Genomic DNA, 56,087 nt, shown 5'->3' with positions numbered 1-56,087 from the left:
CTGGTGGATACGCTTCTTAACGGGCAGCACAGGCCCTATGTGACGCTGCACGACGGCTTCGACAACCTGCATGGCTCGCAACCCGGTCAAGCCACCAAGTGCTGGCCCGTCGAATACTGGGCACGCCTCGTCGAGCGTTTGAAGGCGAATGCTCCGGGGGTGGGCGTGGTGCAGATCGGCGGCTGCAAGAGCCGGCATATTCCGGGTGTCGATGTCGACCTCGTGCAGCGAACCGACCTTCATGAAGCCGCGTGGGTACTGAAGCATGCGCTGCTCCATATCGATACCGACTCGGGCCTCGTCCACATGGCGAGCGCGCTGCGTACGCAGTCCGTCGTGCTGTTCGGGCCGACGCTGGCGGCCTATTACGGCTATCCCGGCAACATCAATTTGGATGCGGGTTCATGCGGCGGCTGCTGGTGGTCGACGCCGGATTGGCTAAGCCGCTGTCCGCGCGGACTCGCCCAGCCCGCCTGCATGGCGGCGCTCGCGCCGGAGCTGGTCGAGCGCCACGCGCTGCCGATCCTGGCGGCGCGGGCGGCGCAACGCTCGCGCTATACGCTGGCTGATGCGCGCTTATACGACAGCGCGCTTCGCAATGAACGCGCCGCGGTGCTCGAAAACATGTTTGCGCAACTCGGGATACCGCCAGTGCCGATCTCGGCGCACGCACGGCGTGCGGACGTCGGCATGTACATTCACGCTTCCAAGCAATGGGAATACCTTTACGCCCATCAGCAGATCGAGCGGCGCTTCGGCGCGAACCGCAGCGATCTCGTGATTGCCGATATAGGGGGCGGGCGAGGCGCGCTGGCACCGTATCTCGCGAGGCTCGGACATCGGGTCAGTGTGTACGATATCGACTACCTGTGGGATGACGGAGGGGACGTCGATGTCGAACGGCGATATCTAATATGGGCGGGCAACGAAGGCATCAGCGCGCAGTTTGCGTCGGTCTATAACCTGCCGGCGGAGGATGCGTGTTTCGACGTGGTGTTGAGCGTGTCGGTCGTCGAGCATATCGTCTACAAGCAATACGCGTTGAAGGAAGCGCTGCGTGTGCTGAAGCCCGGTGGGTTGCTGGTCCTGACATTCGATTTTGCGGCGGCACCGGAACGGTTCGAGGACGGTTTGCGCCGTGAAATCTTCGACCCGGAGCGGCTCGACGCCACCGTCGCAGCATTGGGGCTAGGATCCGTCGGATTCGGCGAAGCAGCCCTCGCAACCAGTATCGCAAACATACGCGATGACCGCGTGCTCGGCATTCCTGACGGTATGACCGTCGGCGGCATAGCGATCGCGAAGGAGAAGGTGAGACTGTGATTGCATCGACCGTCTATCAAGCTAAAACGAAGGAAAGCCCGCGTTCCAGGCCGTCGGACCATCATATCGGCCAATCGACTGTGACGTCCGCGACAGCGATCTCGCGTGCGGTGGAGGTCGCGCGCAGTCCCGGCATGCCCTTGCCGCTCCAGGTGGAGCGGGACGCAGCGGTCCGGTTCGGCCGTAGTTTTAGTCAAGTCCGCATTCATGCCGACGATCGCGCGGCGGGAGCGGCCGCGTCGCTGAAGGCGGCGGCATTTACCCTCGGCAACGACATCGTGTTCGGCTCTAACCGCTATGCGCCGGCCTCGCTCGCCGGCGAGTTGTTGCTCCAGCATGAGTTGAAACATGTGGCACAGCAGCGTTTTGCGCGCCCGGCGGAGATGCCGGAACTGGATTCGCCCGGCTCCTCGCATGAGCGTGAGGCGCGCAAGATTCTCGATCCCTGCGTGGAGTCCTTGCCCCTCCAGCGGATCCAGTGCGCGCCGGACGACGCGCAATACTCGATTGGCGGCCCGTTCGCTGACTCGGTGGGCAAGCGGATTTTCGGCGATACGGCCTGGCCTTTCATCAAGGCTGTGCTGGAGGGCTTTGTCGGAGGGCTGCAAGCGGATGTGAAGTCGGGTCGCGCGGACGCGGCAAAAAGCCACCTGGCCATGCTGCTCGTGCCTACGAATGCCATCGCGTTTCATGGAGGGTATCTCGTCGGATTCGTGTTGGGGCTAGTCAGTCCGATTACCGATCTGGTCAAGGGGATCATTGGCGCCGTCAAGCTCGGCTGGTCCGCGCTTGAATGGGCGGCCAAATGGTCGCCCCCCGGCGTGGCCGCGAGTCCCGATCGTCAACGGAAGATAGCGGTTCTAATGGACAAGTTTCGCGATCTGGAGGTTCAGTTCAATCAGTCGTTGATCGACTTCATTGCGGATCCAAAGGGGACGATCCAGAAGGTCGCCGGTTTTCTCGACAGTCTCATGCAACTCGCCCTCGACAAGGCACGCGATCTTGGCGCCAAGGCGGCACACGCCATCTTCGACTTTCTCGAGAAGGATTTTTTCAGCATGGGGCGGGGCATCGGAGAGGTGATCGGCGCATTGGTTGCCCAGGTCCTTTTGCTGGTTTTCAGCGACGCGATCGGCAACCTGGTTTCCAAGGGTGCTAGCTTCCTCGGAAAGGCGGCTGAGTTCGTAGCCGGGAAAGCCGTGGAAGTCTTCGAATGGATCAAGGGGATGGCGTCAGAGGTGGTCTCGCTCCTGCGCAATGCCGTCAAGGGCGCGCTTAAAATTTTTGAGGGTCTTGCGAACAAGGCGATCGAGGCCTTCGATGCACTTGCAGCCCTGTTTGCGGAGTCAGAAGCACTGGAGGCAGGTGGCGAAAAGATCGCAGCGGGCGTCGGTCGTGGCGTTCAGGGGCCGGCGCCTAATATCATGGAGTCGAGAAAGGTTTCCTCGATCCGAACGTCTCCGGCTACAGTCTCGGACCTTAAACCCCCAAAAATTCATCCCTCGAATCTCGAAAAAGGAGCCTCACAAGGAACAAAGGTATCACCGCTTGCAAAAGATGCAGCGGCACTGCAGTACCGGAATAACTTGGTCAAGCGTTTTCCAAAGCTGCAGGAAGCAGAACTAGGGCCCATCAAGCGCAACCTGGCTGAACCAGGGTTGTTCGAGGAATCAATCTACACGGGTTCCGGTGAGCGTTCGTGGATTGCAAAAATGCGTGACGGAACACCTATTCAGCTCGACGATATAGACCAGGCGGGCGTCGTGGTCGACACCAAGATGCGTGGTCTACGTTCAGGGCTCGAAATCCCACCAGAGCAGGAACCCGATGTGGTCACTAAGTTGGGTGGTGCGGCGAAAGGTCGTACTTTTGCAGTGTTCCCAGAGAAGGAGCAGGCAAAGTTGCTTAAGCAATTGCGGTTCGCTCAAGAAAACGGCCTCACGGGCGTTCGCTGGGAAACGAACGACCTCGAACTTTTTCGTGATATCGCGCGCTACCGTTCGACGATGCTCTCGGCTAAGGAGCAGAAAATGTTCAACGTCGTCCTAGTCGAACGATGACAGGTGGTTGTGGGTTTCTGGATGGATTTCATCGATTTTCCGTTGATGGAGCCGATGATGCAGGAAGTGGCGGACGTGGCAAGATGTGCGGTGCGAAATGATGGCGTGATTTGCGACGTGATCCGTATGGCATCGACGAGTGCGATCACGGCGCGAAGCGCCGGCAATGTACGCAAGACCTGGACGTGAGATCAGTTTCGATACGATAGTAGGGGTGACCTTGATTTACGTGCAGTATGTGCCAAGAACGCGAGCGTCGACTGACCGATGCTTGCGATGCTTTACCGAAGATGAGGGACGGCCCCTCGAAGTCGGCTTGCAGGAGCAGGCTTCAAACCGCCACAAGCTGCGTGGGTAAAGAGCCCCCGTGGTGAGCGTTGTTGGAAAAGTCGGGGTTAAGCCCGGCAGGTGGGAGTCAAAGAGACGAACGTGAGTGAACCGCTGATGTGCAGGCCGCCAGCGTCGGTACCGCGACGGCGGCGTACCTCCCGTCTGTCACGGCCTCGTGGCAAGGTGTACGCGATGACCAGGTGACAGATGTGAGCGGACATCCGGCGCTCAGCTCGGCCAACCGCAGTACGATCCAGACCGGCACCGTTTCGCTGAACTGGGTGCTATTCGATTTCGGCGGCAGAAAGGCGGCATTGCGCAATGCGCAGCAACTGCTCGAAGCAGCCCGTGCGAACCAGGACGCGACGCTACAGGATACGTTCTCGAGGGTCGCGGCAGACTACTACGCGGCTCAGGCCGCAGCCGGCAAGCTTGCGGCCGCTGAGGAAACGGAGCAGACCGCGCACGACAGCTTTGTTGCGGCGTCAGCGCGTGTTCGGCACGGCGTGGCAGCAATCACCGACCAGCTACAGGCGCAGACGTCCTATGCGCAGGCGACGTACAACCGGGCGAAGGCGGAAGGCGAGCTGCAGACCGCACTCGGAACGCTGGCCTCAGATATGAACCTGAATCCTGCGCGGGCAATCGTGGTCCCGTCCGTTGACGAAGGCGTGACACCGGACAGCGAGTTTAAGGAATCCGTTGCGGAGCTGATCGATGAGGCCGAGCGTAGTCATCCGAGTGTGTTAACCGCCCGGGCACAGCTCGCCAGTCCCTGCAGACAGACACCCAGAATCTCCAGAACACAGCCTCGCTGCTTCAGATCGCTCGTCAATCATTCGGCGCCGCGAGGCATCGGTATAACGCAGGTGTCGGCAACATTCTCGAACTGCTGAACGCGCAGTCGTCGTTATCTGATGCCAGCCGGCAACGCATTCAGGCACTCACCGACTGGCGGGCCGCAAGACTGCAACTGGCCGCGAAGATCGGCCGGCTGGGTATCCCGGAGCTGCGCCGGGTAGAAGGCGATTGAGACAGGCGATCGACACGACAGCGCGCATCCACGACGGGGAAAAGCCATGCAGATTCTCTTCATCCATCAGAACCTTCGGGGCAGTTCAGGCACCTGATGATGTGATGATGCACTACACTCGCGTCCCTGGCGTGGAGGTGATCGCCTGGGGATGCCGTGCGGATTCGCGAAAACCTCACCCGCCCGATTGAAGGCGCAAGGGTGTACGGTTACGCCTTCTCTCCAGAGGGCCAACACCCACCGTATGAAGCGTTGCGAGCCACCGATCTGGCGATGCGTAGGGAAATGGCGGTGGCGAAAATTTGAAATCGTTGCGCAATGTCCGTGATCTGTTTCCGGACGCCTGTGAGGTTCTGAGGTTCGTTCTGGATGGCTTTTGTAACTCGTACCAGGTCCCGACGTATGGACGACGTTGCGTGTGATCTCCCAGTCGAAAGTGTAGCGGCAAGCATCGCTCGCTGACGGCAAGCGCGGCGCGTTTCGTCCCGCGCGGGATTTTTCTTCGCCGGTGGATTCGTTATTTGTTGTCGACCCTGAGTGCCTTAGCTTCACGTTGAGCGCGAACGGCATCGAGCGCCATGCCCATTTCGTCCCGACTCAGGGGGAGCACATCTTTCCCTTTTTCCCTCGCCGCCGCACCATTTGGGCCGGCTTCATGTCATTGAAGTTGTGAACAAGATGGCCGGCGACGATTTGCTGAGCCTCCATAGCGACGTCGAGGTCGTGTTCGCGTAGCTCTTCGGGGGTAAAAGTGATAAGGGTGGGTGGGTTCTTACTCATGATCCGGAGCTCCCATGTCAGAGTGGACGAAGAATCAAGAGTGAGCCGGGCTTCGCGTTCTTGCAACAGGCGATTGTGCGATAGCGAACGCGCCTCATCGGTTTGACATAAAAGGAATAACAATATTTGTGTAGGATTCCTATGTAATATCTTTGGCTTGTCATCGTCAGTCCATTCGACATACCCTGCCGTCGAAGAATACACACGTGTTCGCGAATTGCCGAAGGATGCGTCAAAGTGCGCCGCGCGCCTCCTTGGTATCTTCCGGGTGGGAGCGGTCAATGGCACTTGACTGCCGCGCGCGAAGTCCATGTCTGCGTATCCGGCACGCACGGCGGACACTGACGGCGCATCGGGGAAAGAGGGTGGAAGCCGGTGACTGGCATCGGCATGTTATAAGTGCCCGAACAATGGGGGAGGCGCTTTCGCAAACGATAACAAGGGTTAGTGATATGCGCGCGAAAAAATTCATCGCCTTCCGACCGGTAGCCGATTTGCACGTCACCCCATCGGGTAAAATGTTGGCCTCCCGGCGCCCGCCGAAATGGTTGCGTGCAAGCGCTGCATCGAGTGGCATGTCGGCGACAGCGACATACACAGGCGATCAGCATCGCGTCTACCGTGTACCACCGTGGGAATATCATGAATCTCGATCCCGAATTCGACGATCCGCTGATGGATGAAGAGTTTGGTGTGCTCGAACGCTTTCTTTCGAGCAATGCCGTTTGCGACGATGCGATGGACGCCGTCATGTTGCACGGCTTTCTGACCGCCGTCATCTCTGGACCGAGCATGGTCATGCCGGGCACGATACTTCCATGGATTTGGGATGCAAGGCACGCAACACGTCAGCCGAGATTTTTATCAGCCGGTCGGGCACGCAAGATGACCGGACTGATCATCCAATACTGGAACGACATCAACAACACCCTGAATAACTGTCCCGATCTGTTCGAACCCCCGCTGCACACGGCCGGGTGGAAGGGTGAAGAGATTGTCGTCCTCGACGAGTGGTGCGAGGGCTATTGCAAGGGCATCGACATCGATCGGGCGGCCTGGGAGCCGCTGATCGAACGGCACCCCGAGTGGTTCACTGCCATCCTGCTGTTTGGAACAGCCTCCGGATACCATGAACTGGGGCAGCGGGATTACACGGTCGAGCAACGTCGGTCATTCGCAAACCTGCTCACGGCCGCAGCGCTCAATATCCATCGATACTGGGGTGAGGAGCGCCGAAAACTGATGGAACAGGGTGAGCGGCCGAGCATGATCCGGGCGGTTCCAAGGCCGAAAGGCAGGACGGGCAAGCATGCCGGACGCAGCGATCTGGACGCGCAAGATGGGAACGGGTCCGAAGACCTGTTCCTTGTTGATTCGCTCGGCCGGACGACGGACGTTGCGTTTCACCCGCTTGCATTGTCCCCGCTGTCTACGGGCGTCACTCGCGAAGGTACGTCTGTCGATGTGCACATCTATCGGGCCGGAAACGACAGCCGCGACGGCTGGATCCTGGAAATCATCGACTCGCACGGAACATCAACAGTCTGGGACGACCCGTTTCCGACCGACGGAGCCGCGCTGGCAGAAGCGTTGTACACCATCAACTCGCACGGCATTGCATCGGTAACAGCAGGCGTACCGGAGCACGTGACGAAGCACTGACCGCTCTTGAACCGTCTGCGCCCCGAGTATAGGTCCGGTCGCCGCAGCCTGCGGGTCAAACCTTGTGTGCGGCGCGGACAGAAGCGTCACCCGGCAATGCCGTACAACATGCTGCCGGAAGCCAGCACCATGATCAGGAGTAGCAGTTTTTCCCGGGACGCAAGATATTACGTGATCTGCACGCGAGGCTATTTGCCGCCTGCATTCGAACCCGGGACTTTCCCCATCGACCATCCATGTCTTTGACCGATAGCGATTGTCTCGCGCCCAAAATCACACCGGCAGGCCATCTCCTTGCCGCGCCGGACGTCGATGCGCCTCCCTTGCCAGATGACGTAGCGCCAATTGTAGGCACCGCCTTCGGGCGTGGCACGGGTCATGGGCTGCTTTATCTGGGGAGCGCAACCATAGGGCGTGCGCTGCCGCCTGCGTGGGCATGGTGGCGCGACTTTGGCGCCCGCTATGTCACGTCTTTATGCACCACGTCAGAACGCGAGGAGGCCACGGTCTCTCAACCGGACACAGAGGACTTCGAAAGACTGATCGAAGATGCACCGCCCATGACGGGTGCCGAATATCTCACGTCGGATGTCCTCGCGGCACTGTGGGGCGAAATCGACGTCGCTTTAAGGGATGAACTGGCACGCACAGGGGAGTCGCTTCAGGCATTTCTCAAGTCGCGTCACCCTGCGTGGAATCTTGTGGGCCGAGTTCACTTCAACCTTGCCGAAAACCGCAAGGATCCTGAAGCCCCTTTCGCCTTCCTGGCAACTTACGCAGCGCGGATATCGGCCCATGGCAAGACACAGCATCAACCGCTTTCGCGGGCGCTCGAGGAATTTTCCGGTGCGCGCAACAAGGCGAAGCTGCTCTCCCTCCTGATGCCGGTTCAGCGCGCCGCTGAACGCTGCGACTGGCTTCGTGCGATGCTCGATTCGCGCGAAATATACCACCCGTTGCGCTGGATGCCGGCTGACGCTTACCGTCTTCTCTGCGATTTGCCCGCTCTGGAATCTGCCGGAATCATGGTCCGGCTACCGGCTACCTGGGTGACGGGCCGCCCGGCGCGCCCCGCGGTCAAGGCCAGCGTTGGAACACAGTCCCCGTCGCTCCTCGGCAAGGATGCGCTGCTCGACTTCAGAATGGAGGTGTCGCTCGATGGCGAGCCGTTAAGTCCCGCCGAGATCCGGCGTCTGCTCAAGGGGGCCGACGGTCTCCAGTGGATTCGTGGGCGCTGGATCGAAGTCGACACGAAAAAACTCGGCCACGTACTCCAGCGCTTTCAGAGTCTGGAAAAGGCAGCGCAATCGGGACTGCCGTTGAACGATGCCTTGCGTCTGCTGGCGGGTGTATCAGGCGATGAAGCTGAAGGCTCCGACGAACGCGACTGGGCACAGGTTGTTGCAGGAGACTGGCTGGCAGAGACGCTTGGGCATTTGCGCCAACCGGAAGGGTTGGCGCAGGTCGATCCGGGCCCCGACCTGAGAGCCCAGCTACGGCCCTATCAGCAAGCCGGCGTACGATGGCTATACCTGCTCTGCCGGCTCGGGCTGGGCGCGTGTCTGGCCGACGACATGGGCCTCGGAAAGACGATGCAGGTACTCTCCCTGCTATTGATCCTGAAGCGCGAACAGGCCGACTCGCGCCCGAGCCTGCTGGTCGCGCCTGCGTCCTTGCTGGCAAACTGGGCAGCGGAAGCTGAGCGCTTCGCACCCGGCCTGCGCGTGCTGGTGGCTCACCCGTCCGTGATGCCTGCAGAAGAACTACGTGCACTGAACGACGCGCAGCTCGCGCAGACAGACCTCGTCATTACCAGTTTCGGTTCGCTGCTGCGTCAACCCGGCCTGGAAACGATCCAGTGGCGCATCGCGATTGTCGACGAGGCCCAGGCGATCAAAAATCCCGGCGCCAGGCAGACGAAACAGGTAAAGAAGCTTCGGGCCCAGTCACATATCGCCCTGACGGGCACCCCGGTGGAAAACCGCCTGTCGGATCTGTGGTCCATTTTTGATTTCACGCATCCAGGCCTGCTGGGCTCGGCGAAGGAATTTGCCGGTCTCACCCGACGTTTGGCGAAAAGCGAGCATTTCGGTCCGCTTCGCACGCTTGTGCGACCCTACATCTTGCGCCGTCTGAAAACCGACAGGCGTGTGATCGCCGATCTCCCCGAAAAAACCGAACTCAAGGCGTGGTGCCACCTGAGCCCCGTCCAGGCCGCGTTGTACGAACGCGCGGTCAAGGACCTGGCGGCGGCGCTCGATGGCGCCGACGGTATTGAACGCAAAGGCATCGTTTTAAGCTACCTGATGCGTTTCAAACAGATATGCAACCATCCGTCCCAGTGGCTTGGCGACGCGGCGTGGAGTCCCGAAGCCAGCGGCAAGTTTGGCCGCCTGCGGGAACTGGTCGACGTGATCGCGGCGAAGCAGGAAAAGGTACTGGTGTTCACCCAGTTCCGCGAAACCACCGAGCCACTTGCCGCGTTCCTGGGATCCCTTTTCGGCCGGGAGGGATTGATTCTCCATGGCGGCACGCCCGTAGGCAAACGGCGCGAACTGGTCAGGCAATTCCAGGAAGACGAATCAACACCGTTCTTCGTGCTGTCGCTCAAAGCGGGAGGATCGGGGCTGAATCTCACAGCGGCGCCTCACGTGATTCACTTCGACCGTTGGTGGAATCCGGCCGTAGAGAATCAGGCGACCGATCGGGCGTTTCGCATTGGCCAGCGCAAGAATGTTCTGGTGCACAAGTTTGTTTGCCAGGGTACGGTCGAGGATCGGATTGACCAGTTGATCGAATCGAAGCAGCAGTTGGTGAACGATATGCTTGAACGCAGTGCGGAACTGCAGCTGACCGAGATGAGTGACCAGGAGCTGCTTGATCTTGTCAAGCTCGATATTCATTCCGCGCAGGAAAACTGATCATGGAGAGGAACGCTGATGGCTAGCTACGGTGGATGGAAACCTTACGTCCCGGTGGCCGAGCGGCGAAAAAAAGCGGAGCAGCTGGTCGCCAGAGCGACCAGGGCTGGCAAGGCCCTGTCACCGATCGCACCGTATCGCGGGGCCATTGCGAAGACTTTCTGGGGCAAAGCGTGGTGCGATAATCTGGAGCATTACAGCGACTACGATAGCCGCCTGCCAAGGGGGCGCACCTACGTGCGCAATGGTTCGGTGATCGATCTGCAGATTACAAAGGGCAAGATCCATGCGCAGGTGATGGGTTCAAGCCTGTATGAGATCGCAATTGATGTCGCCGCCTGTCCAGCAAAGCAGTGGCGCGCGTTGAGCGCCGATTGTGCGTCGTCGATTGACTCCATGGTCGAATTGCTGCTGGGTAAGCTATCGGCTGCGGTGATGGGCCGCATCTGCAAGCCCGGCACCGGGCTTTTCCCCGCACCGAAAGATATCAAATTCGGTTGCAACTGTCTGGATTGGGCGGTGATGTGCAAGCACGTCGCAGCAGTACTCTATGGCATCGGCGCACGGCTCGACCAGCAGCCCGAATTGCTCTTTACGTTACGTGGCGTTGACCCCACCGATCTCGTCAATAACACAAGCGCGAATTTGTCCGGTGCGGGAAAAGCTTCCCCGGCGTCCGGCAAGCTGCTCGACAATGCAGTTCTGGGCGATGTGTTCGGTATCGACATTGACACGGAACCCTTTGCAGATGCCGACACGGTCCGAGGCAACCGCACGCGCAAACCATCTACATCGCAAGCGAGAAACTCTGCTTTGACCACGACGAAGCCGTCCGTGACCGTGAAATCGGCACCGAAAGGCAAGGTCGCGACGCCGACCGCGAAGTCCAGCCCCGCCGCCGTGAAAAAGCCCAAGGGCAACACCGATCCCGGCACGTCGAAGACGAACCGTTCGGTCGCGTCTCAAAAGCCCGCTGCACGTCCGCGTACTACGTCGAAATCCGCGAAACGCCGCGGGTGATCTTTCGTCCCGCGTTTCACCGGCTGCGGACCATGCTGACCTGTCCACCATCGAATCCGCCTGGCGCACGCTGACCTCCACTCCTTGACTCCTTGGAGGTGCAGCGGCAGGTCTCTTTCTCGCGGCATTGCTCGCGTCCATCGTACCGAGTTCGGTGGTCGGCACGATGGCCGCGAAGATGATCATGCAGGGGTTTGTCGGCTTTCACGTCCCGGTGTGGATGCGACGGGTCGTAACGATGGTGCCTGCGTTCGTGGTCGTCGCGCTCGGTCTGGAAGCGACGCATGGGCTCATCTTGAGCCAGCTCGCGAAATGTTGCGTTGCGGGTTCCGATAATTTCGGGTCTGGTTTCACATCGCGTGCCGGGTGATTGACGCGCCGCTCACGGGTCACCAACGCGACAGTGCTTGCCTGCACGGCAGTCGTTTGGTGCGTGGATCTCGTGCTGGCCGCCTTGAGCGTCCCTTGATCAGATCTCTGCGGCTGGTCGATCGACGGCTGAAAAGCAAATGCGACGGCGATCGTCGCTGCCTGTGCCAATGCTCCCCTGTTTGGATCAAAGCTTGATCGATGCTAGTCGTCGCCATCATCGTGATGATGATGCCAGCCGTGATGGCGGCCGTGATCGTGCCACCGGCGTTCATCGCGGTAGCCGTATCCATAGTAGATGGGCGCGGGCGCATAGACGGCGGGTGGCGGCGCCTCGTACACGACGGGCGGCGGTGCCTGATACACGACGGGCGGCGGCGCCTGATACACGACGGGCGGCGGCTCGACATAGACGGGGGCGGGAATACCGAACGTCACACCGACATCGACATGCGCCAGTGCGGCCGTCGATGAACAGGCCGCGATGAGACCGGCTGCGCAAATAAGAGTGAGGCGTTTCAACTTGTTGCTCCCTTCCGGGCGTCCGCGGATGAAATGCCATTCGATGGCGCGTGATGGGAATTCTAGGAATGCAATCGTTCTCATGCTGCATCGGTCACGTTGCGTCTGTAACCGCCAGTAACCGCCCGCCATATCGCGGGCGATTACATGTTGGGTCACGCCCAATGATTCTGTCACGAAGCCGTCAGCGTGTCGCCCGACACATGCACGCGCTGTCCGACCTGCACGGGCGGTTGCGTCGTATAGGTGAAGTTGCGGTAGCTGCCATCTTCCATGCGGACCTGCACCTGGTAGCTCGTCTGCTTGCGTACCGCATGCTCGATGCCGTTACCCGCAAGACCGCCGCCGACGGCACCCGCTACCGTGGCGAGAATGCGGCCGCGGCCACCGCCGACCTGATTGCCGATCAGTCCGCCTGCAACAGCGCCACCGACTGCGCCAAGACCCGTCGTCGGCTCAGAAGTCTGAACAGGATTGATCGCGACGACGTCACCCGCGTACGGATCGGCGGCGATCTGTCGCGTGCCGGACGGTTGCGAAGGCGCCTGCGGGTAGTCGCCGTTCGCGTACTGCGGAGCGGGTGCCATATGCGGCTTGGGCGTGTGATGAACGCGCGGCGGAGCAGCGGGTTCCGGCTGTCGCACAACAGCCTGGACGGCAGGTTGAGTCGCTTGAATAGAGGGAGCGGACTGAACCGCGTTCGGTTGTTGTGCCACGAGCGGCACGCTAGCTGGCTGCGCATTGGCAGCCGCGCGCTGCGCGTCGGGCGCGGGCACTGCGTGCGATATGGGAAGCATGCCCGTCATCGCGGCGACGCCTGTCGCGCAGGCGAGGATCACGGAGACCGCTGCGCCCACGATCAACGGATGAATGCGGCTGCGTTGCGGAATGCTGTTCGTGACGTTCGTGTTCATTGCGGCCTCCACTGGTGTGTGCCAGCAATAACGTTGCGTCGACGATGGCGGTGCACGCACAAGGACGCCTGCTTTGTAAGCATTTGTAGTACGTCAGGGTCCAGTCGAAAGAAACGGCGGAAAAATCCAGCGCCGTCGAAGTCGCGTCCAACCTTGCCGATGTCGCGTTCCGCGTCGCGCGTGCAGCTTCTCCTGCCGGCTCGCCACCATTCCGTCTGTTCAACGGCAACCGCACATAGATTAATCAAGGCGCTTGAGTCTTTCGGGGGGGCCGGCGTCTTGATTACCGGGAAATCAGGCTACTCTGGAGCGTATCCCAGCTCTCGCTGGTGACGGATGGACAACAACAAGACATTCCTATCCGAGTGCGCATACAAGATCAGATGGGATCGCAGCACGTACTCGCGCAGTTCAGGCAGTCCAGCCTCGACAGCCAACCGCAACACGCGCGCCAACCGCACCTGGCCTTCGATCGAAGTGGTGGCGAGTGCGCCGGCGGGACGACCGATTTTGGGATGGAGCGCTACGAGATCGCCAAAACGATAGATCTCGCTCCACAGTTGTTCGATTCTGTCGGGTGCCGACACTGGGTCTTGCTGCAACATGAATTCCTGAATGGTCTCCAGTCGCTCCTCAAGGGTCTCTGCAAAATCAACATGCATCATTTCTTCTTGGACTCAACGCGACGGCGCATCGTGTCGCGCAGTTCCTGCAGCGGCTTGACCCGACCAGCGAGCGCATCTTTGAGGCCCTTCTCGGCATCATCCAGCATGACCAGTCGTCCGTGCTCGGCTTCGAGTGCGTGGTAGTAATCCAGCTTCCGCGCATCAACGAGGGCCACATAAGCAGAGCCGTTCTTCGTCAGAACCTTCTCGGCTCCTGCGACGACGTCCTCGGCGAGTTCCGTCAGCCGTGCGCGGGCCTCGGTAATTGGTACCACATCATGGGTACGGAATGACATTATCGATCCTGTACGGAATTCGTTAAACTTAAGCTACGAGAATTCCTTTGGCAAGTCAAGTACGCGGACCTACGCACAGAAAGAAGCGACGACAGGGCCCGTGGCATGAATCGACCGTGGAGAAGACCACGAGGGACTGTTTGCCGACCTGAATGGCTTAATTTGACATGATACTCAGACAACATTTAGTATGTACTACTTGATATTGCTGATGTAAGGCGTGAATACATGTGAGCCGGCCCAGACGTTTACATCAGGCGAAGCACGATTCTCTGAAGGAGGGAGGGCAGGTCACGTCGCACGTCGACCACGAGATGAACAAAGACGGTATCGTCGCGGACCTGATAGATAATCCTGTTCTTGCCGGAAAGGGCCTGCCGGAAACCGTCCTCGAAGAAGCCCTCAAGCTCGGGAGGCGCGTGACCGCTTGCGGGAAACTGGCGAATGTGATTGATCGTTTCCTGCAGTTGCGCGGATGTCTGACGCCATGTTTCCCAACCGAACGTGCGGACGACGTAGCTTCTCAGTTCATCGATGCCGATCCGTGCGGTGGGGAGGATGCGGTACTTCAGCAAGGGTGCCGCCATTAGCGGAGCTTTTCCTGCTGGTCCAGCTCATTGAGCTCTGCAAAGAACTCGTCGCCATCAGCGTGATCCCCGCGCTCGATCTGCTTCTGGCCGATCGCCAGGATTTTCAGTAGCGCGATCGTCTGCTGTGTCGATTCGTAGGTGCGCACGTCCTGGACGACGAGCTTCGCTTCGCCGTTCTGCGTGATGATGAGCGGCTCTCCCGACTCCGTCAGATCCTTGACGATTTGCGCCGCTTCGCTTTTGAGGTAGCTGATAGGCTTCACATGATCCGCGAGATGCATTTGGCGCTCCGGGGGCGAGGTGGATAGGACTGAATTTAAACCATTAACGGTCTGACGGCAAGCTGCGATGCGTGCTGGCATGGTGCATACTTGACATAATATCAATTATCACCGAAACGAACGATCGTTCATTTTTCCTGGCTAGGCCGAAACCACGTGCCGTGGGATTTCATCGCGCATTGCAGCAAACCGGCAGCAATCAAATCCTTACAGGCATTTCCCTCGCAGTTATCCACAGACTCGTTCACATTTTCTGTGCACAAGTTTCCCTGAAGCGTCATGTGATTGGAACAAATTCCTGGCAAAACAGATAACTGGTGCCGTGCGGCTGGGCTTCCCCAGTATCCACCTCCGCAAAGCGCAATCGGCACTTGCAACCTGTTCGAATCCCCTGTATAAATTATCAGTACTGTATTTATATACAGTACTACCGGGAGGCGACGATGGAGCATCTGGTCAGGGTTTATAACGAAAAGGATCGGCAAACGCTCGAATGGCTGCGCCGACACGTCGGTGACGCAGCGCTTGCGGCCGCCGTCGAACGATGCACCGGATCGGGCAAACCGTACCTTTCCTCGGTCTGCAGGCAGCTGGGCGTCAAAACTCCCGGGTTCCATCCGCCACGTCGGCAGACCCCGAGCGCTGTGGCCGAGCAATCCCTGGCAACGATCCGGCGGATCCTCGCCGCACGCGCGGCGTCGATGGTCGGGAACCCGGTCCTTTCACGCTGGCCATAACGCCGGTTCGATTGCATGTGAGCCGGGGCGATCCGTCGATCGCCTTCAAACACCCAAAGTCAGTTCGTGCTTTCGCGCGGCCGCGAAGGCACCTGCACATCCTCGTCTTTCGAACTGCTGGCCTCGCGTGCTTCCGTCGCGATCTGTTCGTATTCCGCGCAAAAATCCCCCAGCTGGGTCTCATCGAGCTCTTCAAGATCAAGAAGCGCCCTTTGCATGCCGTTGAATGACACGTCAGCTGTCGGGCTTGATCGGCAGGCGGCCTTATCGCGGTTCTGCGAGGTTTTGCAAACACAGGGAACGCTTGAAAAGCGGTGCAGGCACCCACCCGGTCAGAGATTCCCGAAGCAGACGTATTTCGGCTCCAGGTATTCTTCGACCCCCGAATGCGCGCCCTCCCGGCCGATTCCCGACTCCTTGATGCCGCCGAAGGGGGCGGCTTCATTGAAGACGAGACTGTCGTTGACACCCACCACACCACATTCAAGTGCCTCCATGACCTTGAATGCGCGCCGGATGTCCGTTGTGTAAAAGTACGCTGCCAGGCCTGTTCGCGTGTTGTTCGCGAGGGCAATCGCCTCGTCCTCATCCTTGAACTGAAGCACGCTTGCGACCGGTCCCAGCACTTCGTCCCCGCACACGCTCATCTCCGGACGGACGCCAGTCAGTACAGTCGGTAGAAAGAAGTTAGACCCGATAGTCAGACGCGAGCCACCGATGACAACCGTTGCCCCCGCCTGCTCCGCCTCGTCCACCAGGCTTTCGAGTCGCGCAACAGCTGTCTCGCTGATGAGCGGGCCAATCTGTGCGCCCTCGGCCATCCCGTCACTCAGCTTGAGTGTAGAGACCTTCGCCACAAGCCGGCTTACAAAGCGTTCGTACACGTCCGTGTGCACGAAGAAGCGGTTTGCGCACATGGCTGCCTGCCCGGAATGTCGAAAGCGCGCATCAATGGCACCTTTGACCGCCAGATCAATGTCTGCATCATCGAAAACAATGAAGGGGCAGTTGGCGCCCAGTTCGAGCGAGACCTTTTTTACCGTGGCCGAGCATCGCGCCATCTGCCTTTTGCCTTCTTCAATGGAGCCCGTAAAGGAGACCTTCCTGACGCCCGGATGCGAGATCAACGCGCTTCTGACGGTATCGCTGTCTCCTGTCAGCACGGACAGAGCGCCGCGTGGCAACCCGGCGCCCTCACCCAGGGCGCAAAGCGCCAGTGCCGAAAAAGGCGTCTGCGGATCGGGATGATGGACGACAGTACAGCCTGCGGCCAGAGCCGCCCCGATACGCCGTGCCACCATCGACGATGGAAAAGTCCAGGTGGTCATCGCTGCGCAGACCCCGACGGGTTGACGTAGCACGCGGATTCGCTGGTTGCGGCGAGGTGCCGGAATGTTGTCGCCGTAAATCCTTCGCGCCTCCTCGGCAAACCAGTCGAGGTAGTTGGCGGCTTGCGTGATTTCTGCCCGAGCCTCGTGGAGCGGCTTGCCCTGTTCGCTGCACAGGATGATGGCCAGGTCGTCGCGATGGGTCTCCACCAGGTGCGCCCATTCGCGCAGCACCAGGGCGCGCTCGCGGCCACTCCATTCGCGCCAGTCGTTGAAGGCTGTGGTTGCGCAGGCGACCGCCTCGTCGACCTGCCGGGCCGTCACCTGGGGTACCGAGCCAATCACTTCGTGGGTCGACGGATTGGTCACCGGCATCCTCGGCAGGGAAGTAGTGTCGACCCATGCGCCGCCAACATATGCTGATTGTTCGAAAAGAGTTGGGCACTGTAGCTTCACGGGTAGTCTCCCTGCATTCGGCGTTACTTCGTATTGGTGGAGTCAGCTGCCCCGATTATCTCGCTACTGTCTGTTGGCCGGCTCGGATGAATAGACAGTTGCGGCCAGGCAGTTGTATTCAGGTGGTCAAGCGCGCCAGGTCCATCTGCCTCTCAGCGCCCTGGGAGATCGGCCGGACGACAACGCTTGTGCACGATAACAAATTCGGTTGGCGTGTCCATGCTCGCTGCGCAATGCGGCGAGCGGAACTGCGCCTTCGGTTTTTGAACGACGTGCCGTCTGAAGGTTGCTTGATCGTCGGTGTGGAAGCCGCCCCGTCCTCCGCGTTGCGAGCTAGCCGAGTCGCACACAACCCGAGATCAGATCTCCGAGACTCCTGGAAATCCTCACCTTTGCAGCGATCGGGTTCGCTGTTGCGGTTTCACCCGCAACGCTGCGAAGGAGCAGAAACGACTACGCCATCACTCGTCTCCTTAGTACCTTGGTTACCAGGACGTTTAGGAACCTGGAAGCCGGGTATTAAGTTGACGAGACGAGCGCAGGTCAATTGCATTTCATCTGACGATGGTTCCCATATTGAGTTGGGGGGCGTGTGCGCGCCGGCCGCCCTACCCGTCAGCGCGTCAGCAAAGGTGCTGCGGCTCAACGAGATGATCGCATAACGCCGTCGGAGTTGGCGCGACCCCGACCGCAGGACGTCAATCGGATCGTCGGCTTGCGCCGCACGACGAAGATCGACACGTCGCGGCAGCACACAAGGCGTGGAAAGCGGCTGCAGGTCCCGGTTGCGTGACACGCCAGACCCTTGCCCAGTGACAAGGGATCGCGGGGTTGGGCACTTTCGATGCTAGGCTAAGGGCGTAGCTCATCGAGGTGGATCATGGACACTGATCCGTTTATTCGCCGCGCGGTTCAGCAGGCAGCAGACAATCGTCTCGTGCTGAATGCACTGCAAGCAGCGCTGCGGACGCTCGAGCAACATAGCGGCATTACCTGCCACGCAGAGGGCGAGGTGTTTCCGCTCGACTTCGAGCCGGAGATTCGCCTTGTGTCGTCTGCCGTCGAACTGGTGAAGAGCGGCGTCGTTTCCGTTCCGCCGCCACCCGGGCTTGAAAAGACCATCGACCTCGACGAGGACGAGCAACCAGGCGACGAAGCCAGGGTTCTGCACGCATTGCATGTCGCCCGGTACGCGCTCTCGATACACAGCGGTATGGGAGGCGTGTTCGACGGCGAAGAGCGCATTCTCAATTTCGGGCTGCAGACCGATCTGCTGACGGACGCCATGGAGATGATGGGCGTAGACATGTCGAAGCCCCTGCACGCGCCCATACCACGAGGCGACCCACACGAGGACGACGATGATGACGCGTGAACGCTTCGAAGAGCACGTTGCCACGCTGCTGCAGCGGCATCCCCTCGGCATGACCACCGATCTGAGCAATTGCATCGTCGCATACCAGAGCGGGCGCGGCGTCGTCTACACGTTCCTCTGCGAAGACGGAAGCGGCCAGGACGACGGGGAATTCGACCTCAAGGACAAGGTGTGGGAAGAATGGCGCCCGTCATTCGAACGTTGGCTTGATCAGTCGAAGTTCAGCATGCGAACCGAGGTCCTTCAATGGCTCGTGGACGCGGCGCCACACGAAGCAGGTCAGTGACATGGGGCGCCGGGGATCCGGCCAGGCAACGCGGGGTGCGCGCGCCCGCAACCGAGCCCGGAGAGATGCCCCTCCTGATCGAGCCGCAGTCAGCGACGCTTGCCAGGCACCCGCCGTCCCACGGTGACTGGCTGTACGAGATCAAGTTCGACGGCTACCGCATGCTCGCGCGGCTTGAAGACGGTGCCGTGCGGCTCGTCAGCCGGAACGGATTGGACTGGACAAAGAGAATGCCGCGCCTTCGGGACGCGCTCGCGAAACTGCCAGTCGATAACGCATGGCTCGACGGCGAGGCGGTCGTTCTCGATGAGAATGGACGTCCGGACTTCAACGCGCTTCAGAACGCGTTCGACCGTCGCAGCTCAGCAAACGTCACCCTGTTTCTGTTCGATCTGCTCTGGCTCGACGGCATCGAACGCCGCCAGGAACCTCTGCGCACGCGTCGACTGTTGTTGCGCGAGCTGCTCGAAGTCGTCGACTCGCCGCTGATCCGTTTCTCTGAGAATTTCGATGGAGACCCGGAACACATACTGGCCGCGACGCGTGAAATGAAGCTCGAGGGAATCATCGGCAAGCGCGCAGATGCGCCCTACCACTCGGGCCGCTCGCCGAACTGGATCAAACTCAAATGTCACCAGCAGCAGGAGTTCGTCGTCGGTGGCATCGCGCGCGGGAGTTCTGGCGTCGACTCCCTCCTGCTCGGCGTGTTCGAACAAGGCGGCACGCTTCGCTACGTCGGCTCCGTGCCGCCATATTTCAGAAGCCGGCAGGCTGCGGCATTCCTCGCGCACGCCACGCCACACGACATTTCGCCATTCCGTAACACACCAAAGCCCGAGCGCAATCGCGAATACCTGTGGCTCAAGCCCGAGATCGTCGTCGAGGTATCATTTCATGAATGGACGCCCCGCGGCGAACTACGGGAAGCAAGATTTCTCGCGCTGCGTCACGACAAGCTGGCGCGCGAGGTGACTGTCGAGCATGCCATAGACCCCGATCGCTTGTCCTGGGCAAAGGGCCTGTAGAGACCGTCGGCCGTGTCATGGCTGCTGGTAGCGACCTGTAGTAGCGTATCCGCGTTCACGCTATGAGGATCGCGTTCTGTCGCCGAGCTTCGCCCCAGTTGGCCGTCACGGCATCTGACTCGATATCGCCAGTTCGAGAACGGAGCAAATTTGGACATCTTCTACTACTGGAAAGACTTCGTATCGGACGTAAACGAAGGGCGTATTGGCACACTTGGAGCTGATACCGACAAGCTGACTGAGCTTCAAGGGCGGCTGCCGCGCAAGGTGTGGACCTTCATAACGCCCAAGGGCATGAAGGGGAAGATCAGGGTTATCGGTTCTATGTGGATTACCGACGAGCGGCCCGCGAACTTCGTGCCCAAGCGGCGGCATAACCTGTTCTATGACGCTGGTTCGCCCAGGTCGGTTCTGTTCACGGACTCAGGGAGCCCCGAGAAAATCGAGGAAGTCAGTTCCTATTTGAGCAACCGGTTCAATCAGGCCTTCAGATCCAACTTTCACGGCGAAAAAGGCCTTCTCGCGATGGAAGCCGATATCGTCCACGGTCTCGAAAAACTCGTGCGAAACTATGAGACCGTCCAGTTTATGGACGGAATAAAAGAAGCCGTACTGCTGAAGGCAAGCCTTCCAGTCCCGGGCTGCAAGTGAACCGATGCTCCAGGTGTGGTGACGGGTGACCGGGACCGGCATCTGGCGTTTCATCCCGCCGACCGTCGTTGTTTCCTGGCCCATGTTGTTCGCGCAAAATCGGCTTGCGTCACACATGCGAAATACGCCGCACAGGACACAACTTGCAACATCACCGCGCGCGGGAACGGTTACAGTGTTCAGAGCCCTTTGTCGATGCTCCGCATTGACGCGGCATTACGCACACTTGGGGGAATTGATTTGGCAAAGGGAGGAACTGATGGAACCCAACGGGGTCGTCGACAAAGTGCTGCCGGACAGACAGCAAATACCGCGCACGCTCGAGAACGGCGTAGTGGTGAGCGCGTATGCATCGGGCCGCATGCGCAGAATCACATTGCATCCTTGCCGGTGACCGCGTCACGCTGGAGTCGTCGGTCTACGATCTGTCGAAAGGACGGGTTAACTTCCGGCACGTTCCGCGCAAAATGCGACAATTGGGTCAGGCAATATTCCCCGGGATTGAGAATAAGGATGCACAGTAAAAATATTTTACCTGTGGCGATAGCCTTGGCGTGCCTGGCTCTGACAGCGTGTGGGTGGCCGCGTGAAGGTCCGGACGCATCGGACATCGACAGTGCAGTACGTCGGGCGCTGGATGCGGCCAACAAAGGAGGGCTGAATGCGCTCGCTGGCAATCCGTTGCCGACGGATGACAGGGTTGCGTTGGTGAAGCCCGATGGTGACTGTGCTGAACAAGGGAGCACGGGCGGTAGTCGCGCATTCACCTGCAACATCAGCATCGTCCTGCGGCCCGATGAGACTGGTGATGAGGGCACGACCCTTCACGCGGAACTACAGTTCGCAAAGGACAGCGGCGGTCGCTGGCAAACCGCCGATATTGACCGCTCGATTGTTGTGGGCACCGCGAAATCGCTGATCGATCAGGCGAGCCACGCGCTCTCCGGACAGGCAGCGTCGAAGCCACGTAATCCTGAATGAAACGCCGACTCCCGGACCAGCGGCGGCGCGTACGGCTCTTCTGGTACGATCGCATCATGATAGATTCCGCCTGATGCATGGCAATTTCGTCCCAACCCAGTCGCAACCTGTGCAAGGCAGACCGGAAGGCGTGTCACCAAGGCGCGGCTATCGCCGATGCCTCTCCCAAAAGTTCGTGCCCTGTCAATCGCTGCCACCTGGCGCCGTGACCATGTGCAATGATCACGGCGGGGTCGACCAGATGAGGGCCTGCTCTCTCGAGTCGAAGGTCGGCATCACACGAGCCGGGCAGTCTGCCTTGGCCGATGACCATCGAGGCTCGCCGCTTTTTCAAAAGCGCCCGGTGAGCGTCGGCACCGTCTACGACTCCCTTTGGTCAGGGCGGGCCATGGCGGTACCGGTCACTTACAAATAGATGCCTTTGGAGGGCGCCAAATCAGGCTGCTGCGCGGGCGCTGTTGCCGGCGCGAATCGAACTGGCGCGGTGTCTCGTTAATTCGGCTTCGCCGCGCTTTTTCGCCCTGCTTTCCTTGCCGTGGCGCCGACCAGGAAAGCGTCACGGCTTTTTGCCTGACTGATCCACGCTGGCGGTCGTCCGGCTCCCGACCACGTAGCGCCCGAAACGGGATCCTGATATTTGGGTTTGAGTGAACTACTACCTTTGCCTTTTGCACCCTTCAGTGCAGTTGTAGCTTTTGCTTTCTGAACCGAAACAGCTGAAGTGTCCTTACTGATCAGAAATTTGGATCGTTCTTTTGCATCCTTAATCCAGGCGGGAGGACGAGCGTGACCACTCCAGGTCGCGCCCGAGACCGGGTCGCGATACTTCGGCGGCAGTTTCCCGGGTTTCCCGTTAGCAGTGGAATACTTTCCGGCCATCGGGGCCCGTTTAGCTCTACTCCCACTCGCCCCAACAATTTCCTCGACCGTTACGCCCGCAACTTTCATCTGTTTAAGGATTTTCTTGACGGCACCGTCTTGCTTTTTGGCCATCGCATCGGCCTGACTTTTCAACCTGGCAATTCGCCGTTCGATAGCAGCTAAGGTGGCCATGTATTCCCCCTTTTTATACAGCGCTCCATTGCGCCATATCTGAATTATAGAGCCGGATTCGCGCGGGCGATAAGGGAATGATTGGCGAGAGCGGGTGTCGTCTCATCGGTTAGCCTACTCAAGTCTTAAATTATGCTAACCGTCGTGAGGATCAGTGTGGATTTGAGGTGACCAGTGCGTGCCAGGAAAATCTTGGAACCCGGTGCACGTTTTTTCGTGTCTGAATAGAGTCGTGACTTGCGAAGTGTAACGACAATGAACTGCGAAGCCGCTATGTGCACCCATGAAGTACGCTACCGCAGCGGCCTTCGTGAGGGATCCTGAAAACGCTCACCTTCCGTCTCGTACCGGACATCGATCTGCCTTTTCGCCATTGAGGTCTGGCGTCACTCTCCTCCCTGCCGGTGCACAACGGGTTTGCCGCGGAATGGGCTATCGGGTACCATCGGATGCCGTGCGCGCCAGGAGAACAGGCGGCGCAACCCGCGCGCGACAAACCCACGCCAACCTGATGCCCCGAGCGTACCAGGACCAGCCGATGGAGGCCCTGGTGCAAACAGGGGGATCGGAAGATATCGTTGATATATAAAGGTATGCTTATCGGGCAGACAGAATAGTTCCACACAGCGGGAGCAGCGGCATCTTTGAGGCCGTACTTCCGAGGGGAACTGGCCTTTTCGAATGCGATGCATCAACTCAATGCCCTGCCACGAGTCGATCGCAGTTGTTTTCACGATTCCGAGTCGCGCAAATCGAGTGTTCAAAGATGTCCCCCAGTACGCAATACAATAGTTGTACATGGCTGCTTATGTCACCGCTACTGATGCATCAAATGCCGACATCGCCCCGTCTATAATGAAAAGATCCAGCAGACCAACGATTCCATGGAGCCCTACCTTATGAGTCAAGCCCGCGGGCGATATGCGGGATCCCGGGATAGCGGCCAACGTCAACCTCGCCACGAAATAAAAATCCCGCCCAACCGGCAGGGACAACCGCATGTGAAGCCCCCTCCTCGAGACTTCACCCAGACTGCCTCCATTTTCAAAACCCGATCGTTTCAGTTCCTCGTCGATGCGGTGGGCGCAGAGAATATCGCGATAGCACTTGAATCGAACATGACGCGCGTGGCCGAACTGATGAAGGGCGAAAGATTCACACCCGAGACCGCTTTTCACATGGAAACCACGCTTGGGTTGCCGAATGGTTTTTTTGACCATCCCAATCCCGCGCTCGCGCCCGAGACCATCGCGCGTCTCAAGTCGCCGCTCGACTTCGTTCAAGCGGACGACGGACCCGACGTGGAGTTGGAAGCACCTGAGCCGGCTTCTGCCCTGAACGTCAATCAACAACCATTTCTTAGTTTGTCCGAGGAAGCGCAAATGCCAAGGAAAGCAGCTGGCGGGTCGCCCAGAGCCGTCAAGAATCGTCAAAGCGAAATCGCGGGACAGCCCGAACCACATGCGCCGGTAAAAGCTTCGCCGTCGAAACGCAAGACGTCTGCCGAATCGTCCCAGCAGCAAACGCTGGCATTAAGCGACAGCGCCGAGGTAGAAAGCATCCGACGCGCTAATCTCCACGTTCTCACGAGTCGCAAGGGATCGAAAGTAACACTGGGTGTGGTCATGGCGATGAGTGGATCCAACATGAACCATCGGCTATACGGCAAGAAACGAATGGACAGTGCCGAAGCAAACCGGTTCACGGAGCGACTTGGTTTGCCAGTTGGCTGGTTGGATACGCCGCGCTCCGAAGCCGAGATTCCAGAGTCGGTGTCGCGTATGCTTACGCCTGCTTCGCGCGGTCGCGTATCCGAACAACACGAGCCGGTTGCGGCCGCAACAAACGATGGCGTGCCAGGGAAGGTCGATGCGAAGGTGCACGCGGCGCGCGCGCGGGCGACCGCCCTGGGCGATCCGGAAGGCCCCTCGCCTGTTTTGGCGGATGTGGCAGGCGAGAAAGAGGGGATTGTCGTCAGCCCGCAGGATCGTGTAAGTGATTTCTCCGACGACCTTGCCGGTCGCTCACCTGAAAAAAGTGATGGCGAGACCGCGGCAGCCATACCGGCAACCCTTGAGTCGTTCCCTGCCTCCGCCGTACCGCAGCGAAACCCTGTACCGCCTCCCCTTCACTCCGTGACCAGCCTGGACACTCTTCACGGTATTGAACCGATAGCGGAAGCATTGATCAAGACGCTGGCAGGTAAGGCGCGCACGGGTCGACTGGACGAATTGAAAGCGCTGGAACTTTTGCAGCAAGCGGTCCGGTTGTGAGTCGCTGGTAGCGGGCCAAGCCCCCGCGTGTCATGACGTATGAAGCGCATCGAGGTGGCATGGGCCCGGTGCGCGAAAAATCGTTCCATTTCGGATCGACGATCGACGACGGATTCCGTCGCTGAGCCGATGGAGCCGCCGCTGGCCTGAACAACCCTGAGCCGGTTGGGGCCACCGGAAAGCAGACCGTGTACTGTCCGTGGACCTGCTGATTGGCAGGTCTCATCCCGACGTGGTAAAAGTCTTCCGTCGCGGGCGGCCGCTCCGTGCCGTACTGCGTTCGCGAATGCGGTTTTCAGGTTCAAAAATGGCAACTGGTACAGTGAAATGGTTTAACGATGCGAAGGGCTTTGGTTTCACCACTCCGGACGAAGGCGGCGAAGACCTGTTCGCCCACTTCTCGGAAATCAGGACTGAAGGCTTCAAGTCATTGCAGGAAAACCAGAAAGTAAGCTTCGACGTGAAGATGGGAGCGAAGGGCAAGCAGGCCGCAAATATCAAGCCCGTGTAATCGGGACGCACATCATCCTGGCGCGTAGCCCGCCCCGCGCGGGTCACATTTCTTATGTTCGGCGCGTCAGGAATTCGTGAACGAAGTAACAGGCCGTTCACATGCAGTCGCGCAACGAGCGATAAGATCTTCATCGCGATAAATCAAGCGATCAACGCCCGCAGGTCCGGGAGACGGCCGGTTGTTTTTTTATGCGCTGTTGCACCCAGACTCGAGCCGCGATAAATGCCTGGCTCTCTCGCCATGAAAGACAAGACGCTCAAAGCGATGAAGCGCGCCCAAATTTAAATTAACAATCTTCGTGGTGCAACGCACAACACAAGAAAAGGATCGCTGCAATACTGCCCCGAACTTTTCATCAAGGGCGATTGATGAACAGCACACCGTGGCAAAACGGCTTCCTCGCTGGACGTCTGGGCAAACCGCTTGAGGCCTGCCCGTACTGGGGCTTCGAAGTATGGGAGTGGATTTCCGGATACGTTGACGGACGCGCCGTGTCGTCTCCAATAACCGTCGATGATCGCAAGAATGCGGCGCAGATCCCAAAAATCATTACTGGCCGCACTCTTCAATGAGCTCACGTGGTCGCGGTCGCAGACGCGGGTCTTCGAATTCTCCTGCGCGCGGTTGGCAGACACTGCAAAATTCGCTACCGCGTGACGGCCCGTCGCACGAGATACCCGATTTGTTCGAGCAGGAGGGAGACGTCCTGCTCACACGAACACCAACAACAAGTGGGCTGCGGAAATCAGGCCGAGACTGATGTCGAGGCGAAATCGCTGTCCGGGGCAACTGCTTCCGGACCCGGAAGTGCCTTTTTCACAGGCGCCTTCTTCGTCACGAGTTTCTTCGCCACGGTTTTTGTGACTGCAACCTTCTTTGCCGGTGCAGGTTTGGTCGCTGCCTCGACCTTCTTTTCAACGCCCTTCTTTGCTGCGGCCTTCTTTCCTGCAACTTTCCTGGTCGCGGCTTTCTTCACCGCTCTCCTGCGCTCCTCCAAGCACAAGCAGTTGCATCAAAAAACGGTAATAGGGGTAATCGTACTTCTCGTGCTGAAAATGGCGCTTGCATGACGCCGACCGGCTCGTAGCAAGGCTTTGCGAGCATACGCGTCTCGCGCGACTCGAATGACCTGCAAGTCATCGAATAGCCACCACATCTCCGCTCCTACCGCCAGAATTTGCACGAGAAGTACGATCACCCCGACCAGCAAGGGCGAGGCATCGGACGCGAGTTGGCTACTGTACACGCCGGGCCGACGGACAACCGTGCTGCACGCGACGCCAGCTGGGCCAGCGCTCTACGAAAAACTCGGCTTCACGACGATCGGCACGATCATCCAGCATCAGGGCGCCGGCTTTCGCGTGCCGCCCTCGCTTTGCCGCGAGGCGAGCAACTGCGCCCGATTCAGGCAGGCGCACGCGACACCAAAAAGATGGCGTCTGCTAGCACGGCGTCACAAAGCCCCGGGCTCTGGAGACACCGAGGGCTTCATGATGCTGCATTCCTGCACAGCCGTCCGTTTCGGACTGGTTTAGCGGCCGGACTTGAACTCGGTCCACAGCCGCGTCTGCAGACGCTGGATTTCAGGCGGCAGCGGCTTCAGCAGGAACAGCGTCTTGACGACGTCCGCCGGCGGATACACGGCGGGATCGTTCGCGACATCCTTGTCCACGTACTTGCGCGCTTCGAGGTTCGCGCTCGGATAGTAGACGGCGTTCGTGATGGCTGCGTGGACCTGCGGCGTCTCGATGTAGTTGATCCACTCGAGCGCGGCCTCCTTGTTCTTCGCGTCCTTCGGAATCGCCATCACGTCGAACCACACGGGCGCGCCGCCCTTCGGAATGTAGTAGTCGATCTTGTACGGCTTCTTCGCTTCGAGCGCGCGATGCTTGGCGATCACGACGTCGCCCGACCAGCCGTACGCGAAGCAGACGTCGCCGCCGACCATGTCGTTGATGTAGCCCGACGAGTTGAACTGCGTGATGTACGGACGGATCTTCTTCAGCATCGCGAGCGCGGCGCGATAGTCCTCGGGGTTCGTGCTCATCGGGTCCTTGCCGATGTAGTGCAGCGCGGCCGCGAACATCTGGTCGGGCGCGTCGAGCACCGACACGCCACACGCCTTGAGCTTCGAAATGTTTTCCGGCTTGAAGAGGATGTCCCAGCTGTCGAGCGCGACGCCCTTGCCGAGAATCTGCTGTGCCTTCGTCACGTTATAGCCGAGGCCCGTCGTACCGTACGCCCAGGGCACCGCGTACTTGTTGCCCGGATCGGCGCCCGCAACGAGCGCCATCAGCGACGGGTCGAGGTACTTGAGGTTCGGGAGCTTCGACTTGTCGAGCGGCGCGAAGATGCCCGCTGCGATCTGCTTGCCCGCATAGTTGCTGGTCGGCACGACGATGTCATAGCCGGAGTTGCCCGTCAGCAGCTTGGCTTGCAGCGTGTCATCGCTGTCGTAGTTGTCGTACTTGACCTGGACGCCCGTCTGTTTCGTGAAGTTCGGAATCGTGTCCTTGGCGATGTAGTCCGACCAGTTGTACACATTCAGTTGCGTATCTTTTGCCGCCGCCGGCACGAAAGGCGTAGCGCACAACACCAGCGCAGCCAGTTGGCCCACCACCAGTTTTTTCATTCCGTTCTCCGCTCTGACCGGCGTGAAAGCCGGTCGCTACCCCGCTTCAGGCCGCTTGGAGTTGCCGGCGGCTACCCTGGAAAAACCGAAAACTACCATTAAAGCGCGATTCAAAAAAACCGCCAGTTGTAGCGCAAAGGGTATGCGCGCGGCGTGACAATCGAAAGTTTGATGTGCGCCGCGATGCCAGGTTTCGACCAGGGGTATTCGTCCTTTTCCAACGCCTGCCCGCACGCGCCGTCGTGTGCTTCCGTGTCCCCAGACATAGGCAGGCGTCGAATAAACCTCAAGACGACCCGCCCGTCAGTTCACGCCTCTTTGATCTACCCTTTCACTTGCTGGCGGAACTTGTCCCGCCAGGGCCGAAAAGCGTCAAGCGCGCCCACAACCCTGCGTCGCGGAAATTTCACTATCGTAAGCTGAACGGTGCGCGCATTCGATGCGCGACGCAAGACGTGAAGAGCCAAGGCACTCGCGCTCGCATAAGGCAGCGTTTGCGGGATTCTGAGAGGCACAAGCGCCAGCTTGTCCACTCTGACGGCCCCGCCCACGGGCCGCCGCGAATGCCTTGGCGGCAAGGTGCTCGCGTTCGCATCAGGCAGGCAGCGTTGTTTGAGAGAGACCAATGCGGCCACCGACTGCCGCGAACACCTTGACGAGGTCGACACGATTACCTGTTCAGGGCTGATCGCTCAAAGCATAAGACCCTGCCGCAGCAGGGTTCTATACTTCGCGCCGAGTCCGTCTCTTATTGCGCCGCCTTCTTGTGCGTCACGTGGTGACTCACCTTGTGCATGTGCTTCGTCGTCTTGTGTGCAGGCGCCGGCGTCGTGGCGGCCGTGGCCGGAGCCGTAGCGGTGGCTGCTGGTGCGGTCGCGGCAGGTGCGGAAGCCTGGGCGAACGCGACAGTAGCAAACAGCGATGTCATCAAGGCGGCAGCAAGCTTCTTCATTGGAGTCTCCAGTGGGGGCGAAGGCGACGAATCATTGCGTCGTCTACCGTCAAAACGCACCGGGCCCGGATTCGTTGACGTCAGGGAACCGGATTGTTTTGGGAACCAGTCACACGCCTTTCATAAAACGACGCGACCGGGAGCGCCGGGCGGCGTCTTCCTTGATGCCGGGTCTCTCGCGCTGCCCAGGCCGGGCAACAACCGTGGAGACGTTATCCGTTCTCCGCATTGCCGAGCGCTTCGATGGCATCGACGAGATCCGTCAGGTCTTCGATTTCATCGAGCGCACAGAGGGCCGTGTCGACGTTGTCGATGGACGCTTCCACATTTTGCCCGGGCTCGCCGGATTGCCTGCTCGCGGACATGTTGTCGAAAGCTTCCTGTTCGTCGTCGCGTACGGCTTCCAGTTCGCTCCGGATACTTCGGCTTCCGCCTTCAGTTCTTCGACCTTGACTTTCAGCGCTTCGAGGCGTTGCCTCTGCGCATGGATGGTCTTTCGCCGCCTGTCGTTCATGTCAGGTCACCACACGCGAGAGATCATCCTCCCACACTCGCGCCTCGCGCACCGTTGTGCCTTCGTCAGAAGACTCGGAAACATCGGTCGGGACAGTCCTGGGTTATCGGAATCCCAGGTTTTTGTATTGGTCTTCCCTTCCTGTTTATAGACCATCGCTCAGGCAAAACTGCGGAGAATGTCAAAGTCGGCAATCCCTGCACCGCGCGCTGGCGAGTGGCCGGAAGGCCCGGAATGACGATGGAGTCCCAATCGTTCATCGTGGTTCACTCGACGCACGCGAATTCACGCTCACGTTCGTGACCATTCATCAGCATCAGTTTTGACGCCAACAACTGTCACGGCCGCCATAACCGCGCCGTCCGATGCGATGGCTCTGAACGTTGCGGAACGGAGACTTCCTTGTGAGCGAGTCGGAAGAGCGCGGCGCGCTCGCGCTCGAATCGAGCCAAGGCCGCCGATCGCGAGAATGCAGCATCCGCGGGTAATCGAATTCCAAGACATTCCTCAATTCGCGACACGTATTCCTCAGCATCACGTCGGGATAGCCAAGGCTCATTCGCGGCGCTAAAGAAGCAGTCAGGGGTGCCATCCAACGCTCCGTAGGCCGGCCGTATCAGGCTGGAGACACTCAGGGTAGCGAACGCTGACGCGTCGAAATCGACCGGTCCGAACGCGTCATCCGCACCGATCGGTTCGTGATAGCTGTTGAGCAACAAGACCAATCCGTCTGCCCTCCGATACACGCGATGCGGCAGCATTTTTCTCAGAGTCAGCACGGCCGCCTTCGAGCGATGTTTCAGACACAACATCAACCCCCATGTCACCAGATTCCTGACGTACCGCTCTCCGTTCGCCAGGTCGGAGATGGCAGATCCCCCATTACGTAGCCGGGCGGGCGGTGATTCGGTGGAAAGCGCGCGATTGTCATGCGCAACATGGTCTGGGACGACGGTCGACTGGCTTTTCGCGTGACTGACCGCGGCAGCAATCTCGGCGCCCAGCAACAACACCACTGCGGAGAAGTAAAGCCACATCATCAGAGCCGCGAGCGAGCCCGCAGCGCCGAATGCGTTGGCGGTCCCCGCGTGGGTGAGATAGAGGGCGAACAGCTTGCGCCCACCGGAAAACAGCAACGCGGACACGATCGCGCCTTGCCATACGGTTCGCCAACGCACGTGGGCGTCAGGCAACATCTTGATCAAAGTAGCGAAGGCCGCGCTCAACGCGATCATGCCGAATACGAACTGTGCGATCTCGCCGACGGCAATCAGCGGCGAATTGGCGAACAGCTTTGCGCCGACAAAACTGATGACCGTATCCAGTACGAGCGAGACGACAAGCAGGAAAGCGACCCCCATGACGAGACCGAACGAAATCAGTCGCATCTTGAGCAGCAAGGCAATGTTGCTTGCGGCGCCGTGCCGGGTCGGGACTGGAAACACCACGTTTAGCGCTGTGTTCAGCGAGGCAAAGGTCGCCGACGCGCCCACTACCAGCAGTGCAGCCGAAAGCACTGCGGCAGGGCCCGCCATGCTCGGATGGCGGGCGTGCTCGACGATGGTCTGGACCGCCGCCGCCGCGTCATTGCCCAACAGCCCGTTAACCTCCCCGAACAGCTGTCCGCGCGCCGCGTCGGCGCCGAAAAACCACCCGGCGATCGCGAGCACGATCAGCAACGTCGGCGCCAGCGAAAAGGCACTGTAGAACGCGATGCTAGCGGCCATCATGGTGCACCGCTGCGTGCTGAACCGTTGACCCACACTCACTACCAACGATAGCAACGAGCGTATTGCACCAAACGAAGGAAGTTGTCGACTCATGATGGTCACCTTGTTCTGCGCAGACAGGATCGCAGACTGACGACATAAAGTGCCTTAACTCCTAGCTGACCTCCCTCGAATCTGGTTCCCCCGACCCCGTCTCCTTTCGCTCCAGCCTCATATAGGCGTCTGCCGCGACGACGCCAAATACAATATGGGCGAGAGCATTCGCCCAGTTTCGGGCGTCCGCGAACCAGGGAAAGAACCGCGTCATGCCATAGAAATTCACCAGATAGATGACAATTCCAAAAACCACGCCCACGAGCGACGCCATCGTCAGGCTTGAGTCAAGGCTGAATGATGCAATGATCAGACCCAGGATCACGGCAAACAGGATGGCGAGACCAAAATGCACGGCCAATGCCGCGATGACGATGCCGACAGGAAACGCCGCCTGAGATTGCAATGCACCGCGGCCCAGTATGATTGCTGCGATCATGTGCGGCGGAACCCTCGGATCCTGCCCTGTCACCACCGCCATCAGAAACGCACCCGACACCAGAAATGCCGCGCCAGCGATCAGGCCTGCCCAGACGGCTGCCCGCCAGTCAGGCATGCAGTGCGTGAAATGATGGGAATGTAGATGAAGCTCCATAACGGTCTCCCGACACTCAATTAACGCTCATGCGGCGATGAACTGTGCATTTTCGCCGCAGGTATGACCATCCGTGTGCACTACCGATGGTTGCGTGACCCAAGTGCCGCATCGTTCATGCCATTGGTGCGCCATGACGTGCGCCCTATCCGCCAGGACATGCCAGCGCGGATTGCACAGCCCTGGTGCGGGATACCGCGTGACCTTGTACTAGCCAAATTTACCGGTCGAAAACGCGCAGACTCCCACATGCGACCGTTCTTGGGCCGCTGCTCGGATTACCTCATGGCAGTCGTGTGGCACTGCCGTCTCGCGCGTCCGGTAGGTTCCTCGGAAACATCGGACTTTTCGCGGGCCCCTTATTGCAATGCATCACACGGCTGCGAGCAACGTCTCTTGCGCCATGCCGCTTTGTGGTACGCGATCATCGCTGGAACTGGCCCGTTCCAGCTGAATGCGAACAACCGGCCACCGACGCGGCCATACTGTGTTCTGGCGGATGCCCAGACCGTCCACGGCTACCATGGTGTCGACCTTAGAATCCCTTGCTCCCACGATCCATGTGCTCGCCGCCTTCAAATCGGCACGGGGCGATCGCACCTGCTTCAACGCGAACGCGACGGATTGCGGCGAGCGCGGATATTCAATACGTAGACCGAATTATCTGGTTGGCAGTTTGGTTTGGCCAACTCTCGAATCCCGGTTGCCGCCGATCGATAAGGCTTCCCCTTTGGCATAGGTACGACCGCTGCTAGCCGACTGTACGCACTCGCCGACTGCGCCATATGTACAATGCCGATCCGAGAATTCCCGCCAAAAGGCGACGGTGTAATAGGAGACCGAGCCCGCTCGAGAGCCTCGCGCGTCATTCCGGCGCTGCGCGTGATTTCCTTCACGCCTTAAGCTCGGGCAACCGTCGCTGAGCGCCAACTGGCACGCCGGCGGATCGCCCGCTTCGAAGGTCTGATCGAGGTAATGCCGGATGGTCTCGTCGTCGGTCAGGCGGTCCGAATTTCCTTAGCTTCGCTGTGGTTCAAATGAAAAAACCCGCGATGCCAGTGAAGGCCGCTCGCGGGCCTGGTGCCGTGCACAGAAAGGTGTCAATGAATTTCACCGTCATTGCTCTCAAGCCAAGCCGGAATATCACGCGTGCCGTTGAGCACGCGCCAGATTTCGACATGAGCCTCGCGCTCAATGTAGAAGATCAGGTGCGGATAGCGATCAAGCGGCCACGACCGCAGGCCCGGTATGTCCAGCTCATACGCGTAACGGGGAGACCCGATGTTGGGGTGCCTGGAAAGACGTGCGTATGCCTGCTCGATCTCCGCGATGAACCCGAGCGCTGCCTGTTCCGAGCCTTCGTCCACGAGGTAGTGCGTCACCTCGTCCTCTACGTCCTGCCTGGCCAGCCGTGTCGGGATGACGGGCTTAGCCGTCATTTGCGAGAAGTACGCACGCGGGCGCGCAACGATTCGAAGTAGTCAGAGTCGATAGGGGCTGCGAGGCCAGACGTCGCGCCCTGCAAGATCATCGCGCGCAGACGCTTGCGATCCTGGTCCTTCCGGATCAGTTCGCGGACGTACTCGCTGCTCGTGCCGTAGCCGCCCTCGCCGACCTGTTCGTCGACGTAGTCCTTCAACGAATCCGGCAGGGAAATGTTCATCGTGCTCATGCAAACCACTCTATCACTCTTTGGCAAATTTTGCCAAACCGCCGGTAGGCCTTCCGGTGTATTGAATCGCACGTGCAGCGTCCGTATGGAGGGCGTCCGTTGTCATGTCGTGACGCTCGCTGCAAATCCGCGTGCAATCAAACGTTTGCAGGCGTTCTCGGACAGATCATCCACAGGCTCTTCCACTTTTTCTGTGCACAACTTCACCAAAGTGTCATGTGATAGGAAGAAATCGCCGTCAGGTGCGACCCGGGCGTCAACTATCCATATGGCGCTGACGTGTCGGACCATGTTGCGGCCCTGACGTCAGGCGAGAACTGTGCCGAAGGTCTTGTTCCGCCCGCCGGCCTTCGCGCTGTACAGCGCGTCGTCGGCGGCCCGGATGACTGATGCGACAGTATCGGCGACCTGCCCCTGCCAGGTCGCGGCACCAATACTCACCGTAATATGCCCCAGGGCGGCTGGCGCATGTTCAATACCCAGTCGCGCCACGGCCTTGCGGATCGCTTCGGCGATCGCCAGCGCGCCCGCTGCGTCCGTATGCGGCAGCACAATCACGAATTCCTCACCGCCATAGCGGGCCGCGCTGTCACCCGGGCGCCGGATGTTTTCGGAAATGCAACGGGCCACCGTGGCGAGCGCGTCGTCCCCCGCCTGGTGACCATAGGTATCGTTGTAGAGCTTGAAGTGATCGATATCGACAAAGAGGATCGACAGCGACTCGCCCAGGCGCCTGGCCCGGCGCCATTCACCATCCAGCAACTCGTCGAGCGCGCGACGGTTGTTCAGGCCGGTCAGGCTGTCGGTACGCGAGAGCATCGTCAGCATCAGTTCGGCTTTCGCCCTGCGCGACAGTGACGAGGCGAGCAGCACGGACAGGCCGACAAAGCTCAGGGCAAACGCTGCCATGAGCGTGCCGAGCCGGATTGCCCGCTCCCGCCAGGCGGCGTAGATGTCCGGTTCGGCCGGTGCGACCTCGACAATCAGGGGAAGGCCCGGCAGGTGGCGGAATTCATAGACGCGGCGGATGCCATCAATGGAGGCCCGGTCTGCAAACGAGCCCTCGGGCTGGGTCATCATTTTCGAGAACGGTCCGGTGCCCGTCAGGTCTCGCCCGATGACCTGCGGGTTGTAGGGTGCGCGCATGATCAGGTGCCCGTCCGTATGGATCAGCGCCATCGTGCCGTGGGGCCCGAGCGTCAGCCCCGACTGCAGCCTGCGGAAGTATTCGAGCTTAAGGGTGCCGACCGCCACGCCCCGAAAGGAACCGTCCGGATTGTTGATGCGCCGGCTTAACACGATGATCGGGTCGCCCTTGCGGATCCGCGACACCAGCGGGGCACTGACATAGAGACCCGCGGCCGGGTTGTCCCGATGCACCGTGAAATAGCGCCGGTCGGCCAGATTCACGTGGGACGGCACCTCGGAACGGGAATCGATCAGCACGTTTCCGGCCGCGTCCAGGACCAGCATGGAACCGAGATCCTTCGCGGTGGTGGCGCGGTCGAACAGTAGCGCATTGCGTAACCGCGCCGGCAGTGCCATCACCTCTGGCTGTCCGACGCCATCGACAACGGCCTGCAGCGACAGGTCATAGAGTTCAACGTTGCGCAGGATGTCCCGCTCGATGACTAACAGCGTATTGCGTGACGCGTCGAGGGCGTGCTCGAGGGCGTCCTGCCGCCCGTCATACAGGAGCACCGCACACACTGTCAGCATGGCGAACGCGATCACCAGAGCGCCGCCAATCACCGCATGGGGTGAACCAAGGTGTGCCAGCAGGCGGCCAGAGAGGAAGCGGACCGGAATCACGCGCTTTGCCTTCTTGATGTTTTTTGACAGAAACCGGGCCATGCGTCGACGACATTGATGGTCCAGCCGGGCAGCCCGTCTGGCTTCAGTGCCGGCCTGTCCTTCAATGGCTGCGGGCCCGGTCGGCAATGTACCAAAAAATTGTCGGTGCGGCCGGCGACCAGGTTCCTGGATATCGGGCCCATTCGGGGAGCGCGACGGTCAATGGCATGCTCGACCGCAGCCGCCGGAGAGTGTCGTTGAATCGGCGCGCCGGCCAGGCCGGGAAAGGAGCAGGCGGTAGCAGACTTCCTTGCCGCCGGCCTAGGAGATGACCAACCGGGAGGCGACCACACCGATCGGTTCGCCCACCTTGGCTCACTGAACCAGCATACAAATCTTAAAAGCGCACGCACGGACGCTAGTAAGATGAGCGCGATCGGCAATAAGAGGATGGTCCGTGAACGCATCAGTCGTCTCTGCCCTGGCTGCACTTGTCGGCGCCGTGATCGGCGGCCTGACATCGGTTCTTGCCTCGTGGCTGACCCAACGCACCCAGGTTCGCGCGGAGTGGCGGGCGCACGACCGCATCCGGCGGCAGGAGCTCTACAGGGATTTCATCGAAGAAGCGACGAAGTGCTATATCAACGCGCTGCAACACAACGAGCCGGATCTCCCAGCGCTCGGCAGCCTCTACGCGAAGATCAGCCCATGCGGGTTCAGTCATCGCGTGAAGTCGCAGATGAAGCCGACTTGATCGGACGCAAAATCGTCGACACCTACCTCGCGCCAGACAAGTCCTTTCTCGAACTGCGCGAGATGCTCGCGGATGGCTCGATCGACATCCTCGGCAAGTTTAGCGATGTATGCCGCGCGGAATTCGAGTCGCTTCGCGCCCATCGTCGTGAAAGTCCACTACGATGAAGGAATAGCGAACCACATCGGCCCCGAGCCGTGCGTGGGCATCCGCGAGGATGTCGGCGAAGCGTCGGTATTCACCCGGACTCAGGGTGGCGTGACGCTGACCGATGGCGGCACTTTGTTGCTGGAACGTGCCCGTCCCATACTCCGGCAACTCAACAAGCTCGTCGATGAAGTCGGCGACCGGGCTGCGGGCCAGTTGTCCATTGGTGTCGCGCCGTCCTGGCAGCACATGTTCACGTCGAAATACATCCCGAAGCTTGTTGAAGAATTCCCGGGCGTGTCGTTGCGAGTCCATGAAGGCGCCAGTCATGAGCTCCGTGAAGTCATGCACTCCGGAATGCTGGACCTCGCGATAGTCCCGTTCGAAGGGTCACCGCCACAAGGGTATGTACATACGCCTCTTGTGCGTGAACCGCTCATCCTCGTTTCGCAGAAAGGGGCGCAGCTGCAGTCAGACCGGCCTGTGCCGCTCTCACGCCTGGACAACCTGAAGTTGGCACTACCTGGCAAGCCGAATGTCATCCGCACACAGATTGAAAATTCACTCGAACGAAAGGGCTTCCAGTTCAAGCCAATCTTCGAAATCGACGCGATGAATCTTTCGATTGAGTTGGCTCGTCAGGGCGTGTGCGACACCGTGACGCCGTGCTGTGCGGTGAGCGACCATCCTCGCTGGGAAAAGGAGGTCGCGTGGAGCCCCGTTCGCGGCATGTACATGACCTGGGCGCTCTGTGAGAACACCGCCAGGTCGCATTCACCGGCCGTGCGCGAAGGGCAGAAACTGGTGTACAAGCTCGTGGATGAAATCCTGGCTCGCGGAAAATGGCTTGGAGCGGAACGACTGAGCAAAACGGCAAAGGCTGCCGCATTCGAGCTGCTTCAAGAGGCGTAGGCGTGGATGTCAGGCGGCATGAAACGACAGGTCAAACTGAATCCGCACGGTAGAGGTGTGGCGCGCCTGTTCATACACGCACCACACGGTTGCATCATTAAGGCCGCCGCGTCTCTCTCGAACAGGGTTCGCAACCCGAGGCGCAGGACCGTCTGATTCGCACCCGATGATGTCGCGAACGTGCCATTCACGGATGCGAAGGCATCTGCACCACCGCTGGCGCGCTGGTAGATGGCATTGACATACACGTCTGTGCGCTTGGACAGGAGGTAGTCGAGCGTGATGCCACCCTGATTCGAATGATTGTTGGTGAGCTGGTCGTTGCCCTTTGCATAGATGTAGTTCGCGTAGAGAAAGAGGTCGGGCGCGAACGTATAGAGGCCGCCAATTTCATAACTGTCCACATGCGCGCCGGTGAACGTGTTTCTCGTGTTCGTGTAGAGGACATCAAGCGCGAACCTGCCGAAATCATATCGACCACCCGTGCCCCAGTTGCGAATCCCGGAGTGACCATTGTCGATGCCATCTTCTTTCGAATACGTATATGCCGCATCCAGACGAAGGGGGCCATTGTCGTAGGAAGCGCCGAAACTCGTCAGGTTGTTGCTTCCGGTCTGGCCCGCGATGTTGCTGAAGCCATACATCGCACCGAAACTGAACCCATCATAGTGCTTCGAGGTGAACTTCACCGTGTTCGGCGTGGCTGCTCCGCCCGCTATCCGCGTGTAATCGAAGGTGCCCAGCGGCGCTCCGAGTTTGGCAAAGGGTCCACCCGGGAACTGCTACAGGCTGACATACGGAATTTGATGGGCCCATCGCGCAATGGACAGGTTGTCGAACATATAGTCGAATTGCCGACCCAGCGTCAGGGTGCCATAGGGCGACGCGATACCGACGTAGGATTCGCGGCCCGTGAATGCACCTCCTCGAGCCGTGCCGCTGTTCAGGTCCGGCTGCGAATCCATCACAGCCAGCGTTTGAAATCCACCGCCCAGGTCTTCGATGACGCGAATCCCGGGCAGGTTCGGCGCCTGAATGCCGGACGCCATCTGTATGAGCGAATGTCCGCCCGAATTACTGACGTACGTGACGCCGTTGTCGAGCAGACCGAACAGCGTCACGGAACTCAGCGCGTGTGATTGCAGCGGAAGCATCGCAATGGCGATTGCGAGAATCTTTTTATTCACAGGAGCACTCTCAGAAATCGATGGCAAACAACGCGCCATGCCGACGCCGCAACAGCGGTCGGGCAGGATGTTTGAATTCGGAGGTCGAGCGCCTCGTCACACGCTCAATGCGATGAGGCACTGCATGACAGGCAACGACGCCCCAGAGAAACAACTGTGTTCAATGGGGTACGTCCGTTTCCGGGAGTCAGCTAGATGACGCCGACCCGACCAACACGAATAGAACGGTCGCGGGAGCTGCCGATGGATTGCGCCACGCGTGCCGGGTGCCTCGCTGTATCACAATATCGTGAGCCTGCAGCTCTTTGGTCTTTCCGTTGTCCAGTTCGAGCGTGAGGTGACCGGTAAGCACCACGCCCGTAGTCCAGCGTCGGTGTGGTGTGCATACCCGGACTCTCGGCCTCAAATGTCTCGGCAAGCCCGGGCAGCTTTTCAATCTGTTCGCGGTGCGCCGCCATCCCGTCGAACTGCTCGCTGAGCATCACGCTATCCGGCGGGAACGTGACGACCAGCAGCCGGCTGCCGCCCGGACCCGGAACCCATGACGTGGGCCACGGTCCCTTGTCGGAAAACTCGAAGTCTGCAGCCGTGCCTCCGTCAGTCGCCCACAACATGGTGACATCAAGGCCGAGAATGGATTCGAACTTCGCGCACCACGGCGACGAGCCATCGCTCAGAAAGGTGGAAGCACCGTCGCCGTCAATCGCCGTGACAATTCGCCTTACCATGACGCCCTCCCGCTCAGACTTGCGACGGGTTAATCACGACATTCGTGAAACCACCATGGCGATGGTTGACAGCGTCGAGTGCCTCATTGATTTTTTCCAGCGGGAAGACTTCGTGCTCGAACACGGAAAGGTCGAGCGCGCCGGAGTCGGCCATAGCTGCCATATTTTCGCCTTCTGCGGGCGTGAACCACAGCGAGCCGATGAACGACTTCTGCTGGCACATGAGCGGGAAAGGTTCGAGCGGAATCGGGTCCGAGACACCGCCCACCGAGACAGCCTTGCCCCCGCGACGAAGCGCCGAGAAAGAGTCCAGAACGTTCGACACCGGGGCTCCCGGACCGAGCGCCTGGAGAACGACATCCACGCCGTAGCCTTCTGTTGCCTCCATGACGACGTCGCGCACGCTCCGTTCCCCAAGGACAATCGGATGGATGCGCGCCGGGTCAAGGTCCTTGAGTTGCGCGAGCAGTTCCTTGTTTCGGCCAGTTGCGAAGATTGTCCTCGCCCCCATTGCCAGGGCGCACAGGGTGCCACCCAAGCCCAAGGTGCCCGTGGCGCCGTCGATAATCAGCGTCTGCGACGCCTCCAGACCAGCTTTCCTGAGACCGGCGTAGGTCGTGCCGATGTATCCGAAGCGGGCGCCGTGTTCGAATGAAATCGAGTCGGGAAGCTTGACGAGATTGGCCGCCGGGGCGGTCATGAACTCGCTGAAACCGCCGTAGGGGTAGTCCTCGTAGATTTGTTGGGAACCCGGCCCGAAGCCGAAATAGCCTTGGAAGGTATAAGCGGGACAGTTCGTGTTGTCGCGCCGACGGCATGCCGGACAGCTACCGCATGACAGGCCGGGATTCACGTAGACACGGTCGCCCGGCTTGATGCCATGGACAAGGCTGCCCACCTTTTCAACGACGCCGGCCGCATCAAGACCGTAGATGGCGGGGAGCTTCGGCAGCGGCACAAACGGAAACCACTTGGGGTAATGGGCTACCACGTTGTGCAGGTTGGGCACTACGCCGCACGCCTTGACCCGAACCAGTACATCGGTCGCACGCGGCTCGGGAACCGGGATTTCATCGACCTGGAACGCTGCTCACACTTCGTGCAATCGTGCGGCACGCATCGTCTTCATGCTTGTCTCCATTAAGTAATCAACGTTTAAGCGAACCGTTTTCTCTCTTACAAGCCCTTGCACGCAGACAGATATGTGCAGAGCAAGGCTGTTGGGAGGCTAGGTTACAGCACGGCCGCTACGGGCTGTTATGCAATCAGCCTATAGCTGTTATCCACACGGATGCCGGGGGAGGCATGCCGCGCGGCCAGATGAATAATTGGACCTATGAGCAAAAGGCACAGTGGATTTGATGACGTCGATGCTGCCGATAGAGAAAACATGAAAGCAGAAAACTATCTGAACCCCAAAACCCGGGATAAGAACGTCGCGCGATACATCACGCAAGGGTTACACGCGCTGCCCGTGCACTCAGGGATGCGAGCACTTCTGAAGGACAAGGAAATGCCTCCCCAATGCACGTATTCGACGGTTGTCGACCCGGCGCTCAGATTTCACTCGGGCATTACGTCGCTGAATCCGACCAGAGCGGTCAGCCTTCATCGCAACCGCAAAAAAGCCTCGCTTCGTGCAATGTCAGCCACCGCAAAGATGCCGGCAAATTGGCAACTGCTTGCGACGCATTCGAAACTACTGTCTTCGAAGGTGAAGATGAAATGGCGCAGCGCAATCGCCGGCGCAATGTTTGGCCACCACTCGACAACGAGGCTCGATGCCAGGACCTCGTACGCGCCGTAGGGACGCAAGCCTTTTGCATACAGGACGTGCTGAACCAACTCCTCGTCGTTGGGTGGACCGAGGCTTTGGAAGACGGCGCCATCGAACCGCACGACGCAGAAAGGCTCTTCTTTCTGAACGAAATGACCGTACCGGCTCAGTTCGGACGAGGTAATACGATAGACGAGGATGGCACGACCCTCGTCAGCAATGACAAACGGGTCCGTCGATGCCGGTGCCGGCATCGGAACCGTACCGAGGAGCACAGGAGTGTCACCTGCCCCTCCTATTAGCGTACCCGTCGTCCCCGAATGCATAGCACTTACACGGCAAGAAAACTTACTTAGTAATTCTAGCGAAGTGGCATAACAGCGGGTAGGTGTGCCGCCATCGCCAGCCGCTTCGACCGTCGATGCAGGCCAGCTTCATCATACGAAGGATGGCTGCCCCGACCTGATGCAGAACGCCGGTTCCGAACCCTCTCGTGAAGACAGCTTGATGTGGTATTTCACAGGTAGGTATCGGATTACATCGTTGCCTCCAGCTAACGACGGTGCGCGGACTTCGAGAGCGTTCCAGGTGCGCTTCTGCCGTTAATAAGGCGGTCGATTGTAGTATTTGTGCATCCGCTGGCCCCACGCAGCATCCGCCATCGACGGCCAATTGTCGCCATCGAATGCCGGTGCGTCCTTGATTTGTTGGGCACTCATGTCGAGATGGAAACACTCATTGGCGATATCAAGAGTTAATGCGCTCCACGGAATAGCACGGAGTGTGAGTCCTGTGCCCAGGAATTCTCCTTCGGCCAGCACCACATAGACAATTCGACCGTCGCGCATATCCGCCATGATTTCCAACACCCTTCCGACGTCGTTGCCGTCGACAGAAATCACTCTCATGCCCGCGAACGCCGACGTCGGCATGACGGCAGGCACCTGTCGGTCTATGTCACCGACGATTTTGTCGCGGCTTTCATCAATACGAGACCCGTTCCCATGATTGAGAGGTCTCATACGTCCCCCCTTGAATCGGCGAGCTACTAGCACCACAGCAATGGTCGCGCCCGCTTGAGTGCAAGCAGCGTCTTCAGACCAAAACGATGACCGGTGCACCTGTAACCATCGGGAGAAGTCGACACATCCCTCGTGGGGCCGTGGACGCCTGTTGGGGCGCACCGGCACAGGAATGACTGCCCTAGTGAGACTGAAGTCGGCTATGGGAATGCTGGATGCTCGTACGTATTACTCATAGGGGGAGAACGCAGTGATGAGCCGCGTGCTTTTAGTCGACGACGACGCAAATCTGCGGGAGGCTCTCGTAGCGCTCATGACAGCTGAGGGATACGACGTGACGGTCGCAAATGACGGGCTCGAGGCATTGGGCGCAGCTCTCATGGATATTCCGCAGGTCATCGTCTCCGATATTCACATGCCGGCTCTGGAAGGAACGGACCTGGTTCGCATGTTGAAAGCCATCCCGCGACTTTCCTGCGTCCCGATTATCCTGATGTCCGGCGTCGATACCGAGGCCAGCGTTCCCGTGGAGCACATTCTCAAGAAGCCATTCGACCCAGCGGTATTACTCGAATTCGTGTCTCAGGTCACGGCACACCTCGGCGACACGCCCATAGAAGCTCTGTATCGCGAGCCAGAGCATCATCCCGCTCAGGCATTGTTTCCCGGACCGCAGATATCCGCCAGCGCTGAAGCCTGCGCGGCACGTGTCCGTCGTGGACTGGAGCTTGTTCATGAACAGGCAGCGCGCGTTGACCTGCTCCGGAACTCGGGTACTGACGTCAGCCTCGCAGAACAGTCATATGAGGTGCTTGTCGCGTGCGTTGCCGCGCTGGTCAGACTCGAAATGATGGCGACGGCGGCGCCGATATTGTTTTCTGCCACGTCGCAAGCTACCGGTGGACGCGGCGATTCACAGGTCAGTGAGTCTGGACGAAAACGCAGTCCCGGCCATTCCTCTTAGCGGTCTGTACATCGGCTGGCTCGCGGCCGAAGGCAGGGCCCGCGTGCTGCAGGCGATGAGCGATGGGCGGAATATTCGCCGCACATAGCCGATATTGCATCGCCGCATATCCGTTTTCCATAGTCCGGTCAGAATTGCCGAACTAGAATGTGATGTGAACTGGCTCCCCGTAGAGGACGGCATGCCGAGGCTGTCACATTCTGGTGCTGCGAGCGACGCGCGGCGCACGCAGATGCTTGCCACCGGGAAACTCGACACACGGCCGCACCGTGCCCCCGACTATGCGGCTGAGAACGACGCGTTGCATACGTTGGCCAAAGCGCTCAGTGCGTCGGATGCGGTCATGCTCCAGACGCTCGTCGACACGACTCTGGCGCTATGCAACGCCGGCAGCGCTGGCATCAGCTTGCGGGACCGCGATGCTACGCAACCTTCCTCGTTTCGCTGGGTCGCCGTATCCGGACGGTGCGCAGCCTATGTGGACCACGTCATTCCATCCGGTGCGAGCCCTGCGGGGGTGGTACTCGAATTCGACGCGCCGCAACTGTTCGCTTTCCCGAAGCGCCAGTTCGCTTGCATGGCCGATATCGAGCCGGAGATTACTGAAGAACTTGTCGTGCCGGTTCCCGGCGTACCCGAGCCGTGGGGCGCACTATGGGTGATGTCGCATGACGAAGCACATCACTTTGATAACGAACATCGCCGAATCCTGACGAGCCTTGCGAACTTTACGTGCGCAGCACTCAGCATCAGGCAGGCGAACGCCGCCGCCGAAGCACGCGCCGCAGAAGCCGAGGCGGCACGGCGCGCCCTCGCCGCAGAGGAGGCCAACAAGGACAATTTCATCGCGATGCTGGGTCATGAACTGCGTGGTCCGCTCGCTCCCGTCGACAGTGCACTCGCTGCTGCGCAAAAGCTGGCTGCCGACAGTCCTGCTGTGCTATCGGCTCTCGCCGTTGCCAACCGTCAGGTGGGACAACTGAAGCGTATCGTGAGCGACCTGCTGGACGCCTCGCGCATCAGGACCGGCAAGCTCGGTGTTCATCGCGCCTACGGCCTGCTCGGCGACATCATTAAGGATGCAGTCGGCACTGTCCGGGAGGAAGCCGAAAAGCGCCAGCATCGGTTCCGGGTGGAGCAGCCGCCGTATCCACTGACAGTATTTGCTGACGCAGGCCGACTGGCGCAGGTCTTCACGAACCTGTTGGGGAACGCAGTCAAATACACGCCATCCGGTGGCGAAATCACGCTGCACGTTGAAGCGCCCGACCCCGGCACGATTCCCGAGCATGACTCGACGCCACGGGAAGCCGTCATCACCATTCGCGACAGTGGCATGGGCATCGCCCATGACCTGCTGCCACACGTCTTCGACCTGTTCACACAGGCTCCGGGCGTCCGCATGCGCGCAGAAGGCGGCCTTGGCGTGGGACTGTCTGTGGTCCACTACCTTGTCAATGCGCACCGGGGCGAGATTGCCATCTACAGCGAAGGCGAAGGCAAAGGCACGGAAGTCACCGTGCGCCTGCCCATTGTCTGTCGGAGTCAGATTGCGCACGCGGCGCCCACCACCCACGGGATACCGCCTGCCCGCATCCTGCTCGTCGACGACATTCCCGATGCGACGGAAGCGCTGGCGATACTGCTGACGCTGGACGGTCACGAGGTGAAGCGTGCACAGAGTGGAGCGGAAGCCCTGTCTCTGGTCGAGTCCTTCACGCCGGACGTCGCACTGATTGACATCAACATGCCCGGCATGGACGGTCACGAGCTTGCGCGTCTGCTGCGGCAGCGAACACAGTGCGCCTCGACCCGCCTCGTCGCGCTCACCGGATATGCTGCGACGACACCCGAACGCGGCGCGGACGAATTCGACTGCTATCTCGTCAAGCCGCCGTCGCTTGAGGACCTGGGTGAAGTGCTGCGCGCGTGACGCCGGCCTGGTCCGGTCGATACAGCCGGGCCCACAATCCATCGCTATGCGTCTTCGCATTTGACCGAGCCGGCAAAGCTCGCGGGCCAGGGTTGCCACGTAGCGGGCAACGAGAGCAGAGCCGTGACATTCATGTCTTCGTCAAGCTCGGGCCAGAAGAGTTGTTGATGGTCGAGTGAAATTGCGAAGTTGGCCCTGTCCCTGTCGCTGGCAACCTGCAGAAGTGGAAACCAGTCGAGTGGAAACCCGACAGCGCGGCCATCGGCAAAGTGCAGAAACACATTCGAACTGTCAAAGTGCACGTCAATCGCTTGGGCATGCATGGCTGCCTCCCGACGCAGAAGGGAAAATCACAGGCGATATTGGGCAGAATGGCAATTGCCGCCTTTTCCGGGCATCTCGTGAAACCGCTCCCGGCGGACCGACGTTGCCGACGACTTGCTTCCGGCCCAGTTCTCCATTGACGCAACAACGCGTGGCGCGCGATGCTCACCGGCTTCCAAAAGAAGGGCCCGGCAACAGTCCTGCACGACGGCGGCCACCGGCATCACCACGGGAACGTCGGACGTTGGTCGGCCTTAAACATTTTAAGTAATCACGGAACTGTGCCCTTGTTGCGTTCATCTACCCCATCTGCACTTCTCATTCCTCTCGTGCAGCGCTGACCAGAACAAACCAGGCCAACGCAAGCACGAATCTTTTGCCATTAGCGCAAAAAGTACAGGGCTACGCTGTGCACGCGTTTCACAGCAGCACCCACCCACACGCGAACATGCCCTGGAACAGACATTGCAGGAAACATTCATCGTGTTCCGACGGACTTGTATGACTCGCATACTACTGGTGGACGACGATACCAACTTGCGGGAAGCACTCAGAGCTGCGCTCGACGCCTCAGGCCACGAAGTAGTCGTTGCGCCGAACGGACGCGAAGCCTTGCGCCTCGCGCATGACAGCCATCCGCAGGTCATCGTTTCCGACGTGACAATGCCGTTGATGGACGGCATGGAAATGACCCGTCGAATCAGGGCGATACCCGCATTTGAGCGAGTGCCAGTGGTGCTCATGTCCGCGCGTGCGGCTGTTCCGACAATCCCTGTCGCGGCCATGCTGCGAAAACCGTTTGCCCCGCCGGAACTGCTGGCGGTGCTTGACGGGCTCCCTAGCTGCCTCACCGCAAACGAAGTGTGGGCATCGGATAGTCCTCTGGCCGCGACGGCGAGTGCCGAAGGACAGCGGGGCGGCGTACCGTTCGCGATTCGAGGCGAAAAAGAGCGCGCTCGGAGCACCTCCGCGCGCGAGCGCCGCATCCAACGAGGCATCGAACTGGTCCAGGCTCAGGAGAAGCGCTTGCACGGGCTTCACAGCAGCAGCGTTAATTCGGAGCTCGCGGAGCAACTCTACGACTGCCTGCGCGTCAGCGTCGCAACGCTCGTCGAACTGGAGCGCGCATCTCATTCAGGAATGTCATCGCTCACCTAGCCCCACTCGGCGCGAGGCGGGGTCGCAGGCAGCCTTCTGCATTCGTGATGCACGTGTACCCGATTGGTGGCGCGGTCGACATTACTGGACCGAGGTCTTGCCGAAACGCGAACACCGCCACGTAAACAGCTAGAGCTTCTTGGACTTTATGCTGTCGATAGCTGCGGCAATTGTCGCGCGATATTCAATCATCACCTGGAGCGTATTCTGCATTTCCGCGAGCAGCTTTTCGGCCAACCCCGTATGTGCCCGTCCCTCTCAAGCGCCTGCAGCAATTCGAGCTGGCGGCCGATTCGAGAGTGCGCAGCCGAACTGGCAACGTCTGCCTGCCGGAGGTCGCGCATTTCGTCGTCCAGATTCATTTGCGCCCTCCTGACGCCGAATGTCAGTAGTTTATGCGACAGCCAACGTTGTTCCAGTTTCCAGGGACAGGGGCGGCGCGACGGGGCGACGCTCAGGTCGTGCTTGCCGCATCGGCACGGCGTGTTGCTGCGGTGCTGCAGCACTGACGGCATCGGGGAGTAGGAACATGTCACCAATGGACACCTGCAGCTTTCTTGAATCACTCGGAGACGAAGCGCGAATCCTCGCGTTGAAGCACTTCCGGACCAGGTTCCACATTGCAACAAAGTCCGACGACACTCCCGTCACGGTAGCAGACCGCGAGATTGAACGGCGACTGCGAGAACTCATCCTGTCGCGGTATCCATTGCATGACCTCGTAGGAGAAGAGGAAGGCGGAGAGATTGGCGAGGGCATCACCTGGGTGATTGACCCCATCGACGGCACGAAAAGCTTCGTAGCGGGCCTCCCGCTATTCGGGACGCTTGTAGCAGTACTGGAAAACCGACTTCCTGCTTACGGCATGATTGAAGTCCCGGCACTGCATGAGCGCTGGATAGGGTACGGCAATCACACCGTTCTTAACTGGGTGCCGTGCAAGGTCAGTCGGTGTACGCATTTGGGCGACGCGCGACTTTGCACAACGGACCCAGAGATTTTCGTTGGCGAGGCGTCAGAAGCCTTTTCAATTCTGTCGCGGCGCACAGTCCGAATCTCCCGGTTCGGAACCGACTGCTACGGTTATGCCCTGTTAGCCTCCGGCCACGTCGACCTCGTTGCAGAAGCCGGCCTAGAAATTTACGATGTAGCCGCGCTAATTCCTGTCGTTCGCGGCGCGGGCGGCGTTGTGACGACATGGTCCGGTCATCCGGTTAACGAACGTTTCGATGGCACAATCATCGCGGCTGCGACCTCAGAACTACATGCCGAAGCGCTGCGAGTCCTTGGACACGCCTAGCCGAAACCTCACTGCACGAGCCAACAGCCACAACGACATCTGCGTCAGGTATTCCGACGAATCCTGCCGTGACAGTTTAAGTTTCACCCTCGCGTGCCGTTAGACATGCACATGCATCGCTGCGGTGCCGGCGGGAGACGAGATGATAAAGAAAAATGCATTTTCGCTCGCATATCTGCGAGCTCATGCTGATGAACTCGTCGCGGCCGTGCACGGCAGTAACAGCGTCATAGTCATCACAGACAACGGTGTCCCGAAGGCGGCACTGCAAGACGTGCGTTCGTGCGAGTATTGAGCTTCCCCTGAAATTTCGCCTTCCAGCAGGTCGCGTATAAACTCGACCCAAAGGAAGGAAAGAAGAGATGTTCAAGGTACCGCACCAGGTGTACACGGCAGAGTTCAAGAAAGCGGCCGTGCAACGAGTCAGGGACGGGCAAAGCGTAAGCGCTGTGGCCCGCGAACTGGGCATGTCGATGCAGACGCTGCGTAACTGGCTCAAAGCGTCGGAAGCCGGCAAGCTCAATGGTCCCGGGGCGAAGGTCGTCACAGCGGAACAGATGGAGCTTTCGCGTCTGCGGGCGGAGAACAAGCGCTTGCAGATGGAGCTGGAAATCGCAAAAAAAGCGGCGGCGTTCTTCGCGAAGGACCTCCTGTGAAGTTCGCCTGGATTGACACGCAGTGCCGACACTATCCGCTGTCGGCGCTGTGCGAGGTCCTTGGTGTAAGCGTCAATGGCTACCGCGCGTGGAAGCGCGGCGGCACACCCGAGCGACAGCGGCTCACCGATGCCCAGTTGCTCACGTTGATTCGAACGATTCATGCCAAGTTCAAAGGTGCCTACGGTTCGCCGCGCATGACCGACGAGGTGCGCTCTCGCGGCTTTCCGGCCAGCAAAGCACGGGTGGAGCGGCTGATGAGCGCCAACGGTATCCGAGCTCGCCACAAGCGCCGTTATCGGGTGACAACCGATTCTCGACACAAGCTACCGGTCGCACCGAACGTGTTGAACCGTAACTTCACGGCGGTCGAGCCCAACCAGGTGTTTACCTCGGACATCACGTACATCTGGACCGACGAAGGCTGGCTGTATCTGGCGGTCACGCTGGACCTGTTCAATCGGGAGGTCGTGGGCTGGTCGGTCAAGCCGCGTATGACTGCGGACCTCGTAACCGATGCGTTGACGATGGCATGGTTCCGGCGCCGGCCTGCGCCCGGCGCGCTGCACCACTCGGACAGAGGCAGTCAATACGCGAGCCATGAATTCCAGCGCAAGCTGGCTACCTACGGGATGCGCTGCTCGATGAGTCGCAAAGGGAATTGCTGGGACAACGCGCCGACGGAAAGCTTCTTCAACAGCCTGAAGAACGAGCGGGTACACGGCACGAGGTATCGCACGCATCGCGAAGCCATTGCGGACTTGTTCGAATACATCGAAGTGTTTTATAACCGCAGTCGTCGTCATTCATCGCTCGGCTTCACGTCGCCAACTCAGTTCATGCAAGACTGGCTTGCGGCTCAGCGGACAAAGGATACGGCCGCATAACCCCGGGCCTCTGGAAGGCGAAAAACCGAGGGAAGCTCATATCTTCATCGTGCAGTTAGCCTGCTCGAGAAACTCGTCTCTGAACACGCTGATGTCCTGGCGCTGAATCGCGCCGAAATCGATTCGGTCCTCGGACAATTGCGCACAGTCAATTGATAAGCTTCTGCGCGGCTTGTTTCTGTTTGTCCATTGACACCACGTTTTATCAAGCGCGATGCCCGTCGTGAAATCGGCAAAACCCTCGCGTTGAGCGGGGTGAACTTGGGGAACGCCTGTCAATGATAGGCGACGGTGCTGTCACAGATAAGCGTACGACGCGCGACATGCTGTTGCGGCGCTCGGCTCGCAACCTTTTCTGCGGCCAGGTTCCCGACCGCAAGCACGCTTCAGTCTTCCGGTGAAAACGGTGAGCCGCCAGTGTTTTCCTCAAACCACTGAAACGCTTCTTCCGCGCTGACGAAGCTGATGCGCTCGCGCATCGCCTTGAGCGTTTTGACTTGCTCCTTGATGTCGGGACGCGGACTGCCGTACGCATTGAGTACTGCTTTTCCCGCAAATACCCGCTCCATTCTTACACTCTCGAGTTCAAGCGTGACCTTGAAGAATCCTCGCGAAATAGTGTTGTTTGCCAGGCTGTCGTCTGCGACGATGACCTGGACCGATGTATCCGAGTCGGCAGGTTCACCCCACAGTGTCGCGGTATCGGTCAGCTCCGTGCCGATAAGTTCACCAGCACGGGCGTAGCCGTCCTGCACGCTGGTGACGGTTTTGTGAATCGGGTCGATGAGGAACGATACGTCCACAGCGTCTCTCCGCAAGGTCAGGGGCTATGCGGTCCATAATACACACTGACAGCCTATACGGAAGTTCGCCGACGGCTTCCCGGCTCAGTCCTCGAGCACCACCTGCTAGTCCAATCGGACCTGAACGTCGATGACGTTCACCACGTATCTGCTGACCACGGCCAGGCGCCTGCTTGAAAACATCTTCCCGCATGCTTGCATCAAAGGCGCGAGTATCATCGACCGTGGACGCAACGGACGGAGGTGCTGCGATGGACGACCGGTTTGACAGACGCGAGCTGCTGCTTCACCTCGGGGACATGCTCGAAGCATCGACCTGTTTGGCCAGGACAGGCCGACCGGATGCACCGGTGACGCGGCTTGCAAGGTCGCAGGAATCGCTGCAGGAGTTCGAGTTCCTCCGGGCGCTGGACCCGAGAATGACGGTGGCCGAGATCGGTGCACGCGTCGCCAGCGCATTCTTCCTGTGGCCAAAGGAACTGCTCGAGACGGAGCTCAACCGCAACGCGCTTGCGTCGACCATCCAGCATGATCTTTTTGATGGCAATTCTGGCGGCTGGAAGGTGCATGTCGCACATATGCAGACCAAGGTCGGCTGGTTTGGAACGGGACTTCCCGAGATGGAAAGCAGCGCTTCGGTCGAACTGGCGCCCGCCGCCGCTAACGACGCAAGTCCCGTTGAAGCGTCGGTCGAGTCAGAACCGTCCGCTGAGTGGGATGCGCCCGACGAGAAAAAGGGCTGGCCGCGGCCTCAGCCGGGTTCGACGTCATGAAGCGCTACTGAACCATACGGGACGTACGACCAATGTCGGGCCTACTGCGCGTCATCATCCGGCCGGCCTGGATAACGCGAATGGGGGAGCCTGTAGTAGTACTGGGCCTGACGGCGCACAGCCATGCAGCCAGGCAAATGTCCTGAACATTTCGCTAGTGCTGCTTCACCCTGCCACCGAGCGCTGTGAGCCACGACACGAATGACTGCGGCGCGACGCCCTTGTCCTCAATACCTGGCTCGGAAGACTGGTAACGGTTGTGACCCGAGTCATTAGTTGATACATGCGGCCTGATAAATCCCCAGTTTCCAGATTCATCTGCAACCTTCGTCCGTGCATGGACAGGGTGTCTTTGCGAATCAGAATATCGGTCGAGCAGAGCTGATTTCGGAGTACAAGGGCACACGCGTCTCCTGGCAAGATGTCGTGCAAGGTGCCTCCCGTTACGGCAAGACCCCTGGACACACGTTCCTGCTTGATACAGGTGATGGGACGGTTATTGACGGAGCTCGCGGAGGCAGCACCGTCCGCTGGATGAATCACAGTTGTGAACCGAACTGCAAGGCGTACGTCTCCGACGGACGCGTATTTATTTACACGCTGAGAGATGTCAAACGCGGTGAAGAACTGACGATTGATTACGGACTCGTCGTCGAGGGACCACGAACAGACGAAGTTCGAGACCTGATCGGTGCCACTGCGGCTCGCCCAACTGCCGCGGCACCATGCTCGCTGCCGAACGGTTTCAAGCCGCCTGAAGTCCGCGTACTGAAACGCCCACCGCGACAACGATAATCGTTGCATGGCGCGAAGCGGGTCGAAGACCGTCTGCGACGGTTACTGAGGACCGTCTTGTGTTCGTGTGAAAAGCCGGCCATGTATTTTGTGCCGCGGGAAACACCACCGCCCTCAACCATGACCCGGGCGGTGGCCCCCCACGACATGCCGGATATCAGGGCGACCGTACTGGAGCTGCTTCCGCCGACCTCGAACTGGCCATCGCCCATGCTATGGATGGTTTGCAATCGCGCCCGCTTCGTGCCTTCACAGCGGCAAGCAGGTGGGCCAATCGACAAATCGACCACTGACTTTTTTGCGATACAAGCGGCGAAATCGCCGAACCCGTTCGTACATTGCGCACGTATTGAGCGGCGAGCGCACTGTCATGCCGGTTGCGTGAACATGGGTAACGGGCGCCGTGCACGTGGGTGCGCCCTCTCACAGGACCGAGAGGATGAGATGACCAATACCGAAGGGCAATCCTTACGTCTCGTAGTGGAAAAATGGCTTGGTTTCAACCCTTCCAAGACCGCAAGAATCACCGCATTTGGCCGTACGGTCTCGGGTGGAAGGCGCTATGTGTGCGTTGAGACTACGCACGACGGCGAGCAATTCGCACTCTTCTTCTTTCGCCACAGCGACGGCTGCTGGAGGGTGTTTCCCCCCGCTACGACGTTCCCGGAGATGACTTTGGAGCGTTTGGCCGCGTAGCAGCAATGCGATGCGTCGCCTCCGAGGGCTATCCTCGGTTGCTCTCTCGCGAGAGCGAATCGAGGCCTATGCTCGCGCGCCGCATCTAAAGAATGAAAATGCGACATATCTGCCCCGTGGCGTCGGTGAACTGAAACACATTCAGTCGGCCAGCTCTGACGTCAAGCAGAAGCTGCTCGACATCCACAATAAAGTACGCAAGGGACGGGTTGTATTCGACCTCGGACATGAGGTCCTGCCTTCTCTCGAGAAGTCGTTGAATCGCGCTGGCCCGGGAAACAAAAATTTGCTCCATCGATAACCACCTCAACCAGAGCGAGTACCGGCTGACCCCGCCGCACCACACAGACCAATCGGCGGGTTGTGGCGCGAACCACCGCGCGACAATTCACTCACGCGAAGCGCAATTTTCAGCAAACCGGCAAACCTGGATGCCTTGATGCAGACCGCTGCAGCGCTCGTAGCTTGCCGGATAGTGGATGCCCGACGCAGAAGAGGACTTCTACCCCTCTTCCTCCTCCGGCGCCCCGCAAGCAAGCATTAGATGACCTTTCTTACGGTGCTTCGCCGTCGCGTGAGCGCAGTCTGCCATTCATGAACCAGCCCATCTCCACGAGATGGTCCAGGCACATGTCATAAACCGCCCGCACAAACGTAGCGCGAAAGTCGAGTCGGGGATTTTCAGAAGCCGCGACTGACTCGACGCCGAGCACCACCGGCAAATTCACCTCGACGCGTTCAGCAAGCGTCTGCGACCAGCTTGAGATTGACACGCGCTCAAACCAGTCAGCGTCGCCCCCATTTGCGGCCAGCCAGATTCGTTCCAATTCGACGACGTTCCCGATAGTGAGCCAGTCGCCACTAACGAGCCTTGTCAGAAGTTGAGACTCAACCAGGAAGGCGAGCAACTCAGCTCTCGCCCGAAGGTCCAATTTCAGTTGGCTCATAGTTTTATCTGCACTCCTTAACGATAATGGAAAGCTCGCCGCAATCACGTGAACAACAACCTGTCTTCAGGCAACCACTTAATTGATTCTTTAAGATGCGCTTGCAGACTTGGCCTATAACGATTCGACCACGTTATGCGACTCAAGAAGTCCAATCGGCTGCGGGCTTTTCCTATTTGTTCGTCGCTCAATTTCATTGAGCTCGTACATCAGCTCTTGCAACGTATTGAGTTGATATTCCGTCAGGCGAGCCGTTTCAATGCGGGTGTTCAGCCGATTACGCCAATAGTCAATAAGCATAATCTCCCGAGCACACTGGACAACAGTCGCACGCATAACTCGGCCGATATGCATGATGTCACGCTCGACAATTGGATTCATCTTTGCCCTCGGAATCTCTTAGTACTTGTTCCTACGGGACGCTTAGCGCCTCTTGCTTAAAACGTACACAATTGAGAGACTCAATGCAATCGCGTTGCCGTGAAATATAACGGTATGCTCGCGATTAAAGTCAGGATTTAGTAATTTCTTCCCACTCGCATTAAAACGCATCAAAAATGGAATCGATATCACGGTAACAAATTCGCAAGCCGCAAGCATTGGACCTCTTGCCATCAGCATGCCGCCTGGGTGCCGCTATGCGTAGGTTGAGCTGAACCAGCCGCAACAACCCATCTTCGCGGGTTGTATGGACCAGGTCGGAATGACCGTGACGCACCCATCCACGCGTTGCGCGTGGATATGCTGATTGGCACGTTTCATCCCTGTGTGGGACAAAGTCGTCCGTCGCAGCTGGTCGGGCCGTGCGATCCCGCAATCGCGAATGCGACTCTCAGCATACCGTTCAACGACTTCGTCGCACATCGCGATGGCGGGCACGCTTCTTTAGAAAGTGAGACTTTTCGCAATTCCTGCTGCGACGCACACATCTGAACAGAGTAGTCTTCATCGGCGTGACGTTGTGTCGCAGGGGTTTCCCCTGGTGGGTGGCCGATTCCCAATTCCGACAAGGCTGCGGGCGGTTAATTGCGTGCGCACGTGGCCCTCCTCAAGGACAGAAGATTGACATTCGCATCTTGGGCCCTAGAATGAATTTCGCTGCATTGCACCAATGAATCCACTCTGCGACTTGCCGCGAACCATTCGGCTTAGCAGTCTGTCGCACATTCCCACCACATGGAGCTTGTGATGAGCAATCTTCGCCCCGAATACATTGGCGCCGCACAGAGAGCCGCCGTTGACACAACATTTTGTCTCCTAACCACGACTCTTGACGGCGCCCGGAAACTCGTCGAGTTGAATGTGCAGACGCTCAAATCGACTCTCGAAGAAAATCAGGAAAGCCTGGTCAAGGGCTTGTCATCCCGGGAGCCACACGCGTTGCTAGCGCAACAGAAAAGCCTGGCTCAAACCGCCCCGGAAAAGGCACAGGCGTACTGGCGTCACATGTGCGAAATCCTCTCGGGGACTCAGGGCGAACTCGTGACATTCATCGAGGCGCAGTCCAGGCAGTACCAGCACAAGGTACAGAGTTCCGTTGACAACACCGCGAAAACCCCACCGGTCAGCAGCGAATCCGCTGTTGCGGCGTGGTCATTCCCAAAGGCGCCGGGCTAGCCCACAAGGACAGAACCATCAAGCAATAGTGTCTTGTGGTCATCTGCCAAGGTCAATTCATGCGGGCGAGCCCTGTCCGCATTTTTGCGATTGTCGACTGATGCTTAACAGCAACCGGTGCGCGTCGTGCGTCATACACGACGTGTTCACCTTTGGGCAACGAGTGTGCAAATACATGCGCGGAGAACCGTCTTGACTTCCTCGGAGCACGGCCCGTGACCCATTATGCAGTGGCAACCTGCGTGCGCAGACGTTCACGCTTTAGCGCAACTTCTGTGATGAGCAGCTTGGAGCGGATATGACAATGGACGACGTTCTCACCGCGGAGCCGTGTGTTTCTTCCGACGGCAAAATGGTAGTTTTCGTTGCGTCAGTCCGTAACCAGTCGATGCAATGTTCCATTGCCCGTGCCGCACTTGAACAGCACTTCTGGCTGCCACCCAATGCGGACAACGGGCGGATGCTGAAAGCATTCGCCGACGGGAAACCGCGCATTGTTGCCGTTGCCGAACGGAGAATGCTCAAGGCGCCGGGCGCACCGATAGCATTGACCGCTGCAGATTTTTGCTGACAGGTGATGCATCGCTGACGGCACAACGCACGCCTACCCCATGCGCCGCCGCGAATTTGCGGCGCTTCTTCCAGTCGGAGCTGCGGGTGACAGGGTGTGGGCAACAAAGGGCGCGCCGATGGCACGGGATGACCCGGAAACGGGGCTCGACACATAAACGACGATGAACGTTAAGAACACTTCTGGCGAAGCTCGCGCCCTTGAACGCGTAGTAAGCGCTGCACGTGAGGTACAGGCGGCGTCATTGCGCCTCGAAGCGCACTACGCACGAGACTCGAATGAACCACCTACGACGCTGGAACTGGCGCGGTTTGCCGCGGCCATGCAGGAACTGAAAGACGCGCGGGAAGCCTTCGACGCGTTGGTTGCGAAACGAGACGCCTCCTCGACCTAAGGTCATCTCATGAGGCGGGACAAGGCCGCTCGCCCCGGCGCGAACGCCCGGCCGCCCAAACGGATACCGCCTGGCATGCAGAAACCGCAAACGCGCTATGCGGAGAAACAAGCCTCAAGCCGAAAGCTTTCCACCAATACAAGCACCGCCCTCTGCAGTGCTGGTGCCCTGACAGCTGGTCGCCTTAGGGCAATGCTGATCAAGCCGTGTAAACGCGACTGAGCGCGGTTGAGCATGCGTAAACTTTCTGAATAACCAATGAAGATGGTCGTTCCGCTTCGTTTTACCGCGCCGCAGGCGTTCTGCGCGGGCTTT

Annotated in this window: 60 protein-coding genes and 3 pseudogenes (1 of these 63 running past the window's edge); 34 read left to right on the top strand and 29 right to left on the bottom strand. The window is 59.4% G+C overall.

The annotated features are described in order from the left end of the window. The 5 genes from AB4Y32_RS29455 to AB4Y32_RS29435 all read left to right on the top strand — a co-directional run. Positions 1-1,323 carry the 3' portion of a methyltransferase domain-containing protein gene (locus AB4Y32_RS29455; protein ID WP_368724694.1) on the top strand. It extends 513 nt beyond the left edge of the window, so only the last 1,323 of its 1,836 coding nucleotides appear in the window; its start codon lies beyond the left edge, outside the window; it ends in the stop codon at positions 1,321-1,323. Next, on the top strand, positions 1,320-3,383 hold the full coding sequence (locus AB4Y32_RS29450) for a DUF4157 domain-containing protein (protein WP_368724693.1): 2,064 nt from the start codon (positions 1,320-1,322) through the stop codon (positions 3,381-3,383). The genes AB4Y32_RS29455 and AB4Y32_RS29450 overlap by 4 nt, the downstream gene beginning before the upstream one ends. A 21-nt stretch (positions 3,384-3,404) precedes the next feature. Next, entirely contained in the window at positions 3,405-3,572 is a 168-nt protein-coding gene (locus AB4Y32_RS29445; RefSeq protein ID WP_368724692.1) for a hypothetical protein, read from the top strand. Between the two features lie 257 nt (positions 3,573-3,829). Then, a complete protein-coding gene (locus AB4Y32_RS29440) occupies positions 3,830-4,609 on the top strand; it encodes a TolC family protein (protein WP_368724691.1) in 780 nt (259 codons plus the stop codon). Next, a complete protein-coding gene (locus tag AB4Y32_RS29435) occupies positions 4,528-4,746 on the top strand; it encodes a TolC family protein (protein ID WP_368724737.1) in 219 nt (72 codons plus the stop codon). The genes AB4Y32_RS29440 and AB4Y32_RS29435 overlap by 82 nt, the downstream gene beginning before the upstream one ends. Positions 4,747-5,343: 597 nt before the next feature. Here the strand turns inward: AB4Y32_RS29435 and AB4Y32_RS29430 are convergent. Then, positions 5,344-5,526: a hypothetical protein gene (locus AB4Y32_RS29430; RefSeq protein WP_368724690.1), complete on the bottom strand. Its 183-nt coding sequence runs from the start codon at positions 5,524-5,526 to the stop codon at positions 5,344-5,346. Positions 5,527-6,168: 642 nt separating this feature from the next. Between AB4Y32_RS29430 and AB4Y32_RS29425 the strand changes: the two genes are divergently transcribed. The 4 genes from AB4Y32_RS29425 (at position 6,169) to AB4Y32_RS29410 (ending at position 11,499) form a co-directional block, all read left to right on the top strand. Further along, complete coding sequence (locus AB4Y32_RS29425; RefSeq protein WP_368724689.1) at positions 6,169-7,188, top strand: YecA family protein; 1,020 nt, start codon at positions 6,169-6,171, stop codon at positions 7,186-7,188. Positions 7,189-7,424: 236 nt separating this feature from the next. Beyond that, positions 7,425-10,109, top strand: a complete 2,685-nt coding sequence (locus tag AB4Y32_RS29420) for a DEAD/DEAH box helicase (RefSeq protein ID WP_368724688.1) — start codon at positions 7,425-7,427, stop codon at positions 10,107-10,109. Between the two features lie 18 nt (positions 10,110-10,127). Next, positions 10,128-11,129, top strand: coding sequence for a hypothetical protein (locus AB4Y32_RS29415; RefSeq protein ID WP_368724687.1), 1,002 nt, complete (start codon positions 10,128-10,130; stop codon positions 11,127-11,129). 127 nt (positions 11,130-11,256) lie between these two features. Continuing rightward, positions 11,257-11,499, top strand: a complete 243-nt coding sequence (locus tag AB4Y32_RS29410) for a divalent metal cation transporter (protein WP_439899857.1) — start codon at positions 11,257-11,259, stop codon at positions 11,497-11,499. A 203-nt stretch (positions 11,500-11,702) separates the two neighbouring features. On the opposite strand, the gene AB4Y32_RS29405 is transcribed toward AB4Y32_RS29410, so the two are convergent. The 6 genes from AB4Y32_RS29405 to AB4Y32_RS29380 form a co-directional block, all read right to left on the bottom strand. Further along, positions 11,703-12,020, bottom strand: a complete 318-nt coding sequence (locus AB4Y32_RS29405; RefSeq protein ID WP_368724686.1) for a hypothetical protein — start codon at positions 12,018-12,020, stop codon at positions 11,703-11,705. Between the two features lie 173 nt (positions 12,021-12,193). After that, the gene (locus AB4Y32_RS29400; RefSeq protein WP_368724685.1) at positions 12,194-12,934 is read right to left on the bottom strand and encodes a glycine zipper 2TM domain-containing protein; all 741 of its coding nucleotides are present in this window, start codon (positions 12,932-12,934) and stop codon (positions 12,194-12,196) included. 299 nt (positions 12,935-13,233) lie between these two features. Next, complete coding sequence (locus tag AB4Y32_RS29395; RefSeq protein ID WP_368724684.1) at positions 13,234-13,599, bottom strand: type II toxin-antitoxin system RelE/ParE family toxin; 366 nt, start codon at positions 13,597-13,599, stop codon at positions 13,234-13,236. Further along, the gene (locus AB4Y32_RS29390) at positions 13,596-13,895 is read right to left on the bottom strand and encodes a type II toxin-antitoxin system prevent-host-death family antitoxin (protein ID WP_368724683.1); all 300 of its coding nucleotides are present in this window, start codon (positions 13,893-13,895) and stop codon (positions 13,596-13,598) included. Before AB4Y32_RS29390 ends, AB4Y32_RS29395 begins: the two co-directional genes overlap by 4 nt. 248 nt (positions 13,896-14,143) lie before the next feature. Continuing rightward, on the bottom strand, positions 14,144-14,482 hold the full coding sequence (locus AB4Y32_RS29385) for a type II toxin-antitoxin system RelE/ParE family toxin (RefSeq protein ID WP_028368729.1): 339 nt from the start codon (positions 14,480-14,482) through the stop codon (positions 14,144-14,146). After that, positions 14,482-14,766, bottom strand: a complete 285-nt coding sequence (locus tag AB4Y32_RS29380; RefSeq protein ID WP_028368730.1) for a type II toxin-antitoxin system Phd/YefM family antitoxin — start codon at positions 14,764-14,766, stop codon at positions 14,482-14,484. Before AB4Y32_RS29380 ends, AB4Y32_RS29385 begins: the two co-directional genes overlap by 1 nt. Positions 14,767-15,209: 443 nt before the next feature. Here AB4Y32_RS29380 and AB4Y32_RS29375 point away from each other — a divergent pair, with 443 nt between their 5' ends. Then, positions 15,210-15,503: a hypothetical protein gene (locus tag AB4Y32_RS29375; protein ID WP_368724682.1), complete on the top strand. Its 294-nt coding sequence runs from the start codon at positions 15,210-15,212 to the stop codon at positions 15,501-15,503. Between the two features lie 59 nt (positions 15,504-15,562). Here AB4Y32_RS29375 and AB4Y32_RS29370 read toward each other — a convergent pair whose 3' ends face one another. Together AB4Y32_RS29370 and AB4Y32_RS29365 are read right to left on the bottom strand one after the other, a co-directional pair. Next, entirely contained in the window at positions 15,563-15,736 is a 174-nt protein-coding gene (locus AB4Y32_RS29370; protein ID WP_368724681.1) for a hypothetical protein, read from the bottom strand. A 99-nt stretch (positions 15,737-15,835) separates the two neighbouring features. Continuing rightward, positions 15,836-17,287, bottom strand: coding sequence for an NAD-dependent succinate-semialdehyde dehydrogenase (locus AB4Y32_RS29365; protein WP_368724680.1), 1,452 nt, complete (start codon positions 17,285-17,287; stop codon positions 15,836-15,838). Between the two features lie 880 nt (positions 17,288-18,167). On the opposite strand from AB4Y32_RS29365, the gene AB4Y32_RS29360 reads away from it, so the two are divergent. The 6 genes and pseudogenes from AB4Y32_RS29360 to AB4Y32_RS29335 all read left to right on the top strand — a co-directional run bounded on the left by AB4Y32_RS29360 (position 18,168) and on the right by AB4Y32_RS29335 (position 21,605). Next, the gene (locus tag AB4Y32_RS29360) at positions 18,168-18,662 is read left to right on the top strand and encodes a hypothetical protein (protein WP_368724679.1); all 495 of its coding nucleotides are present in this window, start codon (positions 18,168-18,170) and stop codon (positions 18,660-18,662) included. Next, the gene (locus AB4Y32_RS29355) at positions 18,649-18,948 is read left to right on the top strand and encodes a hypothetical protein (protein ID WP_368724678.1); all 300 of its coding nucleotides are present in this window, start codon (positions 18,649-18,651) and stop codon (positions 18,946-18,948) included. The genes AB4Y32_RS29360 and AB4Y32_RS29355 overlap by 14 nt, the downstream gene beginning before the upstream one ends. Then, entirely contained in the window at positions 18,945-19,973 is a 1,029-nt protein-coding gene (ligD, locus tag AB4Y32_RS29350; protein ID WP_368724677.1) for a non-homologous end-joining DNA ligase, read from the top strand. Before AB4Y32_RS29355 ends, ligD begins: the two co-directional genes overlap by 4 nt. Positions 19,974-20,123: 150 nt before the next feature. Next, entirely contained in the window at positions 20,124-20,624 is a 501-nt protein-coding gene (locus AB4Y32_RS29345; protein WP_368724676.1) for a hypothetical protein, read from the top strand. A gap of 259 nt (positions 20,625-20,883) precedes the next feature. Beyond that, positions 20,884-21,148 (top strand): annotated as a pseudogene (locus AB4Y32_RS29340) (translation initiation factor IF-1). Continuing rightward, positions 21,138-21,605: a hypothetical protein gene (locus AB4Y32_RS29335; RefSeq protein WP_368724675.1), complete on the top strand. Its 468-nt coding sequence runs from the start codon at positions 21,138-21,140 to the stop codon at positions 21,603-21,605. Before AB4Y32_RS29340 ends, AB4Y32_RS29335 begins: the two are co-directional and overlap by 11 nt. A gap of 492 nt (positions 21,606-22,097) precedes the next feature. On the opposite strand, the gene AB4Y32_RS29330 is transcribed toward AB4Y32_RS29335, so the two are convergent. After that, positions 22,098-22,658 (bottom strand): H-NS family nucleoid-associated regulatory protein, encoded by a 561-nt coding sequence (locus AB4Y32_RS29330; RefSeq protein ID WP_368724674.1) that lies wholly within the window; start codon positions 22,656-22,658, stop codon positions 22,098-22,100. A gap of 899 nt (positions 22,659-23,557) precedes the next feature. Between AB4Y32_RS29330 and AB4Y32_RS29325 the strand changes: the two genes are divergently transcribed. The 3 genes from AB4Y32_RS29325 (at position 23,558) to AB4Y32_RS29315 (ending at position 26,017) form a co-directional block, all read left to right on the top strand. After that, positions 23,558-24,931, top strand: coding sequence for a hypothetical protein (locus tag AB4Y32_RS29325; protein WP_368724673.1), 1,374 nt, complete (start codon positions 23,558-23,560; stop codon positions 24,929-24,931). A 307-nt stretch (positions 24,932-25,238) separates the two neighbouring features. Then, entirely contained in the window at positions 25,239-25,442 is a 204-nt protein-coding gene (locus tag AB4Y32_RS29320) for a cold-shock protein (protein ID WP_368724736.1), read from the top strand. A 371-nt stretch (positions 25,443-25,813) separates the two neighbouring features. Then, positions 25,814-26,017 carry a hypothetical protein gene (locus AB4Y32_RS29315; protein ID WP_368724672.1) on the top strand — a complete coding sequence of 68 codons (204 nt, stop codon included), beginning with the start codon at positions 25,814-25,816 and terminating at the stop codon, positions 26,015-26,017. Between the two features lie 173 nt (positions 26,018-26,190). Here the strand turns inward: AB4Y32_RS29315 and AB4Y32_RS29310 are convergent, their stop codons facing one another. The 9 genes and pseudogenes from AB4Y32_RS29310 to AB4Y32_RS29270 all read right to left on the bottom strand — a co-directional run bounded on the left by AB4Y32_RS29310 (position 26,191) and on the right by AB4Y32_RS29270 (position 35,487). Beyond that, entirely contained in the window at positions 26,191-26,421 is a 231-nt protein-coding gene (locus AB4Y32_RS29310) for a hypothetical protein (protein WP_368724671.1), read from the bottom strand. A gap of 555 nt (positions 26,422-26,976) precedes the next feature. Further along, positions 26,977-28,077 (bottom strand): polyamine ABC transporter substrate-binding protein, encoded by a 1,101-nt coding sequence (locus tag AB4Y32_RS29305; protein WP_368724670.1) that lies wholly within the window; start codon positions 28,075-28,077, stop codon positions 26,977-26,979. 748 nt (positions 28,078-28,825) lie between these two features. Further along, positions 28,826-29,029 (bottom strand): hypothetical protein, encoded by a 204-nt coding sequence (locus AB4Y32_RS29300; RefSeq protein WP_368724669.1) that lies wholly within the window; start codon positions 29,027-29,029, stop codon positions 28,826-28,828. A 212-nt stretch (positions 29,030-29,241) separates the two neighbouring features. Then, a complete protein-coding gene (locus AB4Y32_RS29295) occupies positions 29,242-29,394 on the bottom strand; it encodes a hypothetical protein (RefSeq protein WP_368724668.1) in 153 nt (50 codons plus the stop codon). A gap of 1,093 nt (positions 29,395-30,487) precedes the next feature. Further along, positions 30,488-31,366 (bottom strand): annotated as a pseudogene (locus tag AB4Y32_RS40735) (YihY/virulence factor BrkB family protein); the annotation flags it as partial. A 61-nt stretch (positions 31,367-31,427) separates the two neighbouring features. Further along, positions 31,428-31,961: a hypothetical protein gene (locus AB4Y32_RS29285; RefSeq protein WP_368724666.1), complete on the bottom strand. Its 534-nt coding sequence runs from the start codon at positions 31,959-31,961 to the stop codon at positions 31,428-31,430. Between the two features lie 1,100 nt (positions 31,962-33,061). Further along, positions 33,062-33,400: a type II toxin-antitoxin system RelE/ParE family toxin gene (locus AB4Y32_RS29280; protein ID WP_368724665.1), complete on the bottom strand. Its 339-nt coding sequence runs from the start codon at positions 33,398-33,400 to the stop codon at positions 33,062-33,064. Continuing rightward, positions 33,397-33,633 carry a type II toxin-antitoxin system ParD family antitoxin gene (locus tag AB4Y32_RS29275; protein ID WP_368724664.1) on the bottom strand — a complete coding sequence of 79 codons (237 nt, stop codon included), beginning with the start codon at positions 33,631-33,633 and terminating at the stop codon, positions 33,397-33,399. Before AB4Y32_RS29275 ends, AB4Y32_RS29280 begins: the two co-directional genes overlap by 4 nt. Positions 33,634-33,939: 306 nt before the next feature. After that, positions 33,940-35,487, bottom strand: a complete 1,548-nt coding sequence (locus tag AB4Y32_RS29270; RefSeq protein WP_368724663.1) for a diguanylate cyclase — start codon at positions 35,485-35,487, stop codon at positions 33,940-33,942. A 397-nt stretch (positions 35,488-35,884) separates the two neighbouring features. Between AB4Y32_RS29270 and AB4Y32_RS29265 the strand changes: the two genes are divergently transcribed. The 3 genes from AB4Y32_RS29265 to AB4Y32_RS29255 are packed head-to-tail and all read left to right on the top strand — an operon-like array spanning position 35,885 to position 37,240. Further along, positions 35,885-36,181 (top strand): LapA family protein, encoded by a 297-nt coding sequence (locus tag AB4Y32_RS29265; RefSeq protein ID WP_368724662.1) that lies wholly within the window; start codon positions 35,885-35,887, stop codon positions 36,179-36,181. After that, the gene (locus tag AB4Y32_RS29260; RefSeq protein WP_368724661.1) at positions 36,178-36,348 is read left to right on the top strand and encodes a hypothetical protein; all 171 of its coding nucleotides are present in this window, start codon (positions 36,178-36,180) and stop codon (positions 36,346-36,348) included. Before AB4Y32_RS29265 ends, AB4Y32_RS29260 begins: the two co-directional genes overlap by 4 nt. Beyond that, positions 36,329-37,240, top strand: a complete 912-nt coding sequence (locus tag AB4Y32_RS29255; protein ID WP_368724660.1) for a LysR substrate-binding domain-containing protein — start codon at positions 36,329-36,331, stop codon at positions 37,238-37,240. The genes AB4Y32_RS29260 and AB4Y32_RS29255 overlap by 20 nt, the downstream gene beginning before the upstream one ends. Here the strand turns inward: AB4Y32_RS29255 and AB4Y32_RS29250 are convergent. From AB4Y32_RS29250 to AB4Y32_RS29230, 5 genes and pseudogenes are all read right to left on the bottom strand, one after another. Beyond that, positions 37,228-38,394 (bottom strand): annotated as a pseudogene (locus tag AB4Y32_RS29250) (porin). The gene AB4Y32_RS29255 and the pseudogene AB4Y32_RS29250 sit on opposite strands and share 13 nt — an antisense overlap. 220 nt (positions 38,395-38,614) lie before the next feature. Then, positions 38,615-38,779 (bottom strand): hypothetical protein, encoded by a 165-nt coding sequence (locus tag AB4Y32_RS29245; RefSeq protein ID WP_368724735.1) that lies wholly within the window; start codon positions 38,777-38,779, stop codon positions 38,615-38,617. Positions 38,780-39,168: 389 nt separating this feature from the next. Beyond that, a complete protein-coding gene (locus AB4Y32_RS29240) occupies positions 39,169-40,191 on the bottom strand; it encodes an alcohol dehydrogenase catalytic domain-containing protein (protein ID WP_368724734.1) in 1,023 nt (340 codons plus the stop codon). 572 nt (positions 40,192-40,763) lie between these two features. Next, a complete protein-coding gene (locus tag AB4Y32_RS29235; RefSeq protein WP_368724659.1) occupies positions 40,764-41,207 on the bottom strand; it encodes a hypothetical protein in 444 nt (147 codons plus the stop codon). Positions 41,208-41,534: 327 nt separating this feature from the next. Beyond that, the gene (locus AB4Y32_RS29230) at positions 41,535-41,954 is read right to left on the bottom strand and encodes a PRC-barrel domain-containing protein (RefSeq protein WP_368724658.1); all 420 of its coding nucleotides are present in this window, start codon (positions 41,952-41,954) and stop codon (positions 41,535-41,537) included. Positions 41,955-42,207: 253 nt separating this feature from the next. Between AB4Y32_RS29230 and AB4Y32_RS29225 the strand changes: the two genes are divergently transcribed. Next, the gene (locus tag AB4Y32_RS29225; protein WP_368724657.1) at positions 42,208-42,918 is read left to right on the top strand and encodes a PleD family two-component system response regulator; all 711 of its coding nucleotides are present in this window, start codon (positions 42,208-42,210) and stop codon (positions 42,916-42,918) included. A gap of 232 nt (positions 42,919-43,150) precedes the next feature. Further along, positions 43,151-44,851, top strand: a complete 1,701-nt coding sequence (locus AB4Y32_RS29220) for a hybrid sensor histidine kinase/response regulator (RefSeq protein WP_368724656.1) — start codon at positions 43,151-43,153, stop codon at positions 44,849-44,851. Between the two features lie 44 nt (positions 44,852-44,895). Here the strand turns inward: AB4Y32_RS29220 and AB4Y32_RS29215 are convergent, their stop codons facing one another. Next, positions 44,896-45,174 (bottom strand): DUF2442 domain-containing protein, encoded by a 279-nt coding sequence (locus AB4Y32_RS29215; protein WP_368724655.1) that lies wholly within the window; start codon positions 45,172-45,174, stop codon positions 44,896-44,898. Positions 45,175-45,694: 520 nt separating this feature from the next. On the opposite strand from AB4Y32_RS29215, the gene AB4Y32_RS29210 reads away from it, so the two are divergent. The 4 genes from AB4Y32_RS29210 to AB4Y32_RS29195 all read left to right on the top strand — a co-directional run bounded on the left by AB4Y32_RS29210 (position 45,695) and on the right by AB4Y32_RS29195 (position 49,176). Then, a complete protein-coding gene (locus AB4Y32_RS29210; protein ID WP_368724654.1) occupies positions 45,695-46,333 on the top strand; it encodes a response regulator transcription factor in 639 nt (212 codons plus the stop codon). Positions 46,334-46,862: 529 nt separating this feature from the next. Beyond that, positions 46,863-47,633, top strand: a complete 771-nt coding sequence (locus AB4Y32_RS29205; protein ID WP_368724653.1) for an inositol monophosphatase family protein — start codon at positions 46,863-46,865, stop codon at positions 47,631-47,633. Positions 47,634-47,775: 142 nt separating this feature from the next. Continuing rightward, on the top strand, positions 47,776-47,928 hold the full coding sequence (locus AB4Y32_RS29200) for a type II toxin-antitoxin system prevent-host-death family antitoxin (protein WP_368724652.1): 153 nt from the start codon (positions 47,776-47,778) through the stop codon (positions 47,926-47,928). A gap of 67 nt (positions 47,929-47,995) precedes the next feature. Then, a protein-coding gene (locus AB4Y32_RS29195; RefSeq protein WP_368724651.1) for an IS3 family transposase occupies positions 47,996-49,176 on the top strand; the annotation gives its coding sequence in 2 pieces (ribosomal slippage) (positions 47,996-48,248 and positions 48,248-49,176; 1,182 coding nt in all). Between the two features lie 386 nt (positions 49,177-49,562). On the opposite strand, the gene AB4Y32_RS29190 is transcribed toward AB4Y32_RS29195, so the two are convergent. Then, positions 49,563-49,979, bottom strand: coding sequence for a hypothetical protein (locus AB4Y32_RS29190; protein WP_368724650.1), 417 nt, complete (start codon positions 49,977-49,979; stop codon positions 49,563-49,565). Positions 49,980-50,230: 251 nt separating this feature from the next. Between AB4Y32_RS29190 and AB4Y32_RS29185 the strand changes: the two genes are divergently transcribed. The 3 genes from AB4Y32_RS29185 to AB4Y32_RS29175 all read left to right on the top strand — a co-directional run bounded on the left by AB4Y32_RS29185 (position 50,231) and on the right by AB4Y32_RS29175 (position 52,243). Continuing rightward, positions 50,231-50,752: a hypothetical protein gene (locus AB4Y32_RS29185; protein WP_368724649.1), complete on the top strand. Its 522-nt coding sequence runs from the start codon at positions 50,231-50,233 to the stop codon at positions 50,750-50,752. 333 nt (positions 50,753-51,085) lie between these two features. Beyond that, positions 51,086-51,547 (top strand): SET domain-containing protein, encoded by a 462-nt coding sequence (locus tag AB4Y32_RS29180; RefSeq protein WP_368724648.1) that lies wholly within the window; start codon positions 51,086-51,088, stop codon positions 51,545-51,547. A gap of 444 nt (positions 51,548-51,991) precedes the next feature. Then, positions 51,992-52,243 carry a hypothetical protein gene (locus AB4Y32_RS29175; protein WP_368724647.1) on the top strand — a complete coding sequence of 84 codons (252 nt, stop codon included), beginning with the start codon at positions 51,992-51,994 and terminating at the stop codon, positions 52,241-52,243. Positions 52,244-52,797: 554 nt separating this feature from the next. Here the strand turns inward: AB4Y32_RS29175 and AB4Y32_RS29170 are convergent. Both AB4Y32_RS29170 and AB4Y32_RS29165 read right to left on the bottom strand, forming a co-directional pair. Then, positions 52,798-53,190 carry a hypothetical protein gene (locus AB4Y32_RS29170; RefSeq protein WP_368724646.1) on the bottom strand — a complete coding sequence of 131 codons (393 nt, stop codon included), beginning with the start codon at positions 53,188-53,190 and terminating at the stop codon, positions 52,798-52,800. Between the two features lie 114 nt (positions 53,191-53,304). Continuing rightward, positions 53,305-53,571 (bottom strand): hypothetical protein, encoded by a 267-nt coding sequence (locus AB4Y32_RS29165; RefSeq protein ID WP_368724645.1) that lies wholly within the window; start codon positions 53,569-53,571, stop codon positions 53,305-53,307. Between the two features lie 807 nt (positions 53,572-54,378). Between AB4Y32_RS29165 and phaP the strand changes: the two genes are divergently transcribed. From phaP to AB4Y32_RS29150, 3 genes are all read left to right on the top strand, one after another. Continuing rightward, a complete protein-coding gene (gene phaP / locus AB4Y32_RS29160) occupies positions 54,379-54,807 on the top strand; it encodes a TIGR01841 family phasin (protein ID WP_368724644.1) in 429 nt (142 codons plus the stop codon). A 304-nt stretch (positions 54,808-55,111) separates the two neighbouring features. Next, entirely contained in the window at positions 55,112-55,378 is a 267-nt protein-coding gene (locus AB4Y32_RS29155) for a DUF1488 family protein (protein WP_368724643.1), read from the top strand. A 163-nt stretch (positions 55,379-55,541) separates the two neighbouring features. Then, complete coding sequence (locus tag AB4Y32_RS29150; protein WP_368724642.1) at positions 55,542-55,772, top strand: hypothetical protein; 231 nt, start codon at positions 55,542-55,544, stop codon at positions 55,770-55,772. 95 nt (positions 55,773-55,867) lie between these two features. Here AB4Y32_RS29150 and AB4Y32_RS29145 read toward each other — a convergent pair. Then, the coding region (locus tag AB4Y32_RS29145; RefSeq protein WP_368724641.1) for a hypothetical protein at positions 55,868-56,087 on the bottom strand (220 nt) is incomplete at its 5' end.

Origin of the sequence: Paraburkholderia phymatum (assembly GCF_040965635.1) — a bacterium.
GTDB lineage: Bacteria > Pseudomonadota > Gammaproteobacteria > Burkholderiales > Burkholderiaceae > Paraburkholderia > Paraburkholderia phymatum_B.
Note: the sequence above shows the minus strand (reverse complement) of the source record. Positions and strands in the feature narration are given on the sequence as shown.

Bases quoted from the DNA above. Each gene is read 5' to 3' on its own strand.
- AB4Y32_RS29175 (WP_368724647.1), top strand. From the start codon at position 51,992: ATGACCAATACCGAAGGGCAATCCTTACGTCTCGTAGTGGAAAAATGG.
- AB4Y32_RS29270 (WP_368724663.1), bottom strand. From the start codon at position 35,487: ATGGCCCGGTTTCTGTCAAAAAACATCAAGAAGGCAAAGCGCGTGATT.
- AB4Y32_RS29225 (WP_368724657.1), top strand. From the start codon at position 42,208: ATGAGCCGCGTGCTTTTAGTCGACGACGACGCAAATCTGCGGGAGGCT.
- AB4Y32_RS29220 (WP_368724656.1), top strand. From the start codon at position 43,151: ATGCTTGCCACCGGGAAACTCGACACACGGCCGCACCGTGCCCCCGAC.
- AB4Y32_RS29165 (WP_368724645.1), bottom strand. From the start codon at position 53,571: ATGAATCCAATTGTCGAGCGTGACATCATGCATATCGGCCGAGTTATG.
- AB4Y32_RS29185 (WP_368724649.1), top strand. From the start codon at position 50,231: ATGGACGACCGGTTTGACAGACGCGAGCTGCTGCTTCACCTCGGGGAC.
- AB4Y32_RS29360 (WP_368724679.1), top strand. From the start codon at position 18,168: ATGGACACTGATCCGTTTATTCGCCGCGCGGTTCAGCAGGCAGCAGAC.
- AB4Y32_RS29395 (WP_368724684.1), bottom strand. From the start codon at position 13,599: ATGATGCATGTTGATTTTGCAGAGACCCTTGAGGAGCGACTGGAGACC.
- AB4Y32_RS29430 (WP_368724690.1), bottom strand. From the start codon at position 5,526: ATGAGTAAGAACCCACCCACCCTTATCACTTTTACCCCCGAAGAGCTA.
- AB4Y32_RS29400 (WP_368724685.1), bottom strand. From the start codon at position 12,934: ATGAACACGAACGTCACGAACAGCATTCCGCAACGCAGCCGCATTCAT.
- AB4Y32_RS29425 (WP_368724689.1), top strand. From the start codon at position 6,169: ATGAATCTCGATCCCGAATTCGACGATCCGCTGATGGATGAAGAGTTT.
- AB4Y32_RS29385 (WP_028368729.1), bottom strand. From the start codon at position 14,482: ATGGCGGCACCCTTGCTGAAGTACCGCATCCTCCCCACCGCACGGATC.
- AB4Y32_RS29445 (WP_368724692.1), top strand. From the start codon at position 3,405: ATGGATTTCATCGATTTTCCGTTGATGGAGCCGATGATGCAGGAAGTG.
- AB4Y32_RS29230 (WP_368724658.1), bottom strand. From the start codon at position 41,954: ATGAGACCTCTCAATCATGGGAACGGGTCTCGTATTGATGAAAGCCGC.
- AB4Y32_RS29335 (WP_368724675.1), top strand. From the start codon at position 21,138: ATGCACAGTAAAAATATTTTACCTGTGGCGATAGCCTTGGCGTGCCTG.
- AB4Y32_RS29170 (WP_368724646.1), bottom strand. From the start codon at position 53,190: ATGAGCCAACTGAAATTGGACCTTCGGGCGAGAGCTGAGTTGCTCGCC.
- AB4Y32_RS29285 (WP_368724666.1), bottom strand. From the start codon at position 31,961: ATGGAGCTTCATCTACATTCCCATCATTTCACGCACTGCATGCCTGAC.
- AB4Y32_RS29300 (WP_368724669.1), bottom strand. From the start codon at position 29,029: ATGAAGAAGCTTGCTGCCGCCTTGATGACATCGCTGTTTGCTACTGTC.
- AB4Y32_RS29420 (WP_368724688.1), top strand. From the start codon at position 7,425: ATGTCTTTGACCGATAGCGATTGTCTCGCGCCCAAAATCACACCGGCA.
- AB4Y32_RS29205 (WP_368724653.1), top strand. From the start codon at position 46,863: ATGTCACCAATGGACACCTGCAGCTTTCTTGAATCACTCGGAGACGAA.
- AB4Y32_RS29355 (WP_368724678.1), top strand. From the start codon at position 18,649: ATGATGACGCGTGAACGCTTCGAAGAGCACGTTGCCACGCTGCTGCAG.
- AB4Y32_RS29295 (WP_368724668.1), bottom strand. From the start codon at position 29,394: ATGTCCGCGAGCAGGCAATCCGGCGAGCCCGGGCAAAATGTGGAAGCG.
- AB4Y32_RS29375 (WP_368724682.1), top strand. From the start codon at position 15,210: ATGGAGCATCTGGTCAGGGTTTATAACGAAAAGGATCGGCAAACGCTC.
- AB4Y32_RS29330 (WP_368724674.1), bottom strand. From the start codon at position 22,658: ATGGCCACCTTAGCTGCTATCGAACGGCGAATTGCCAGGTTGAAAAGT.
- AB4Y32_RS29415 (WP_368724687.1), top strand. From the start codon at position 10,128: ATGGCTAGCTACGGTGGATGGAAACCTTACGTCCCGGTGGCCGAGCGG.
- AB4Y32_RS29275 (WP_368724664.1), bottom strand. From the start codon at position 33,633: ATGAGCACGATGAACATTTCCCTGCCGGATTCGTTGAAGGACTACGTC.
- AB4Y32_RS29305 (WP_368724670.1), bottom strand. From the start codon at position 28,077: ATGAAAAAACTGGTGGTGGGCCAACTGGCTGCGCTGGTGTTGTGCGCT.
- AB4Y32_RS29200 (WP_368724652.1), top strand. From the start codon at position 47,776: ATGATAAAGAAAAATGCATTTTCGCTCGCATATCTGCGAGCTCATGCT.
- phaP (WP_368724644.1), top strand. From the start codon at position 54,379: ATGAGCAATCTTCGCCCCGAATACATTGGCGCCGCACAGAGAGCCGCC.
- AB4Y32_RS29315 (WP_368724672.1), top strand. From the start codon at position 25,814: ATGAACAGCACACCGTGGCAAAACGGCTTCCTCGCTGGACGTCTGGGC.
- AB4Y32_RS29150 (WP_368724642.1), top strand. From the start codon at position 55,542: ATGAACGTTAAGAACACTTCTGGCGAAGCTCGCGCCCTTGAACGCGTA.
- AB4Y32_RS29380 (WP_028368730.1), bottom strand. From the start codon at position 14,766: ATGCATCTCGCGGATCATGTGAAGCCTATCAGCTACCTCAAAAGCGAA.
- AB4Y32_RS29215 (WP_368724655.1), bottom strand. From the start codon at position 45,174: ATGCATGCCCAAGCGATTGACGTGCACTTTGACAGTTCGAATGTGTTT.
- AB4Y32_RS29280 (WP_368724665.1), bottom strand. From the start codon at position 33,400: ATGACGGCTAAGCCCGTCATCCCGACACGGCTGGCCAGGCAGGACGTA.
- AB4Y32_RS29325 (WP_368724673.1), top strand. From the start codon at position 23,558: ATGAGTCAAGCCCGCGGGCGATATGCGGGATCCCGGGATAGCGGCCAA.
- AB4Y32_RS29320 (WP_368724736.1), top strand. From the start codon at position 25,239: ATGGCAACTGGTACAGTGAAATGGTTTAACGATGCGAAGGGCTTTGGT.
- AB4Y32_RS29155 (WP_368724643.1), top strand. From the start codon at position 55,112: ATGGACGACGTTCTCACCGCGGAGCCGTGTGTTTCTTCCGACGGCAAA.
- AB4Y32_RS29390 (WP_368724683.1), bottom strand. From the start codon at position 13,895: ATGTCATTCCGTACCCATGATGTGGTACCAATTACCGAGGCCCGCGCA.